Origin of the sequence: Pseudomonas sp. UYIF39, assembly GCF_029963765.1 — a bacterium.
In the GTDB taxonomy this organism is placed as follows: Bacteria; Pseudomonadota; Gammaproteobacteria; order Pseudomonadales; family Pseudomonadaceae; genus Aquipseudomonas.
The window spans coordinates 171,142-228,812 of sequence record NZ_JALBYU010000004.1 but is presented as its reverse complement, the minus strand read 5'-3'; the positions used below and the strand labels follow the sequence as shown (position 1 = coordinate 228,812).

The window sequence follows — 57,671 nt, the reverse complement described above, 5'->3', positions numbered from 1 at the left end:
CGGCAGTCTCGATCCGCTGGCCACCGGCGTGTTGCCGTTGTGCTTCGGTGAGGCCACCAAGTTTTCGCAATACCTGCTCGATTCCGACAAGGGTTACGAAACCCTGGCGCAACTGGGCAAGACCACCACCACGGCCGATGCCGAAGGTGATGTGTTGCTGGAGCGCCCGGTGACCGTTGGTCGCGCCGATGTCGAAGCGGTACTGCCGAAATTTCGTGGGCAAATCAGTCAGATACCGCCCATGTACTCGGCGCTCAAACGTGATGGCCAGCCGTTGTACAAGCTGGCTCGAGCAGGTGAAGTAGTGGAGCGCGAACCGCGTTCTGTTACTATTACGCGCTTGGAATTACTGGCCTTTGAAGGTGATACTGCGCGGCTTGCAGTGGATTGCACCAAAGGTACCTATATCCGCACCCTGGTGGAGGATATCGGTGAGCAACTCGGTTGTGGCGCATACGTTGCTGAACTGCGACGTACCCAGGCCGGGCCTTTCACGCTGGCCCAGACAGTCACGCTGGAAGAGTTGGAAGCGGTACATGCCGAAGGCGGCAACGAAGCGGTCGACCGCTTTTTGATGCCCTCGGACAGCGGCCTGCTGGATTGGCCATTGTTGCAGTTCTCGGAGCACAGCTCGTTCTACTGGCTTAACGGCCAACCGGTACGAGCCCCGGATGCACCGAAGTTCGGCATGGTACGGGTACAGGATCACAATGGTCGCTTCATCGGTATCGGTGAAGTGAGCGAAGACGGGCGCATCGCGCCACGTCGACTGATTCGGTCAGAATGACCGAACGAGGGTGGCTGTTAACAGGCACGGTCACTACTCATTTTTAGATACAGGGATTTGTCCCTGGCCTGTTGAAGCTGTTTCTTTGAAACAGTTTCCTGATAAAAGGATTGCCTCATGGCTCTCGACGTTCAAGAAAAAGCTCAAATCGTAGCTGACTACCAGCAAGCTGTTGGTGACACTGGTTCGCCAGAAGTGCAAGTTGCACTGCTGACCCACAACATCAACAAGCTGCAAGGTCACTTCAAGGCCAACGGTAAAGATCACCACTCCCGTCGTGGTCTGATCCGCATGGTAAACCAGCGTCGTAAGCTGCTGGACTACCTGAAAGGCAAGGATCTGGGTCGTTACCAGGCTCTGATCGGTCGCCTGGGTCTGCGTCGCTAATAAGCGATTGCGCTAGAGGTTGGTTGTCTGTCGTACGTCAGTGGGTTTCCCGCTGGCGCATGGCAGGCTCCCAGCCTCAAGTTTTATCTGGATACCTGCTTTACCTGGACAATGACAGTCGGGCCGATTCCCGGCGTTGCCCAAGAATTTCGCAAGAAGACAAGTTCCCCAAGAGCCACAAAAGAAGGTAGGACACCGTGAACCCGGTAATCAAAAAATTCCAGTTCGGTCAGTCGACCGTTACCCTCGAGACTGGCCGTATCGCCCGTCAGGCCTCCGGCGCAGTATTGGTCACCGTTGACGACGACGTCAGCGTATTGGTGACTGTGGTCGGCGCCAAGCAAGCCGATCCAGGCAAGGGCTTCTTCCCTCTGTCCGTTCACTACCAGGAAAAGACTTACGCTGCCGGTAAGATCCCTGGCGGCTTCTTCAAGCGCGAAGGCCGTCCTTCCGAGAAAGAAACCCTGACTTCCCGACTGATCGACCGTCCGATCCGTCCGCTGTTCCCAGAAGGCTTCATGAACGAAGTGCAGGTTGTCTGCACCGTCGTTTCCACCAGCAAAAAGACCGATCCGGACATCGCTGCGATGATCGGTACCTCGGCTGCCCTGGCCATCTCCGGTATTCCTTTCGATGGCCCGATCGGCTGTGCACGCGTTGCGTTCCACGAAAGCACCGGCTACCTGCTGAACCCGACTTACGAACAACAGAAAGCTTCGAGCCTGGACATGGTCGTTGCCGGTACTTCGGAAGCCGTGTTGATGGTTGAATCGGAAGCCAAAGAGCTGACCGAAGACCAGATGCTGGGCGCGGTACTGTTTGCTCACGACGAGTTCCAGGTGGTGATCAACGCCGTTAAAGAACTGGCCGCTGAAGCTGCCAAGCCAACCTGGGCCTGGGCTCCTCAGCCAGAAGCTACCGCTCTGCTGGGCGCTATCCGCTCCGAGTTCGGCGCTGCGATCTCCGACGCCTACACCATCACCATCAAGGCCGACCGTTACGCTCGCCTGGGTGAGCTGAAGGATCAGGTTGTTGCCAAACTGTCCGGTGAAGAAGGCCAGCCTTCGTCCAGCGAAGTCAAAGCAGCTTTCGGCGAAATCGAATACCGCACCGTTCGCGAAAACATCGTTAACGGCAAGCCACGGATCGACGGTCGCGACACCAAGACCGTACGTCCTCTGAACATCGAAGTCGGTGTTCTGCCAAAGACCCACGGTTCGGCACTGTTCACCCGTGGCGAAACCCAGGCTCTGGTTGTTGCAACACTGGGCACCGCCCGTGACGCACAACTGCTGGACACCCTGGAAGGCGAGAAAAAAGACCCGTTCATGCTGCACTACAACTTCCCTCCGTTCTCGGTAGGTGAGTGTGGTCGCATGGGTGGTGCTGGTCGTCGCGAAATCGGTCACGGCCGTCTGGCCCGTCGTTCGATTGCAGCCATGCTGCCTGCTGCCGACGTATTCCCGTACACCATCCGTGTTGTGTCGGAAATCACCGAATCCAACGGTTCGAGCTCCATGGCTTCGGTCTGCGGCGCTTCCCTGGCCCTGATGGACGCTGGCGTTCCGATGAAGGCTCCGGTTGCCGGTATCGCCATGGGTCTGGTTAAAGAAGGCGAGAAGTTCGCCATCCTGACCGACATCCTGGGTGACGAAGACCACCTGGGCGACATGGACTTCAAAGTAGCTGGTACCGCCAAAGGTGTTACCGCGCTGCAGATGGACATCAAGATCAAAGGCATCACCGAAGAAATCATGGAAATCGCTCTGGGCCAAGCCCTGGAAGCGCGCCTGAACATTCTCGGTCAGATGAACCAGATCATTGGCCAGTCGCGTACCGAACTGTCGGAAAACGCTCCGACCATGATCGCGATGAAAATCGACACCGACAAAATCCGTGATGTCATCGGTAAAGGCGGCGCGACCATTCGTGCGATCTGTGAAGAGACGAAGGCTTCGATCGACATCGAAGACGACGGCTCGATCAAGATCTTCGGCGAAACCAAGGAAGCGGCTGAAGCAGCACGTCAGCGCGTTCTGGGTATCACCGCTGAAGCTGAAATCGGCAAGATCTACGTCGGTAAGGTTGAGCGCATCGTCGACTTCGGCGCATTCGTCAACATCCTGCCGGGCAAGGACGGTCTGGTTCACATCTCGATGCTGAGCGACGCTCGCGTAGAGAAAGTGACCGACATCCTGAAAGAAGGCCAGGAAGTGGAAGTACTGGTACTGGACGTGGACAACCGCGGCCGTATCAAGCTGTCCATCAAAGACGTAGCAGCTGCCAAGGCTTCGGGCGTTTAATCACTCCCCGCGCCTGACCGCTTCAACGTTATAAAAAATGCCCCGCAGTGAAAGCTGCGGGGTATTTTTTTGCCTGCGAAAAAATGAGACGAGTCATGAAGTTGCCTGCCCCCAAAGTCAGTGCTAGGTTTAGCCCACTGCCCGTGTAGCTCAGTTGGTAGAGCAGCGCACTCGTAACGCGAAGGTCGCAGGTTCGATTCCTGTCTCGGGCACGAGCGACACGTTGTTTTCAGATGATCCCGAATGGTTCTGAAGGCCAGATAAACCGGGCTTCAAGCGGTTTTTTTGCGTCAGAGAGATCCTTGATGATCCAGATCCATCTTCCATTCCCCAGATCTAAGAGAACGCCATGACCGTTAAAGAATTGACCCAAGAAGCCAGACACGCAGAAGCGCTGAAGAAGTACTTGCTGGATTCGCCCCAGCTAGCCGAAGAGATCAAGGACCTGCCCGCCGACGATCAGAAAGACCAGATCCAGTGGGCATTCGAGGATGAGGCAGAGTCTCAGGGCTTGCAGCCGTGGGAACTGACGCTCAAGTACACCTCAACCCCTGAAGAGTTCGAGGCTGCGCGCCTTGTTCTGCACAAGGAGGCTGCCGAGGTGTTGGGCGTCGAGTGGGAAGAGTACTGCGAGATGAATAATCTGGTGGTCTGATAAAAACGCCAGCCTCACGAGGCTGGCGTTTTTCATTCACACAGGCGTTATCAAAGGCTCAGGCGCATCGACAGATCGACAGCCTTCACATCCTTGGTCATCGCACCAATCGAGATGTAATCCACCCCGGTCTCGGCGATCGGCAGCAGCGTGCTTTCGTTGATACCGCCGCTGGCTTCCAGTTTCGCCTTGCCGCCGTTCAGGCGCACAGCTTCGCGCATGTCATCCAGACTCAACTCATCGAGCATGATGATGTCAGCACCGGCCGCCAGGGCTTCCTTGAGCTCATCCAGGCTTTCCACTTCGATCTCCACCGGTTTGCCCGGGGCAATCTTGTGCGCGGCTTTGATGGCCTCCGGGATGCCACCGCAGGCGGCAATATGGTTTTCCTTGATCAGGAAGGCGTCGTACAGGCCGATGCGATGGTTATGGCACCCGCCGCACGTCACGGCGTACTTCTGCGCCAGACGCAGCCCCGGCAAGGTTTTACGGGTGTCGAGCAACCTCACTTGAGTCTCGGCAACGTAATCCGCCAGATACTGCGCGCGCGTAGCCACGCCAGAAAGCAACTGCAGGAAGTTCAGTGCACTGCGTTCGCCCGTCAGTAGCGAGCGCGCCGGGCCTTCGAGGTGGAACAGCACCTGATTGGGTTTCACCCGCTCGCCATCGCGCACCTCCCAGTGCACCGCAACACGTGGGTCCAGTTGCCGAAACACTGCATCAACCCAGGATGTGCCGCAGATGACGGCAGCGTCGCGGGTAATGATGGTGGCTTTGGCCAGGCGTTCGGCGGGGATCAACTGTGCGGTGATGTCGCCGCTGCCGATGTCTTCGAGCAACGCACGGCGCACGTTGGCTTCGATTTCGGCGGTCAAATCGGCGAGACGTAGATTCGGCATAACGGACTCCACAAACAAAGTGGCCCGATTATAGGGCCATGGCGCTGGGCAACCCAAGGCGTCGGACGCGTTCCCATCGCTCTGAAACCTGCATTTGGTCGATTCGCCTGAGTAATCGGCACTAAGTCAGCGTCTGCCATAAGCGTCTATTTCAATGGGAAACGCAGAGTCTGCTGGTAGAGGGGGCATCTTTTGCAAGATAATCCGCCTTGCTTTTGACGTCATGGCTTTGACGTGGATTTGGATTGACGACTTCGAAGACTCACCGTTTCAGGAGGCTTGAATGCACAACGACGGGAATGTAGTGCCTTTGCACAAGGTTGCTACCGACCAGGCGACTCACTCGCCGCTCGCCCGCCTGCCTGTGATTCTGCTTCAGGTTCGCGACAAGGCCGCTCAACAGCTCAGGCATGGTTTGCAGGAACTGTTCGATAACGCCGACGACACGCTGTTCGAAATGGCCGACCGGGCCCGCATTGACGTCGAACAGAACCTCTTCTTCGAAGCCATGCGCGACTTGCGCCTCAAGCGCAAAAACATCGAACGAGGCTTTCTCGAACAATTCTTCGCGGCTTTTGTCAGTCTCACCCAGTACGACATCACTCAGTCTGCCTTGCCCATGGCGTTGGTCTTCGACGATTCGGTGGCGCTGCCCGATGACGACATGGAACGTAGCGTGGCGGTGGAGGCGATGGTCAGAAAAGTGCTGAACCGCGACGGATTCGCCCTGGACCAACTGACCGCCCGACTCAGCGCACTGCTGGGCAGGGAACTCCTCGATCAGCGCAATCCCATGGGGCCGGCGATGCTCTGCGAGTACTTTTTGCAGGCCGGGCGCAACCTGGGGGTGGAGATCAAGGTCAAGCTGATCATCCTCAAACTGTTCGAGCGCTATGTGCTCAGGGATGCCAATCAGCTCTACGCTGAAGCCAATCAGTTGCTGATCGCCACCGGTGTGCTGCCTGACCTTAAGCCCGACCCTGCGCGTCGGGTCACGGATCGTGCGACTGGCGGCGTTGGTACTGAACTCGCCCAGGCGAACACTCGCGTCGGTGGCCCGCCGATCGACGACAGCGTGCAGGAAGTCTTCGCGGCGTTGCAGGAGTTGCTGTTTCACGTGCGTGGCAGTGTTGCGCCAACCCTGGAAGCCAGTGCCCAGACACAGCCGATTTCCACCCGTGACCTAATGCGACTGCTCTCGCACTTGCAGCAATACGTGCCGGCGCCGGCAGCCCAGGACGACTTCGATCTTCGAAACCAGCTCGAACAACTGCTGACCCGGGTCAGCGTCAAAAGTGGCAAGTCACGCGTGGTCGGGGTGGCCGACGAAGACGTCATCAACCTGATCGCCATGCTTTTCGAAAGCATCCTCGATGACCGCAACCTGCCGGATTCGCTCAAGGCGTTGATCGCCCGTTTGCAGATCCCGATGCTGAAAGTGGCGGTGCTCGACAAGAGCTTCTTCAGCCGCAGCAGTCACCCGGCCCGACGCCTGCTCAATGAAATTGCCACCGCAGCCATGGGCTGGGGCGAGTGCGATGACCATGAGCGCGACAGTCTGTATCTGCGCATCGAGCAAGTCGTGCAACGGTTGTTGAATGATTTTGTCGATGATCCGGCGGTGTTTTCCGAAATGCTGGCGGATTTTCTCGCTTTCACGAGCGATGAGCGCCGTCGCAGTGAGCTGCTGGAGCAACGTACCCGTGACGCCGAAGAAGGCCGCGCCAGGACTGAACTGGCCCGTCAGCGCGTCGAACAGGTGCTGAATCAGGCCTTGTTGGGCAAAGTATTGCCGCTGCGGGTGGTGGTGTTTGTCCAGGAAGCGTGGAGCCAGGTGCTGCTGCTGACCTGTCTCAAGCACGGCGATCAGTCGGCCGAGTGGCACGCCGATGTGCAGTCCATGGAGCAATTGATCTGGAGCGTGCAACGTCATGATGAGCCTGATGCGAGCCTGCGCTTGTTGGGTCTGGTGCCTGGGTTGCTCAAGTCGCTGCGTGACGGGCTGAGCGGTTCGGCATTCGATCCGTTTGCCACCAGCGAATTTTTCAGTGAGCTGGAAACCTTGCACGTTCAGCTATTCGAACGTCCAGGGCAAAAGCTTGAACAGTCTGTCGATACACCGGTATTGGTCCAAGTGCTACAGGAAATCGTCCTGCGAACCGCGGACGAAGGGCCGGCCGAAACGGCGTCAGTTCGTTTACCGGAGGACGATGCCGGTTTGCTTCAGGTCGATCAACTGCGGTTGGGGTGCTGGGTCGAGTTTCAGGAAGACGAGGACAACACCCTTCGCTGCAAGCTGGCGGCGATCATTGAAGCCACCGGCAAGTACATTTTCGTCAATCGCACTGGGATGAAAGTGCTGGAGCGCAGCCGCACCGGTCTGGCGCTGGAATTCCGTCGTGGCGCGGTGCGCGCGCTGGACGACACCTTGCTGTTCGACCGGGCGCTGGAGTCGGTGATCGGCAATCTGCGTCGCCTCAATCGCGGCAAGTGATCGCGCCCCGAGGGTCTATCGCGGCATACTGAGCGCCTACACAGTCGTTGTTGAAGGAACCTGTATGCAGTTGGACCTCGCGAGCGGTTGGTGTCAGGGCATAGATATTTGCCCCTCGCCCAACTTCAATGCGCGCCCCTCGGACGAAATTTCCCTGCTGGTGATCCACAACATCAGTTTGCCGCCTGCGCAATTCGCCACCGGCAAGGTGCAGGAATTTTTCCAGAATCGTCTGGATGTCACGGAACATCCCTACTTTGAAGGGATCGCCGACCTGCGTGTGTCTGCGCACTTTCTGATCGAACGGGACGGCAGCGTCACTCAGTTTGTCTCTTGTCTTGAACGTGCCTGGCATGCTGGCGTCTCGAGTTTCGAAGGGCGTGAAACCTGTAACGATTTTTCCGTGGGCATCGAACTTGAAGGCACGGATGATCTGCCGTTCACCGACGCTCAGTATCAAGCGTTGACGACCCTGACCCGGCAGCTGCAAAGCGCGTTCACGGCCATCACCGCACAGCGCATCTGCGGGCATAGCGACATCGCACCCGGGCGTAAAACCGATCCTGGGCCTGCGTTCGACTGGGCACGCTATCGTGCGGCCCTGGCAAAAGAGGAACAACAATGAGTTTTCTGGTGTTGCTGTTGGCGGTCTGGATCGAGAAGTTCTCGGCCCTGCGTCATCGGGTTCAGCGCGATGGTGGATGGGTTCGCGAGCTGAACAAGCTTGAGGTCAGTCCGCGTCTGGCGAAAAGTCCGTGGCTGATCTTGCTCATACTGGTGTTGTTGCCAGCGGCACTGCTGGGTTTTCTGTTACTGGTACTGGACCCGGTGGCTTACGGTCTGCTGGCGTTGCCGGTGCACCTGCTGGTGGTGATTTACAGTCTGGGCCGCGGTGATTTGTTGGCCGGTCTCGGACCGTTTCGCGATGCCTGGCGCCGGGAAGACCTGCAAGCCGCCGCTCATGTAGCGGACCGCGATGTGGGTATCTGCGCCGATAGCGGCGAACAACTGCTGGAACGAGTCGAAGGGCATTTGCTGTGGGAGGCTTATCAGAGCTTTTTCGCGGTGATTTTCTGGTACTTCCTGCTGGGGCCGGTCGCGGCCCTGAGCTATCGACTGCTGGCCCTGGCCGAAGAACACGGGCAGAACCCGGCCGTAGTCGAGCGCGCGACAAAACTGCGTCATGCGTTCGACTGGGTGCCGGTGCGTTTGCTGGCGGCAAGTTTTGCGTTGGTGGGCAACTTTGTCGCGGTCAGCCGGGTGATGCTGCACGAGCTGCTGAACTGGAACATCAGCGCCGCCCAATTGATCGAGAAGGTCGGGCTGGTGGCGGGTGAAATCCCGGCACCGGTGGTCGGGCCTGACGGCATCAACAGCCTCGACCGGATCTGGGAACTGCTGCTGCGCGCGGCGGTGCTCTGGTACGCCGGTTTTGCGTTGTGGACCGTCCTGCCTTGAGTGCACCAAATCTGTAGCAGCTGGCGCAGCCTGCGTTCGGCTGCGCAGCAGTCGTAAATCCTGATTACGCAGTGAGCCTGACAAACCGCGGTGACTGAGTTGACGACTGCTACGCAGCCGAACGCAGGCTGCGCCAGCTGCTACCGGTCCGCGTGCATCCCCCCGTTAACCTTAAGTTACAAAACCTCCCTCCGATTTGAGCTATACAGAGCTGGCGCCGAATAGTGGCTATCTGCTGTCGACCCGCGCCTGCCAATAAAAATAAGAAATCAAAGGGAGACTTCCAGTGAAGAGCTTGCTCTATCCCGCCGTCGCGCTGATGAATCGCCTGAGCTTTGGCATGAAGTTCAGCCTGATCAGCGTGCTGTTCCTTGTGCCGATGCTGGTGACCAACTTCTATCTGGTGCGTGATTCTTATCGAGAATTCCAGGGCACCCGGGTCGAGCTGCAGAGCCTCGACCTGCTGGGCAGCAGCCTGATGTTACGGCGCGATCTGGAAACCCTGAACAACCTGGTGCAGATCAACGTCACCCTTGGTCAGTCCGGCAAGGCCGGCAATGTCGAGTCGCAGATCAGTACCCTGGGGCAAAGTGTGCTGACCCGTTTGCAAGGGCTGACGGCGATGACCGCAGACCCCGAGCAAATCATCGTTTTCGATGGCAAGCGCGATGAAATGATCGCCGCGTTCAAGGCCCAGCAAGCGGAAAACTCCCTGCAAAGCAAAAGCGCGATGATCGGCAAGTTACTCGGCAACGCGCAAATTTTCAGCCAGATCATCGCCAGTCAGGCCGGCCTCAGCCGCGATACCCAGAGCGACATGCGCCAGCTGAGCGAACTCATTACCAATGTCACCCCGCCCGTGAGCCAGCTTCTGGGCGAAGGCCGGGCGATGGGCTCTTTTTCGCTGGGGCAGGGCTTTCTCAACTCGGCATCGAGTACCCGTTTTGATGAGTTGCTGGCGCAGATCGAAAAACTGCACGCCGAATATGCCCTGAAGTTGCAGGACGCGCTGGGTTCCAGCAAAGCAGCACGGGAAACCCTGGCGGCTCAGGCCGATAGCAGCAAGGCATCATTGAAAAAGGCCAGTGAGCTGTTCGAAGAGCAGGTAGTGATGGCCGACACGCTGGATGCGCCGTGGCAGGGCTTTTACGATCAGGTCACGGGCCTGATGGACCAGACCTACCAACTCAACGAAGCCACCCTGAAGTTTCTCGGCGCCCAGTTGCAACAGCGACTGGAACAGAACCGCACCCACATGGTCTTGCAGGCCGTAGCGCTGTCGGCGGTGTTTGTGCTGATTTTTTACCTTTACGGCGGCTTCTACGCCTCGACCCGCACCACCCTAAAGCGTCTAGGCGCGGTGATGGACAAGGTCGCGGCCGGCGACATGACGGTGACCTTCCGTGCCAACAGTCGCGATGAACTGGGCGAGTTGGGCGAGGTATTCAACGGCACCGTGAAGAAAATTCATGACCTGATCGAGCGGGTCGGCCAGACCGTCAGTGAGGTCGAGCGCCAGGCCGGACAGGTGGAGAACGTTTCCGCCCAGAGCAACCAGGCGGTGGCGGGGCAGCGCACGCAGATCGAGCAGGTAGCCACGGCCATGAACCAGATGTCCGCCACCTCCCTTGAGGTGGCACGCAGTGCTGCGGCAGCGGTCAGCAGCGCTCATAGCGTCAACGATGAGACCATCAGCGGTCGCGGGCTGGTGGAGTCCCAGCAGGGCAGCATCGCTGCACTGGCCAGTGAGATCGACCAGTCGGTGCTGGTGATCAATCAATTGGCCAGCGATAGCCAGTCAATCAGTCGCGTGCTGGAGGTGATCAAGAGCATCGCCGAACAGACCAACCTTCTGGCCCTCAACGCCGCCATCGAAGCCGCTCGGGCCGGTGAACAGGGGCGTGGTTTTGCAGTGGTGGCCGATGAGGTCAGAACCTTGGCTAAGCGCACTCAGCAATCGACCGAGGAAATCGAGCAGATGATCGCCAAGCTGCACAGCGGTGTCGGCGCTGCGGTGAAGGCGATGGGTATCAGTCATCAGATGGCCAACGGCACGGTAGGGCAGTCGGAAAAGGTTCAGCAAGCGCTGGAAAACATCCTCGGTGCCGTCGGCATGATCGTCGATCAGAACCAGCAAATCGCCGCCGCGGTAGAGCAGCAGACCGCCGTGGCCCATGACATCGATCAGAACATCGTAGAGATCAACCGCGCGGGCGAACGCACCGCCGACGGTGCGCACCAGACCGAGGACGCCAGTCGTGCGTTGTCGGCTCAGGTGGTGGAGTTGAAGCAACTGATCAGCGCGTTCCGGGTGTGATGACTCAAGCGGCCAATGGCGGTTTCAGGACCGCCGCAGGCATTTTTGATCGGAACAGTCTGTAGTACTTGTTTCAATTGCTGGTGGTATTTTTCCTGTTTTCCTCCGTCGTCTGGCTTTTCGTCTTTAATCAAGGAAGATCAATCACTTGGACCTGCCCTGAGGAGGCTTGGTTATGTCTGCTGCAACGATTGGAATCCAGGGTCATTGCGCTCATTGCGCGAGCACACTTGTGCTCGAGCCCTGGCAACTTAACGCCATTGCAATCAACGAAGCGTTCGCGTGTTCCCACTGCCAGAAAGCGTTGCAACTGAACGATCCGAAACAGATCAAGCGCTTCAAGTCCCTCGACTCCCTGGCATTGCTGCAGGCGAGCACGTTGGTCATGGTTTGCACCGCGTTGCTGGTGGCGTTGGTGTTGGAGTGGATCGGGATGTTCAGTGTCGTGGAGCAGCTGAATTTTTCGCTGTTGGCGATTTTCGTCTATTTCGCCGTCATGCGGTTTGCCCGGCATCGGCAGCACATGACGCTGACGCTGGAGGCCGCCAAGGCCCACTCCGACTGATTACCAGTTGAACAGCTCACAGGCATTGGCCGTGCTGGCAGCGGCCAATTGCTCAGGGCTGATCGCCATGATCCCGGCCAGTGCCGAGCAGATTGCCGGTAGGTGCGCCGGGCTGTTGCGTTGGCCGGGGAACATGGCGGGCGCCATGTCCGGAGAATCGGTTTCCAGTACCACTGATTCAAGCGGCAATTCGGCAAGCACACGATGCATGCGTAACGCCTGAGGCCAGGTCGCGGCACCCCCCAGACCCAGTTTGAAACCGAGCTTGATGTATTCGCGGGCTTCTTCTTTGCTGCCGGCGAAGGCATGAATGATCCCCGCGCGTTTCAAGCGAAACCGTTTAAGCGTGGCAATCACCGCCGCGTGGCTGCGTCGCACATGAATCAGCGTGGGAAGATTGAAGTCCGCCGCCAGTTGCAGTTGCGCATCGAACAGTACCTGTTGACGTTCACGGTCCAGGGTTTCGATAAAGTAATCCAGACCGATCTCGCCCACCGCGCACAACTGTCGATGGCCCGCTAGACGGCTCAGCCAGTCGCCGAGTGCCGTCAGGTCTTCGGGACGATGATCATCCAGATACACCGGATGCAAACCGAACGCCGCATACAGATCGGGGGCGCTTTGCACCAGATCCCAGACGCGCTGCCAGTTGGCGTTGTAAACCCCCAGCACCACCATCCGCCGCACTCCGAGGGCGCGGCTCTCGGCCAGCAGCGCCTGACGATCCTCGTCGAAGTCCGGAAAATCCAGATGAGTGTGGCTGTCGATCAGCTCCACGGTTCAGTCCTGGCGAATACGCTGCTTGAAGGTCCGCGCGATGGCCTGCACGCCAGGTCGGTAATCCGATTGCTCGATGGCGGCCAGCGCCAGTTCCAAGGACTTGTCGGCGATGAGTTGATGCTGCTGGGCCATGGCGTTGACCGGCAGCGGCAGGAAGTCCAGCAGCTGCGTGTCGCCGAAAGTGCCAAGTCGCAGCGGGCGGGTTTTGAGCGGGAAGTCGTGCAAGGCATCGAATACGCCCTGAAGCAGCACGTAGGACGTGGTCACCAGCGCATCCGGCAAATGACCCAGACGCTGTAGCAGTTCTTCCATCAACTGTTTGCCGCACTCACGGCTGAACGATTCGCCGTGCTCGATCAGCACCTCGCCTTTGAACCCGGCCAACGCTTCTTTGAAACCGCCCGCCCGCTCCTGGCTGATGCTCAGTTCGGGGCGTGCGCCGATCAGTGCGATCTGCTTGGGCAGCGGGTCCAGTAGACTGCGGGTCAGTTGCAGGCTGGCCTCGCGGTCATCACTGATTACCGAACAGAAATGTTCAGGCTCCATGACCCGGTCGATCGCGATGATCGGAATGCCCTTGGCCTGCAATTGGCGATAGCTGTCATCGCCGGCCGGCAGGCAACTGGCAACGATCAATGCATCGCAGCGTCGGGCCCGGAACAGTTTCAGCAATTGCCGTTCGCTGTCCGGCGCATCGTCGGAGCTGGCGATCAGCAGCTGATAGCCGCGAGCCCGGGCGCCTTGTTCCAGCAGTTTGGCGATTCGTGCGTAACTGGGGTTTTCCAGGTCCGGCAGAATGAAACCCAAGGTGCGGGTGTGCCGACTGCGCAGCCCGGCAGCCTGGGGATTGGGCGTAAAGCCATGTTGTTCGACGACAGCGCGCACGCGCTCGACGGTGGCGCTGCTGATACGTTGTTGTTCTGCCTTGCCATTGATGACATAGCTGGCGGTGGTAACGGACACACCGGCCAACTGGGCGATATCACTGAGTTTCAACCCGGGTTTTCCTTGTTTTTTCGAGCTTGCCTCGACATTTTCGCCAATCCTACCCGATTCAGGCAGACGACCATTGTCGCAGCACATCTGACAATTGGACTTCAAGGATGAGACATTATCGAGTAACGTGCCAATCATTCTAGATTAAACGTTTCAGCAAACGTATCTTCTACGTTATAGGCTCCTTTGCCGGTTCTGCCGCGAAACCGCCAAAACTGCCCCTGAAAAGGCGTGCCTAAGCGTCTAAGCTGAATCACTCAAAACAATACCTGGCGTCACAAGGCGCCAAAAAGGAGAAAGCATGCTCGAGCTCACCATAGAGCAGATATCCATGGGCCAGACGGCTGTGGATAAGTCCGCAGCGTTGCAGCTACTGGCGCAGCATCTGGTCACCGATGGCCTGGTGGCCGAGGGTTATCTCGCCGGGTTGCAGGCGCGCGAAGCCCAGGGCTCGACCTTTCTCGGTCAAGGTATTGCCATCCCCCACGGTACGCCAGAAACCCGCGATCTGGTTTTTTCCACCGGCGTGCGGCTGATGCAGTTTCCTGAAGGCGTAGACTGGGGCGACGGTCAGATCGTCTACCTGGCGATCGGTATTGCGGCCAAATCCGACGAACACCTGCGCTTGCTGCAACTGCTGACCCGTGCCCTCGGCGAAACCGACCTGGGCCAGGCGCTGCGTCGCGCCAGTTCCGCCGAAGCCTTGCTGAAACTGCTGCAAGGCGCGCCGCAAGAACTGGCGCTGGATGCGCAGATGATCGGCCTCGGTGTGTCCGCCGATGACTTCGAAGAGTTGGTCTGGCGCGGTGCACGTTTGCTGCGTCAGGCCGATTGTGTGAGCAATGGTTTCTCCGCCGTGTTGCAGCAGGTCGATGCGTTGCCACTGGGCGATGGCCTGTGGTGGTTGCACAGCGAGCAAACGGTCAAGCGTCCGGGCCTGGCCTTCGTCACGCCGGACAAGCCCATGCGTTACCTCGGCCAGCCGCTCAGCGGCCTGTTCTGTCTGGCGAGCCTCGGTGAAGCCCATCAGGCCTTGCTCGAACGCCTGTGTGCGTTGCTGATCGAAGGTCGCGGCCACGAATTGGGCCGCGCCACCAGCAGCCGTAAAGTCCTCGAAGTCCTGGGCGGTGAGCTGCCGGCGGATTGGCCGAGCGCTCGCATCGCCCTGGCCAACGCCCACGGTTTGCACGCGCGTCCGGCGAAGATCCTCGCGCAACTGGCGAAAAGTTTTGACGGCGAAATCCGTGTGCGCGTCGTCGATGGCCAGGACAGCGCTGTGTCGGTGAAGAGCTTGAGCAAACTGCTCAGCCTCGGCGCCCGTCGCGGTCAGGTGCTTGAATTTGTCGCCGAACCGAGCATCGCCGCCGATGCCTTGCCAGCCTTGCTGGCCGCCATCGAAGAAGGCCTCGGTGAAGAAGTCGAGCCGCTGCCAGCCGTGAGCCAGCAGCGCGAAGTGATTGCCGATGTGGCCGAAGTGGTCCTCGCGCCAGCCTCTGGCAGCCTGGTTCAGGCCATTGCCGCTGCACCGGGCATCGCCATCGGCCCGGCGCACATTCAAGTGCTGCAAACCATTGAGTACCCGCTGCGCGGTGAGTCTGCCGCGATCGAGCGCGAGCGTCTCCAACAGGCGTTGGCGGACGTGCGTCGCGACATCGAAGGCTTGATCGAACGCAGCAAGTCCAAGGCCATTCGCGAGATTTTCATCACTCACCAGGAAATGCTCGACGACCCGGAATTGACCGATGAAGTCGACACCCGTCTCAAGCAGGGCGAAAGCGCCGAAGCGGCGTGGATGGCGGTGATTGAGGCGGCGGCCAAGCAGCAGGAATCGCTGCAGGACGCCTTGCTTGCCGAGCGCGCCGCCGATTTGCGTGATATCGGCCGTCGAGTGCTGGCGCAACTGAGTGGCGTCGAAACCCCGAGCGAGCCGGAGCAACCATACATTCTGGTGATGGATGAAGTCGGTCCGTCCGATGTCGCCCGCCTTGATCCGGCGCGCGTCGCCGGCATCCTCACCGCCCGTGGCGGCGCCACCGCTCATAGCGCCATTGTCGCCCGAGCCCTCGGGATTCCGGCGCTGGTCGGCGCCGGCCCGGCCGTGTTGCTGCTGGCGCCGGGCACGCCGTTGCTGATTGACGGCCAACGCGGCCGCCTGCACGTGGACGCCGACGCGGCGACCTTGCAGCGCGCCACTGAAGAGCGCGACACCCGCGAGCAACGTCTGAAAGCGGCCGCCGAACAACGCCATCAACCGGCACTGACCACTGACGGCCATGCGGTCGAAGTGTTCGCCAACATCGGCGAAAGCGCCGGCGTGACCAGCGCAGTGGAGCAGGGCGCCGAAGGCATTGGCCTGCTGCGCACCGAACTGATTTTCATGGCCCACTCGCAAGCGCCGGACGAGGCAACCCAGGAAGTCGAATACCGTCGCGTCCTCGATGGTCTGGCCGGTCGGCCGCTGGTGGTGCGCACCCTCGACGTTGGTGGTGACAAACCGCTGCCGTATTGGCCGATCGCCAAAGAAGAAAACCCGTTCCTCGGCGTGCGTGGTATTCGGCTGACCCTGCAACGTCCGCACATCATGGAAGCGCAATTGCGTGCCTTGCTGCGCGCTGCGGACAACCGGCCATTGCGGATCATGTTTCCCATGGTCGGCAGCGTTGATGAGTGGCGCCAGGCGCGGGACATGACCGAACGTCTGCGTCTGGAAATTCCGGTTGCCGACCTGCAATTGGGGATCATGATTGAAGTGCCGTCGGCGGCATTGCTGGCGCCGGTGCTGGCCAAAGAGGTCGACTTCTTCAGCGTCGGCACCAATGACCTGACCCAATACACCCTGGCCATCGACCGTGGTCATCCGACCTTGTCGGCCCAGGCTGACGGCTTGCACCCGGCGGTGCTGCAACTGATCGACATCACCGTGCGCGCGGCGCATGCCCACGGCAAGTGGGTCGGCGTGTGCGGCGAGTTGGCGGCCGATCCGCTGGCGGTGCCGGTGCTGGTTGGTCTGGGTGTGGATGAGCTCAGTGTGTCGGGTCGCAGCATTGCCGAGGTCAAGGCGCGGGTTCGCGAACTCAGCCTGGCCCAGACCCGAATCCTTGCCCAACAGGCCCTGGCCGTGGGCAGCGCCAATGAAGTGCGCGCATTAGTGGAGGCCCTGTAATGGCCAAGATCCTGACCCTGACCCTCAACCCGGCGCTGGACCTTACGGTCCAGTTGCCGCTACTTGCCCCCGGCCAAGTCAACCGAAGCGACGAGATGCACACGCATGCCGCCGGTAAAGGCGTGAACGTGGCACAAGTGCTGGCGGACCTCGGGCATCAGCTCACGGTCAGCGGTTTCCTCGGGGAAGACAACCTTCAAGCGTTCGAAACGCTTTTCGCCAAACGCGGGTTTGTCGATGCGTTCATCCGTGTTCCGGGTGAGACGCGCAGCAACATCAAACTGGCGGAAAGCGATGGGCGCATCACCGACATCAACGGTCCCGGACCCTTGGTCAGTGAAGTCGCGCAGCAGGCGTTGCTTGATCGACTTGATCAGATAGCACCCGGGCATGACGCGGTCGTCGTTGCCGGCAGCCTGCCCCAAGGCATCAGCCCTCAATGGTTGCAGGCGTTGATTACGCGTTTGAAAAATCTCGGTCTGAACGTGGCGCTGGACACCAGTGGTGAAGCCTTGCGGGCGGCGCTCACGGCAGGCCCTTGGCTGATCAAGCCGAACACCGAAGAACTGGCCGATGTGTTGGGCTGCGAGGTGGTTTCGGTGGCTGCGCAAGCGCACGCCGCGAGCCGCTTGCACGCTCAAGGCATCGAGCACGTGGTGATCTCCGACGGCGCCGATGGCGTGAACTGGTTCAGTGTCGGCTCGGCGATGCATGCCACGCCGCCCAAGGTCAGTGTCGTCAGCACAGTGGGCGCAGGCGATTCGTTGCTGGCCGGCATGCTCCACGGTTTGCTCAGCGCCGACACGCCGGAACAGACCTTGCGCACCGCCACGGCGATTGCCGCGATGGCGGTCACCCAGATCGGTTTCGGTATTGGCGACGCCACGCAGTTGGCGCGGCTCGAACAGGGCGTGCGCATGCGCACCCTGACAGAACAATAAGAGGGTTTGTCATGAAGTTAGCCATTGTTACGGCCTGCCCGAACGGCATGGTCACCAGTGTGCTGTGCGCCCGTTTGCTTGATGCAGCGGCCCAGCGTCAGGGCTGGAGCACCAGTGTCGAAGTCAACGATGCCGCGCACCCTGAACGCCAATTGTCGGCGGCCACGATCGAGGCCGCCGAGTGGGTGTTGCTGGTGACCAGCGCGCCGGTGGATATGTCGCGATTCGTCGGCAAGCGGGTGTTCCAGAGTACCCCGGCGCAAGCCCTGCAAGATGTTGAAGCGGTGCTGCGTCGCGGGGCCGAAGAGGCTCAGGTTTACGTCGCCCCCGACGCCGTGGTCGAGCCTGTCGCCCCCGTAAAAAACGCCCCGCGTTTGGTTGCGATTACGGCGTGCCCGACCGGCGTCGCTCACACCTTCATGGCCGCTGAAGCCTTGCAGCAAGCGGCCAAGCGTTTGGGCTACGACCTGCAAGTGGAAACCCAGGGCTCAGTCGGTGCGCGCAATCCGTTGAGTGCAGCGGCGATTGCCGATGCGGACGTGGTGCTGCTGGCCTGCGATATCGAAGTCGCCACCGAGCGTTTCGCCGGCAAGAAAATTTACCGTTGCGGCACCGGCATCGCCCTCAAACAAGCCGAAGCGACGCTGAACAAAGCGTTGGCCGAAGGCACGCAGGAAACCGCTTCGAGCGGTGCCAAAGGCCCGGCCAAGCAAGAGAAAACCGGCGTCTACAAACACCTGCTGACCGGCGTGTCGTTCATGCTGCCGATGGTGGTGGCGGGCGGTCTGATGATCGCCTTGTCGTTCGTGTTCGGCATCACTGCGTTCAAGGAGCCGGGCACATTGGCGGCGGCGCTGATGCAGATCGGTGGCGAGACCGCGTTCAAGCTGATGGTGCCGCTGCTGGCGGGTTACATCGCCTACTCGATCGCAGACCGTCCGGGCCTGGCGCCGGGGATGATTGGTGGTCTGCTGGCAAGTACCCTGGGGGCCGGTTTCATCGGTGGGATCATTGCCGGTTTCATCGCCGGTTATGCGGCGCAGGCGATCAACCGTTATGCGCGCTTGCCGCAAAGTCTTGAGGCGCTGAAACCGATCCTGATCATCCCGTTGCTGGCGAGTCTGTTCACTGGTCTGGTGATGATCTACGTGGTGGGCAAACCGGTGGCCGGGATGCTCGAAGGCCTTACGCATTTCCTCGACAGCATGGGCACCACCAACGCGATTCTGCTCGGTGTGTTGCTGGGTGGGATGATGTGCGTCGACCTTGGCGGGCCGATCAACAAAGCCGCGTATGCATTCTCGGTGGGGCTGCTGGCGTCGCAAAGTTATGCACCGATGGCCGCGACCATGGCGGCCGGCATGGTGCCGCCGATTGGCTTGGGCATCGCTACGTTTATCGCGCGACGCAAGTTTGCTCAGACCGAACGCGAGGCCGGTAAAGCGGCGTTGGTATTGGGGTTGTGCTTCATCTCGGAAGGTGCGATTCCGTTTGCCGCCAAGGACCCGCTGCGGGTGATTCCGGCGAGCATTGCCGGTGGTGCGCTGGCCGGTGCGTTGTCGATGTATTTCGGCTGCAAACTGATGGCGCCGCACGGCGGGTTGTTCGTACTGGCGATCCCGAATGCGATCAACCATGCGCTGCTTTATTTACTGGCGATTGTGGCCGGGAGTTTGCTGACGGCGGTGGTGTATGCGGTGCTCAAGCGGCCGGAGGTCGTTGAGCTGGCCATAGAGCCAGTCAGCGCCTGACACCACACCCTGTGGGAGCCGAGCTTGCTCGCGATGACGGACTGACATTCAGCAATTATGTTGGCTGTCAGACCGCTTTCGCGAGCAAGTCGGATCGCCGCACCGCCGCTCCCACAAGGGATCTGCGGTGTTGGCAGATTTCTGTGTCATGTCCCGGTAACGTCGCCATGCTGCATTTTTCTTTAAATCCAGGCCCTGAGTTGCGCGCCATTCAAGGCTCACTCGTAGCTGCTGAGATACAGCATTAGTTCCTTGGGGAGTTCAATCATTGCGAGATTCTCAATGGCTGTAACCTGCTTGGCGGATAGTCGATGGCTTGCCATGGCATCCTCTTCTTCATGCCAAGCCATTATTGGCTTCAGGGCATCCGTTGTAATGGACCGGGACAAATCCATCTCGAATACAGCCAAGTCATCGTTTTCAGGTATTCCGTAAATCTGAAACTTCAGTTCGTATTTCATGGCGGTGGAGTAAATCAATCAACGCACACCAACTGCACGATGTGGTTTGCGTCTCCCAGGATCTTGCCAGTCCAGGTTTCAAGTGTTTGCACTTGTTCTGGAGAAAGGTCGTAGCCATCAAACTCATCCTCTGGTGTTTGCCAATCCATTAGTTTTGCTAGCTCTTCGTGACGGCTTTTGGGTATTTCCACACTCAGGAGAAGTTCCTCACTGTGTCTGTCGAAGACCTCTATTACGTGTTTCATTTTTCTACTTTCCTAGACGGGTCAGCTGGCTTGGTTTGCTCCCCTGTTTGCGGGTCGTACTCCCCAAGGTGTTTTCCTTGCTTGGTGTACATCTCAACGGTGCCATGTTGCGAGTCCCACTCATAAATCCTTCCTGAGGGATCTTTCCATCGCCGACGTTTTTTACCACCACCACGCACTGAAGTTTTTAACGGAGCAGGTTTTATATCTGGAAAAGCCGGGAGTGTCGTAGGAGCAGGGCGGTATTTGTAGTCTCCAGGCACACTCAGAACAATATAGATCGGCTCAAGTCCAGCATCTGCAGGGAATCAGATGATCGCATCCTGATACTCGGGCGGATGCTCGGGGTTCACTAGTGCTTTATTGGCTTGCTCGGTGGGCGGGTACACCCATACAGACGGTAGTTGCGGGGCGCCTTCCAATGCAGGAATTCCTAGTACAACGTCTGGATTCGCTGCTGGCGTCCAAGTCAGGCCAATCCCGTTACCGATGTCAGCAACAAACTTCTCGCCTTCTTGAGTGGCCTTGATAACCGGGACAAACTCCCAGTCTTTTTTCCCGCCTGTGTAAAAGCCGTAAGCGTTGACTGAGCTATCCGGCAATGTCTTCACGTTGATGCGCACAAGGGTTCGCCCCGCCTCCAGCGTCGCGTATTGCTCGTTTTTGTAGAAGGCGCTGTCGGGTGAAAGGCTGGTGTTCGGCATTAATAGCGCAACTGTCCCGACCGCTGCACCAGTCGCCACAACGGCTGATCCTGTTAGTAGACGCAGTGCAAGAGAACCGCCGAGACGTTGGGATATGACGCCGCCCGTTGCCGAGGACCCCACCAGTACCACCGCCATGCTCCCAGACTTGCGGGATGTCCTTGTTGCGAGCCATAGGCGTCCTGTTCTGAGTATGGCTGGGGAGCCTCGAACCTACTTGGCTCGCTCAGGGCTGGTGTTAGGACGTTTCCCAAATATGGCGCTGAAATTTCCTATTCCTTGAAAGGGCCGGGAGCTGCGATGTTTTGCATCAAAGTGCCGTCGTCCTGGGGCTACAGAACGTTGCGTCGTTGCCTACAACTGCGCCAGAATCCGCCGGCTTGTGCGCTTTGGGGGCCATCGGTAACTTGACTCCCGTCACTGCCCTTCAGTGATCGGGTTTAGTAGCCCGCCCTTCTCCTTCCTAAATGGCTGCACAAGCGTCATTCAGTCAGACATTCGTCTGCACTTGATGGTAGCTGTGCGCATGGCGCCCCCGGGTGCGCCGGATTTTGGGTAGGTGTCCGGTCTACTAACTTGCGCACAGCTGCCACCCTTCCGTTTAGTAGCGAGACAGGTTGCGGCACTACTAGCAGGAATACCTTCCCAATGTTTAAGCCAACACCAAATCCGCCGGACACCGATCTGGCTGCTCCATCCGAATCAATCGATTCCCAAACACGCATCCCCAGCAAAATCTTCTTCATCGCCCCCGAAACCGACAACCGGACGTTTTTGGAATACGCCTGTGAATCGCTGGCCTCAGCAAATGTCATGGCGAGTGATTTCGCGAGATTTCTGCAAGGATCGCAGTGCAACACACTGCTGGGGATTCAGCAGTCCATCATGTTGGGAGAACTCGCAGTAAACCGGGTGCTGGATAACCTCGATCCGCCCGGCTAGCCGCGGGATACTGTGGGAGCGAGCTTGCTCGCGATGACGGTTTAACATTCAAAGAAATTGGTGACTGTTGCGCCGCTATCGCGAGCAAGCTCACTCCTACAGGGATCGTATTTTCACATCAGCGTCATGCGTACATGCTTAAGTTTTCCTTTTCAGGGAGAACACCATGAGCGAATTCGACCTCGGTCGCCGTCGTGTCATACAAGCCGTCGGTGCCGGGCTGTTGTTGCCAGGCCTGGCGCCGGCGGTCATTGCCTCGGTCAAGGATCGGCCGCAACTCACCGATGGCGTGCAGTCCGGCGACGTGCTGGGCGATCGGGCGATGATCTGGAGCCGCTGTGATCGCCCGGCGCGAATGGTGGTGGAGTGGGACACCCGCAGCCTGTTCAGTAACCCTCGTCGTTTTGTCTCGCCATTGGCCGTGTCCAATACTGATTTCACTGCCCGGGTCGAACTCACTGGCCTGCCCGCGGACCAGGCGATTTTTTACCGTGTGCACTTCGAGGATGCCCAGAGCGGCGTCGCCAGCGAACCCTGGTTCGGCCATCTGCGCAGCGTGCCGCAAACCCGTCGCGACCTCCGTTTCGTCTGGAGTGGCGACACCGCCGGCCAGGGCTTCGGCATCAACCCGGACATCGGCGGCATGCGCATCTACGAAGCCATGCGGTTGCGCCTGCCAGACTTCTTTATCCACAGCGGCGACACCATCTACGCCGACGGTCCCATACCTGCGCAGCTCACCACAGAGAGCGGCCGCGTGTGGCGCAACATCACCACTGAAGCCAAGAGCAAAGTCGCCGAAACCCTCGATGAATATCGCGGCAATTACCGCTACAACCTGATGGACGAAAACATTCGCCGCTTCAACGCCGAGGTCCCGCAGATCTGGCAATGGGACGATCATGAAGTGGTCAACAACTGGTCGCCGGGCAAGCAGTTGGATGATCGCTACAAGAGCAAAGATATCCACAGCCTGGTCGATCGCGCGCGTCAGGCCTGGCTCGAATACGCACCCATGAGGTTGCAGAGCGCCGATGGCGGCGGGCGGATTTATCGCAAGCTCGGTTACGGTCCGTTGCTCGATGTGTTCGTGCTCGATATGCGCAGCTATCGCGGGGCCAATGACGCCAACCTCGGTGACGCAAAACCGTTTCTCGGACGTGAACAACTGGACTGGCTCAAACGTGAGTTGAAGGCCTCCAAGGCCCAGTGGAAAGTCATTGCTGCTGATATGCCGATTGGCCTCGGTGTGCCGGATGGCGAAGTCAGCCCCGGAGTGCCGCGCTGGGAAGCGGTGGCCAATGGCGAACCGGGACCGGCCCAGGGGCGAGAGCTGGAAATCGCTGAATTGTTGGGTTTTCTGCGGGCGCAGCAGGTGCGCAATTTTGTCTGGCTGACGGCGGATGTGCATTACTGCGCAGCGCACCATTACCACCCGGACCGTGCGGCGTTTCAGGATTTCGAGCCGTTCTGGGAGTTTGTCGCCGGGCCTTTGAACGCGGGGAGTTTCGGGCCTGATTCGCTGGATAAGACCTTTGGTCCCGAGGTGGTGTTCGAGAAAGCACCACCGGCACAGAACACCTCGCCGTTTGCCGGGTTTCAGTTTTTTGGTGAGGTGAATATTGATGGGCAGACGGGGGAGATGAGTGTGGTGTTGCGGGATTTGGATGGGGTCTCTGTTTTCGAACAGAAATTGCAGCCGGTTTGAAATGAAATCGCGAGCAGACACCAGATCCCTGTGGGAGCGAGCAAGCTCGCACAGGGATTGTGATGGGTCAGTACACGTCGCGGCGATAGCGACCTTGCTCGATCAGGCGGTCGACCTCTGAAATTCCGAGTATTTCGTTGAGTACGTGGTCCACGCCTGAAGCCATCCCCTGCAAGCTGCCGCAGATGCAGATGACGGCGCCGTCGGCCAGCCATTGCTTCAGCAAGTCAGCCGACTCACGCAAGCGATCCTGCACGTAGATCTTCTCGGCCTGATCCCGCGAGAACGCCAGGTCCAGCCGCTCCAGATCTCCCGAAATCAACCACTCCTCAAGCTCATCGCGACACAGATAGTCATGCTCGCGATTGCGTTCGCCGAACAACAGCCAATGACGCTGCTGCCCATCGGCGATCCGCGCCTTGAGCAAACTGCGCAGCCCGGCCAGACCGGTGCCATTGCCCAACAGGATCATCGGCACCGGTTCGACCGGCAGGTGGAAACCGCTGTTGCGCCGTACGCGCAGGCTGATGGTGCCGCCCACCGGGGCGTGTTCGGTCAGCCAGCCGGAGCCGACACCCAGGCTGCCGTCAGGATGCAGTTCCTGGCGCACGATCAGTTCGAGTACGCCATCGGCGGCGATCGAGGCGATGGAGTATTCGCGCATGGCCAACGGCACCAGCGCATCCACCAGCGCCTGGGCATGCAGGCCGACCAGGTGGGTTCTGTTTTCCGGCAGTTGTCGACTGGCGAGGGCTTGCTCCAGCGGTTGCGACAGGCCATCGAGCGCAACCGTGGCCCGACCGTCAATGCCCAGGCCATCGAGGAAATGTTCGATCGCTAACGAGCAATTGCGCGGCAGCACTTCCACCAGGTCACCGGCCAGCCAACTGCTGGTGGTGGGAGCGGTGAGGCCGAGCAAGTAAACGCCCGAACCGCTGCTGTCAGGGTTGAGCAACTCGCGGCGGGTCAGGTTCCAGTTGTCATAGCTTGGCGCTTGCCAGGTGTCCACGGGCGCCTGTCCGGTCAGCAGACCCAGTTGCTGCTGCCAGTGACGCAAGGCGTAAGGGTCGCCGCTGTCGACCTCCACCGGCGCGAACAGGGTCTTGCCGCCGTGCTCGCCGAGCCACGTGTGCAAGCGTCGGGCGAATCCGCAGAAGTGCTGATACTGCCGATCACCGAGGCCGAGTACGGCGTAGTTCAGGCTTTCCAGGCTCAACGTCCGGGCCAGCACTTTGCGCTCAAACCCTCGGGCGCTGTCCGGCGCTTCACCGTCGCCGAAGGTGCTGACCACGAACAGCGCATTGCTGGAGTCACGCAAGTCTTGCTCACTGACGTCCGCCAGCGGCTGAACTTTCACCGGCAGGCCCGCCGCCTGCAATTGCCCGGCGGTCTGCCACGCCAGTTGCTCGGCAAAGCCGCTCTGGCTGGCGAAGCCGATCAGCCAAGCCGGTGCGTCGCTACCCGGTTGTGCGAGGTCTTTGCGGGCCTCCTTGATCTGCTTTTTCTTGCGTCGACGATCGAGGTACAACAACCAGCCAGTGACGAAAAACAGCGGCATCGTCAGTGCGCTGATCGTCAGGATGATCCGCCCGATGATTCCGAAATAGCTGCCGACGTGCAGCGCGTAAATGCTGGTCAGCAGTTGCGCCTTGAGGCTCTTGTCGCTGTAGCGGTCATGCCGGGCGACGATGCCGGTTGCCGGGTCCAGCGTGATCTGGTTCAGCGCCCGGTCATGGGGCGAGCTGTTCAACAGATAGAACACGGTGGCAGGCTGCCCGGCCACAGGCGGCATGCGGATGTTGTAGGCACTCAGTGCCGGGCCGGCGGCGCTGTAGATGCTGCTCCACATCGCGGCGTAATCGGCGGTGGGCGCCGGGCCGCTTGGTGCAGGGCCGCGACCGCTGCGAACGCGCTCGTTTTGCGGTGAGTCGGAAAGCAATCGGGTCAGGCCCTTGTTGTACCACTCATAGGACCAGGACAACCCGGTGAGCGCTGCCAGGAGGTAAAACACCAGGCACCAGGTACCGGCCACCGAATGCAAATCCCAGTTGAAGCTGCGGCCTTTTTTCTTCCAGTCGAGGGTCAGCCAGGCACGCCAGCTTTTCCACTGACGCGGCCAGCGCAGGTAAAGACCGGACAGGCAGAAGAACAGCAGAATCAGCGTGCACGCGCCGGTGATTTGCCGACCGGTATCGCCCATGGCGAGGAAGCGGTGCAGTTGCAGCATCAGGCCGAAGAAATCCTGGCCAGTAGCGTCGCCCATGAACTCGGCGGTGTACGGGTCGAAGTAGCGCATCTGCCCGCGGCGCTCGCCCGGTGGCGGGGTAAAGATTACCCGTGCCGCGTTGCCGCTGTCGGTCTCGACCCAGAGCATCGAGACTTTCTTGCCCGAGGCACCCTCGATTTTTTCCACCAGTTCGGCGGGCGGCAGGACGCCGGCGACCTGCTTCTCGAGCTGCAGCACAGAAGGGTTCAGCGCGCGCAGGATTTCATCCTGAAACGACACCGTCGCCCCGGTGATGCCCATCAGGGCCAGGACCAGTCCGGCGCTGATGCCGAAAAACCAGTGCAACTGGAACAGGGTTTTCTTCAACACGTCGCTCGCCTTGTTCGTTCGAAAATAATAATCACGGCGCGCATTATGCCGTGGGTTGTCGAGAAACATTCCTTTTTACGCACAAAAGCCCCGTTCACCTGGATGAACGGGGCCACGGTCTTCACGCTTCTATCAGAAGTGGAAGTTGGTGCTCAGCAATGCCGTACGGCCCGCCGCCTGGTTGGCGAAGTGGGTCGAGAAAGCTTTGTCGTAGTAGGTTTCATCGGTCAGGTTCTGCACGTTCAGTTGCAGGTCGACGTTTTTGCTCAGCTTGTACGCGGCCATTGCGTCGTAACGAACGTAGGAATCAACCATGGTGGTGTTGGCCACGCTGCCGAACACATCATCGACATAAAACGCACCGCCACCGATGGTCAGCTTCGGCGTGACCTGATAAGTCGTCCACAAGCTGGCACTGTTTTTCGGTGTGTTAGGCAGCTCGTTGCCTTCGGTGGCGCGGTTCAGCGGGCCGCCATCGATCTGCTCGCTGTCCATGTATGCGTAACCGGCGAACACTTGCCATTTGTCGGTGATCTTGCCGCTGGCCGACAGTTCGATACCTTGAACGCGGGTTTTGCCGGCGTTTTCATAGGCGGTTGTGTCGACTTGAACGCGAGCGTTTTCTTTCTCGGTGCGGAAGATGTCAGCGGTCAACGACAGGCGATCGTTCAGCAGGTCCCACTTGGTACCGATTTCGTAGTTCTTGGTGGTTTCCGGCTCCATGTCGCTTTTGAGCAGGTTACCGTTGCGGTCCGGCGTGCCACCCAGCGGGTTGCCTTCCTGACCTTCGCCCAGGGTGTTGCCCGGTGGCGTGGCGGACGTCGCGTAGGACGCATAGATGCTGCCATTTTCTGCGGGCTTGTAGACCACGCCGAACTGCCCGGTAACGAACTCGCTCGTATCGTCGCCTTTGGAGGTGGTTGTGCCGGCAGCGGTGAAGGTTTTGTATTCGGTGTCGAAATGGTCATAACGCAGACCCATGTTCACCAGCCATTGTTCGGACAATTCCAGCGTGTCGAACACATACAGAGCATAGGTGTTGGCTTTGGTGTCGGTGCCAGCGTAGTTACGCGAGATTGCACCGTTCCATGGGTCGTTCGGGTTCGGGTTGGACAGCGAGGTGCAGTTGTAGCCGCTCGGCGCACCAATCAACGCCGGCGAGCAGTTGGTGGTCGCGGCAGCTGTTCCCGGGGTGGTGTCGGTGTTGACGTTATACGAGGACTTTTCGCTTTCCTCGCGGCTCAACTCGATACCGGTAGAGAAGCTGTTTTTGAATCCGGCGATGTAGACGTCGCCAAACAGATCGGTCTGGTTGGTGGTGGTTTCGGTGTTGCTGACCCGGGTGTTGGCCCGACGCCAGACGCTGCCGTTGTTGACGTTGCCCTTGCTGTCGTCCGGCTGGGTCAGGATGTAGTCCTGCATGCTGGTGCCGTGGCGCAGGGTGTTCTTGACGGTCAGCGCGTCGCTCAGGTCGTGCTCGATGGCGATGGTTGCGGTGTCGGTGCGACCCTTGCGGAAGTCGCGGCCGTCGAGACCGTAGAAGTTGCTGCTGTCGCCGCCATCGTCAGGCTTGTCCGGGTTGGACCTGCTGCGAGCCGTCGAGCCCGCGACCGGAATGCTGTAGGGAATGCCGGAATCTGGCGTGTCGTTGCTTTCCAGGTGGTAGTAGTCGAGGTTGACGCGAGTGTCGGTGCCCAGGCCGAAGGCCAGCGACGGTGCGATGCCCCAGCGATCGTAATCGACAGTGTCACGGCCGGCGACGTTGCTTTCGTGACTCATCAGGTTCAGACGGCCAGCGGCGGTGTCGGTGAACTGATAGTTGCCATCCATGGTGTAACGCTGGGTCTGGTCGGAACCCCAGGTGAAACCGCCATCGAGCGAATTACCAAGGTGCGCCTTTTTGCTCACCAGGTTGATGCTGCCACCGGCAGCGCCACGGCCGCCCATGGCCGAGTTCGGGCCTTTGCTGACTTCGATCGACTCAACGGCGAAGATCTCGCGGCTCTGCGAACCGGTATCGCGCACGCCGTCCAGATAAGTATCGCCTTGGGCATCGAAGCCGCGGATGAATGGGCGGTCGCCTTGCGGGTTTCCGCCTTCACCGGCACCGAAGGTTATGCCTGGAACAGTGCGCAGCGCGTCCTGCATGTTGAGGGCGCCAGTGTCCTTGAGCACTTGTTGCGGGATGACGGTGATCGAACGCGGCGTGTCCACAAGCGGTGCGGTGTACTTGGGCGAGGAGGCTTTTTCGACGTTGTAGGAAGTCTCGTCCTGGGCCTCGCCGGTGATAGCGGTAGCGCCCAGGGAAATCACGTTGCTCGGTGCTTTTTCGTCAGCTTTTTCCGCCGCGAAAACCATGTGGCCCGCAGAACCGGCAGTAATCGCCATGCCGATGGCCGATGCGAGCAAACGTGGTGAACTGACCGGTACTTGTGGTTGTTGACGTGACATTTGAATTCCCCTCCCCAAGGATTTGAGGCCGCGGAATATAGGGTAAACAGGTATTTGTATCAATTGCGAAACGTTACTATTCGCGATGAATTTACATTCTTTACAATTTACCCTTACGCTTTTTGCTGTCTCGTTCGTCATGGGGTTTTACAGAGTCAATAAGAATCAATACCATTGCCGCCTCTTTGTCTTCAGGTGTCATCCCATGCTGCTGCACATTCCCGGCGTGTTCGCGAAAGAAGAAGTGCAGCGCATCCGCGAGGCTCTGGAGCAGGCAGATTGGGCGGACGGCAAGATCACCGCCGGCTACCAGTCGGCCAAGGCCAAGCACAATCTGCAGCTGCCGGAAGGTCATCCGCTGGCCAAGGAAGTCGGCGCGGCGATGCTGGAACGGCTGTGGAAAAATCCGCTGTTCATGTCAGCCGCGTTGCCGCACAAAGTCTTCCCTCCGTTACTGAACTGTTACACGGCCGGCGGCAGTTTCGATTTTCACATCGACAACGCCGTGCGCCAGCCCAAGGGCAGCATCGAGCGGGTGCGCACCGATTTGTCGGCCACTCTGTTCTTCAGCGAACCGGACGACTACGACGGCGGCGAGCTGGAAATCCAGGACACCTTCGGCACCCAACGGGTGAAGTTGCCGGCCGGGGACATGGTTCTGTACCCCGGCACCAGCCTGCACAAAGTCAACGCCGTGACGCGCGGCACGCGCTTCGCCTCGTTCTTCTGGACTCAAAGCCTGGTGCGCGAAGACAGCCAGCGCGCCTTGCTGTTCGAGATGGACGGGGCGATCCAGCAGCTGACCCAGGACATGCCCGACCACCCTTCGCTGATTCGCCTTACGGGCACTTATCACAACCTGTTGCGTCGTTGGGTTGAGGTATGAGTTATCAACTGCGTCGCGAGGAAGTCCTCGATGGTGATCGGCTCAAAGCCATGCTTGACGAAAGCCCGGCGCGCGCGGCACAGGCGATTCTGATCGCCGCCCGCGAAGGTGTACTCGATGCTCAGGCTTTGCTCGGGCAGATTCTGCTGGACGGGCAGGGCATCGAGAAGGATCCGCCGCTGGCCGTGCGCTGGTTTGACATCACCGCTCAGCGTGGACATTTGATGGCGCGCAACATGCTCGGTCGTTGTCATGAGCATGGCTGGGGGTGTGTGGCTGATGCTTCGACCGCTGCCGAGCATTATCGCCAGGCTGCCGAAGCCGGACTGGATTGGGCGATGTACAACTACGCAAACCTGCTGGCCACCGGGCGCGGGGTGATCGAGGATCAGTTGCAAGCACTGAGTTTGTATCGCTGCGCGGCTGAACTGGGCCACGCCAAGTCCATGAACCTGCTGGGACGTTATCTGGAAGACGGGCGGGTGTGTCCCGCAGATCCGCAAGCTGCGCGTTACTGGTATCGACGTTCGGCACTCGGCGGGGATTTTCGCGGGCAGTTCAGTTATGCCGCCGTGCTGGCGGATGAAGGCAATATCGACGAGGCGCTAGTCTGGTTACGCAAAGCATTGGCTGTGGGGAATCTGAATTTCTTGCGGGTGGCGAGTCAGGCGCTGTCGAGCGCATCGAACCCACACATTCGTGAATTGGCATCCCTTTATCATCAACGCTTCATTCAGCTGAACGATGAACGGGATGTCCTGAGGGTTGTTGAGTTGGTTTAAATCACTATGATTGAAAAATAATCACATCTCATCAAGTAGCTTCCTGGAGACGAAATCATGGCTGCGACCAAAGTACTGACTGCCCATGTGCCCATGGAGCTTGCCGATAAAGTCGATCAGATGGCCGCGAAGATGGAGCGTTCACGGGGCTGGATTGTGAAGCAGGCGCTTGCCGACTGGATCGATTTGGAAGAAGAGCGCAGCCGTCTGACTCGCGAGGCAATGGCTGACGTTGATGCCGGACGGGTGATTGATCATCAATCTGTCCAGGCGTGGGCAGAAAGTTTGAGTACTGAAAATCCGTTACCGGTGCCGCGCTAATGGAGTTGAGGTGGACCAGTAAAGCGTTATCGGATCTTGCCCGGCTTTTTGAGTTTCTTGCAGTGGTCAATCGTCCTGCGGCAGCTCGTACTGTGCAATCCCTCACTGAGGCTCCCACGGCCTTACTCAGCAATCCGCGAATCGGAGAGCGAGTCGACGAGTTTGAACCGCGAGATGTGCGACGACTTTTGGTCGGTCATTACGAAATGCGGTATGAGATTCAAGGCTCCACGCTCTACATCCTTCGTCTGTGGCATGTACGAGAACACCGATAACCGCTGCTCCGACAGCCTGGAACGTCAGGCACAAAAAAGCCCATGACACGTCATGGGCTTTTTCATTTCTACGCGTAGGGCTTACACGTAAAACGACTTCAGCGGCGGGAAGCCATTGAATTCAACGGCGCTATAGCTGGTGGTGTAAGCACCGGTCGACAACCAGTACAAACGATCACCAATCGCCAGGTTCAGCGGCAAACCGTACTTGTAGTTTTCGTACATGATGTCGGCGCTGTCGCAGGTGGGACCAGCGATGACCACTTCTTCCATCTCGCCTTTCTTCTCGGTCCAGATCGGGAACTTGATGGCTTCGTCCATGGTTTCGATCAGACCGGAGAATTTGCCCACATCCGTGTACACCCAGCGCTCGACGGCGGTACGGGATTTGCGCGCAACCAATACCACTTCGCTGACCAGGATGCCGGCATTGGCAATCAACGAACGGCCTGGTTCCAGAATGATTTCCGGCAGTTCGTCACCGAAATCTTCCTTGAGGAAACGGATGATTTCTTCAGCGTAGGTTTCCAGGCTGTTGGTGCGGGTGATGTAGTTGGCCGGGAAGCCGCCGCCCATGTTGATCAGCTTCAGGTGAATGCCGTCTTCTTCTTTCAGGCGTTCGAAGATCACTTTGACCTTGGCGATCGCCGCGTCCCAGACGCTGATGTCGCGCTGTTGCGAGCCGACGTGGAACGAGATGCCGTACGGCACCAGGCCCAGGTCGCGAGCGAGGATCAGCAGGTCCATGGCCATGTCGGTCTGGCAGCCGAATTTGCGCGACAGAGGCCAGTCAGCGGTGGTCGAGCCTTCGGTGAGGATGCGCACGTAGACTTTCGAACCCGGTGCTGCCTTGGCGATGTTGCGCAGGTCGGCTTCGGAGTCGGTGGCATACAGACGCACGCCCTTCTCGTAGAAGTAGCGAATGTCTTTGGATTTCTTGATGGTGTTGCCGTAGCTGATGCGATCCGGGCCGACGCCCTGGTTCATCACTTTATCGAGCTCGTAGATCGAGGCGATGTCGAAGTTCGAGCCTTTCTCTTTGAGCAGGTCGATGATTTCGACGGCCGGGTTGGCCTTGACCGCGTAGTAGACCTTGGCGAATTCGAAACCGGCGCGCAGGTCGTCATAGGCCTGGCTGATCATCGCGGTGTCGATCACCACGAACGGGGTTTCTTGTTTGTCGGCGAAGGCCTTCATTTTGTTGAAGGTATCGCGCGCGAAATAGTCTTCGACGTTGATCGACATGCTGGGAACTCCTACTGGCAAACTGAAATTAACAATGGGTGCAAATGAACGTCCTCCGTATCCCCACTTTGGTTCGCCTACTTCCCAAGGCATGTCGCCGAAAGCAAAAAGGCCATGGGAAGCGCTGCTTTCCCTTGGCCTTGCTGTCTCGTCGTCAGTACTTGAGCCGGATGGATCGTTTCCAGCATGGACGTTCGGCGCGAACTTTAGGGCGTGAGGGGCTTGAGATCAACAAAAAATGTCGCGTTTTTACACGCATCCGTCGTGCGGTCCTGGACAGCTAATGATGTAACCGACCTGCATGACAGTGTGATGTTCCCCGAATGGGTATGCACCGTGCCCATTGTGGCGAGGGGATTTATCCCCGTTGGGCTGCGAAGCAGCCCCAAAAAACTGCAACTACGGTTTAACTGATACACCGCATCAGTAGTTTTAGGGCCGCTTCGCAGCCCAACGGGGATAAATCCCCTCGCCACAGGTTTCATTCAAGCCTCAAGCCAGCGCAGTCTCAGCCGGCGAAACAATACTGGTCTTGCCCCCACGGGACTTGCCGGAGCTCAAGTACTCGGCAATCGATTCCTGCGTCACTTCCCCAAGGAACACCCGCTCCGCATCCATCACCGGCAACCACGAACGGTTGAACTCGTACATGCGCGACAGCAGGATGCGCAAATGCTCGTCAAACGCCGCCGTGGCGTTGAACTCACGCAGATATTGCGCGCAAGTACCGGTCTGACGGTGCAGGTCGCGACGGCGCACGTAGCCCAGTGCTTTATTGTCGGCGCAAGTGACCACCACGTAGCGACGGTCAAGTTCGTCCATCAACTCCAGGGCTTCAGCCACCGGCGTTTCCGGGCTCACCGACGGTGCGTTGTCCGCCGCATCTTCGGCTTTGACCAGCAACAGACGCTTGAGGGTGCTGTCCTGGCCGACGAAGTTGCTGACAAAGTCATCCGCCGGGTGCGCAAGCAGGGTGTCCGGGTGATCGATCTGCAGCAGCTTGCCAGCGCGGAAGATTGCGATCTTGTCGCCCAGCTTGATGGCTTCATCGATGTCGTGGCTGACCATGATCACCGTCTTGTTCAGCGCACGCTGCATCTCGAAGAACTCGTTCTGGATCATCTCGCGGTTGATCGGGTCGACCGCGCCGAACGGTTCATCCATCAACAACAGCGGCGCATCCGCCGCCAACGCACGAATGACGCCGATCCGTTGCTGCTGGCCACCGGACAATTCACGCGGGTAGCGATTCAGGTACTGCTTGGGCTCCAGCTTGATCATGCTCATCAACTCGCGGGCGCGGTCATGGCATTTCTGTTTGTCCCAGCCCAGCAGGCGCGGAACGATGGTGATGTTTTCCTCGATGGTCATGTTCGGGAACAGACCGATCTGCTGGATCACATAACCGATGTTGCGGCGCAGGGTCACGGCGTCGAGGTCGGTGGTGTCTTCGCCGTTGATCAGGATCTTGCCGGAGGTCGGCTTGATCAGGCGATTGATCATCTTCAGTGTGGTGCTTTTGCCGCAGCCCGATGGCCCGAGGAACACACAGATTTCGCCTTCATTGACGGTCAGGCTTACCGAGTCCACGGCTTTCACATCTTTGCCGTTGCTTTGGAAGGTCTTGCTGAGGTTTTGAAGTTCGATCATTTGAGCAATCCTTTTGGAGTCAGCGTGCGTTGCAGCCATTGCAGAAGCAGGTCGGCGAAGATGGCCAGGAGACTGACCAGCACGGCGCCGACGATCAGCATCGACATGTCGCTGCGGCTGATGGAAGCGAGAATAAGTACACCGAGGCCACCGGCACCGATGGTCGCGGCGATGGTCATGACACCAATGTTCATGACCACGGCGGTGCGCACACCGGCCAGGATCACCGGCACCGCGATCGGCAGTTCGACCATGCGCAGGCGCTGGCCGAAAGTCATGCCGATGCCGCGAGCGGCTTCGCGAATGCCCGGCTCGACGCCGGTTAGCGCCAGGTAGGTGTTACGCATGATCGGCAGCAGCGAGTAAAGAAACACGGCCGTAATCGCCGGCATCGGGCCCAGGCCCTGGCCGAACTTGGAGTAGAACGGCAACAGCAGGCCGAACAGCGCAATCGACGGCACGGTCAGCAGCACCGTGGCGCTGGCTTGCAGGGGGCCGGCCAGCGATGGGAAGCGTGTCATCAGGATGCCCAGCGGCACGCCTACGAGGATCGCCAGCGTTACCGCGATGCCGACCAGGGTGATGTGCTGCAAGGTCAGGTGCAGCACCAGCGGCCAGTCGAGATGGGAAAAGGCGTTTAGAAATTCCATGTCTTCTCCTCAGTTCAGTGGATGCTGGCGCAGGAAATCTGCGGCAACGGATGAAGGGCTTTCGTGATCGACATCGACCCGCGCGTTGAGCTGACGCATGGTCGCGTCGTCGAACAGTTCAGCCAGTGGCTTGAGCTCTTCGGCCAGTTTCGGATGCGCGTCGAGGTACACCTGACGCACCACGGGCGCAGCGGTGTAGTCCGGGAAGTAGTGCTTGTCGTCTTCCAGCAGTTTCAGCTTGAAGGCGTTCAAACGGCCGTCGGTGGTGTAGACCAGACCGGCAAACACCTGACCATTGCGCAGGGCGGTGTAAACCAGCCCTGCATCCATCTGGCGGATGTTTTTGCGGGTTAGGTTCATGCCGTAGAGGTCGACCATGCCGTCCAGCCCGTCGGAACGGTTGGCGAACTCGGTGTCCAGCGCGACCAGGTGATTGGTCTTCGCCTCAGCCTGCAGCACCGTGTTCAGCTCGCTGATGGTGTTGATCTGCGGATACGCCTTCGCGGTGTTTTCTGGCAGGGCCAGGGCGTAGGTGTTGCTGAATTTCGACGGGGTCAGCCAGATCAGGCCTTTTTTTGCGTCGAGTTCTTTCACCTTGGCGTAGGACTGAGCGCTGTCGAGCTTGTCGGTGACATGGTTGTAAGCTACCAGCGACACGCCGGTGTATTCCCACATCAAATCCAGCTGACCACTTTCGTGGGCGCTGCGAGCCAGGTTGCTGCCCAGACCGCCGGTCACCTGGGTGTCGTAACCCTTGGTGCGCAGGTATTGGGAGGTGATTTCCGCCAGCAGGGTTTGTTCGGTGAACACCCGGGCGCCGATGCGGATCACCGGTTTTTCAACGGCTTGGGCAAGTCCTGCGAACAGCAGGGCGCAGCCTAGTAAAAAGCTTAATTTCTTCATGAATATTCCTTTGCCGAGGCTTAAGACGGGCGGAGGCCGCGTTCGAGCCAGAGGCGGCTGGCGAGTGTCACCAGGCCGTCGAGCAGCAAGGCCAGCAGGGCGGTGCAGGCCGCGCCGAGCAGCAGTTGCGGCTGATTGTTCAGGGCGATGCCAGGGAAAATCAGGCTGCCCAGACTGTTGGCGCCAATCAGGAACGCCAGCGGTGCGGTACCGACGTTGATCGCCAGCGCCACGCGCACGCCACCGATGATGATCGGCACGGCGTTTGGCAGTTCGACGCGCCACAGCACCTGAGTCGGTGTCATGCCGATGCCGACGGCCGCTTCCTTGAGCGAACCCTGGACGTTTTTCAGGCCTTCATAGGTGTTGCGCACGATCGGCAACAGCGAGGCGAGGAACAGGGCGAAAATCGCAGGGCCGCTGCCGATGCCGAGGATACCCAGGGCGATGGCCAGTACGGCAAGAGGCGGCACGGTGTTGCCGATGTTGAAGATCTGCATGAAGCGTTCAGCGCGGCCCACCATGGTCGGGCGGCTGAGGAAGATACCGGCGGGGATGCCCACAACGAGGGCGGCCAGCATGGAGACAAGGACGAGAATCAGATGAGCTTGCAGGTAAAACAACAAATCGTCGCGGTAATGTTCGATCGTGTTGATGCCAATCCAGTGGACCAGCAGGGCCAGAAGGGCGACGACAACCGCACCTCCTATCAGCCCTTTGCCATAGCGAATAGCCACAGGCAGACTCCTTTTTCTTTGTCGGCGAACGCAGTCCCGTGGGGCATGCCATTCCTGGCTGCCGGGATTATCAACGTTCGCGAGAAGCAGCGCGTTCTATGTCCGCAAAGGGACATGAATCGAGCCATAAGCGCAGCCTCGTCAGGCCAACTTGCTGATTTTTCAGCCCCTGGTACGAGTGCCGTAACAGGGGAGTGGACGTCTGCACCTTTTAAAAGGTTCCATATTTATCAGCATTTAGCCACCCCTGTAGCAGCTGCCGAAGGCTGCGTCGGGTTGCGAAGCGACCCTTTGCGTCCCAAAACGATGAAGGTCCTTCGGCGCTTAACGCAGCCTTCGGCAGCTGCTACACGGTGGTCTGTAGATCACTTTTTAAGCTATACTCGCCGCCCTTTTTTGAATCACCTGCCAGGCGATTTCCCATGACCAAACAGGCCGCCGAAGTCGCGAAACGCCGCACTTTCGCCATTATTTCCCACCCCGATGCCGGTAAAACCACCATCACCGAGAAGCTCTTGCTGATGGGCAAGGCGATTGCGATTGCGGGCACGGTGAAGTCTCGTAAGTCCGACCGCCATGCCACCTCCGACTGGATGGAAATGGAAAAGCAGCGTGGTATCTCGATTACCACGTCGGTCATGCAGTTCCCGTATCGCGACCACATGATCAACCTGCTCGATACCCCGGGCCACGAAGACTTCTCCGAAGATACCTACCGCACCCTGACAGCGGTGGACTCGGCATTGATGGTCCTCGACGGCGGTAAGGGTGTAGAGCCACGGACCATCGCGCTGATGGACGTCTGCCGTCTGCGTGACACGCCGATCGTCAGCTTCATCAACAAACTCGACCGTGACATCCGCGACCCGATCGAACTGCTCGACGAAATCGAAGCGGTCCTGAAGATCAAGGCTGCGCCGATTACCTGGCCGATCGGTTGCTACCGCGATTTCAAAGGCGTTTATCACCTCGCCGACGACTACATCATCGTCTACACCGCCGGTCACGGCCACGAGCGCACCGATGTGAAAATCATCGAGAAGCTCGACTCCGATGAAGCCCGCGCACACTTGGGCGACGAGTACGATCGCTTCGTCGATCAGCTGGAGCTGGTGCAGGGCGCCTGTCACGAATTCAATCAACAGGAATTCCTCGACGGCCAACTGACCCCGGTGTTTTTCGGTACTGCACTGGGCAACTTCGGTGTCGATCACGTGCTCGACGCCGTGGTCAACTGGGCGCCGAAACCGCTGGCCCGTGTCGCCAACGAGCGCACCGTGGAGCCGGTTGAAGAGAAATTCGCCGGCTTCGTGTTCAAGATCCAGGCGAACATGGACCCCAAACACCGCGACCGTATCGCCTTCATGCGTATCTGCTCCGGCAAATACGAAAAAGGCATGAAGATGCGCCACGTGCGCACCGGCAAGGACGTGCGGATCGGCGATGCGCTGACGTTCTTCTCCTCCGAGCGTGAGCAACTGGAAGAAGCGTTTGCCGGCGACATCATCGGCCTGCACAACCACGGCACCATCCAGATCGGCGACACCTTCACCGAAGGCGAAGTCCTGGGCTTCACCGGTATCCCGCACTTCGCCCCGGAACTGTTCCGTCGCGTGCGTCTGCGTGATCCGCTGAAATCCAAGCAACTGCGTCAAGGTTTGCAGCAATTGGCGGAAGAGGGCGCCACGCAGGTGTTCTTCCCTGAGCGCAGCAACGACATCATCCTCGGTGCCGTCGGTGTGCTGCAGTTCGATGTGGTCGCCAGCCGTTTGAAAGAGGAATACAAGGTTGAGTGCTCCTACGAGCCGATCACCGTTTATTCCGCGCGCTGGATCGATTGCAGCGATAAAAAGAAGCTCGAAGAGTTCAGCGTCAAGGCTGTGGAAAACCTCGCGATTGACGGCGGCGGTCACCTGACCTACCTGGCCCCGACGCGGGTCAACCTGGCGCTGATGGAAGAACGCTGGCCGGACGTGAAATTCCGTGCAACGCGTGAGCATCATTAAGCGTTAGACGTTCGGTCACAGCAAAGGCGAAGCTTTCGGGCTTCGCCTTTTTTATGGAAGATCAAAAGATCGCAGCCTCGTTTCACTCGACAGTTCCTACAGGGGATCGCATTTCAATGCAGGAGCTGCCGCAGGCTGCGATCTTTTGATCTTTTCGGCATAACCCTTATTCAAAACCAATCTCTCTGCCAACTGCATTCCGTCCATTCATTAGCGTCCTATCTGGAGAATGGGGTCAATCGGAACTAAATTTTATTCAGTGCCAGACAGGCATCCACGCTTCACCTATGAAGGATGGAATCGGCTATGAGCATTTTTCAACGCATTGTGCTGTTGTTTAAGGTTTTGGTGATGCTGTCCGTTGGCATGTCGGCGGCGTGGGCGGAGTGCCAAAACCACGGTGAGCAGGCCTCGAGCGGGCCAGTGACGCACACAGCCATGATGATCGCCAAATCCGAATCTGAGCCGGGCGACCAGGATCAGGGTGGCAGCGCTGGCGATGACGACTCGACCACTGACGAACCGGACCCCGACGAGGATGAAGGGGCTTAAGTGCCAGCCAAAAGAAAACCCCTTCTGCCGGACTGATGCGCAGCCGAAGCAGAAGGGGTTAGTGAACAGGTCGTGTATCCCTGTGGGAGCGAGCTTGCTCGTGAAGGCGTCATGTCAGTCAACATTACCGTCGACTGATACACCGCTTTCGCGAGCAAGCTCACTCCCACATTTTTATGCCACGCCGTCGAGAAACTGCTCGGCGTAGTGGCAAGCCACCTGGCGACTGTCGAGCAGGCGCAGGGCCGGCTCTTCGGTGCTGCAGCGCTCGGTGGCATACGGGCAGCGCTTGTGGAAAGCGCAGCCGGACGGCGGGTTCAGCGGGTTGGGCAATTCGCCGACGATCTTGATTTTCGGCTTGTTCGGGTCCGGGTGAATGGTCGGGGTAGCCGACAGCAGCGCCTGGGTGTACGGGTGCAGAGGACGCTCGTAGATGTCGTTCTTCGGGCCCATTTCCACCGGGCGACCGAGGTACATCACCATCACGTCATCGGCGACGTGTTGCACCACTGCCAGGTTGTGGGAAATGAACACGTAGGCGGTGTTGAACTCTTGCTGCAAGTCCATGAACAGGTTCAGCACCTGCGCCTGAATGGACACGTCCAGCGCCGAGGTCGGTTCATCCGCGACCAGCACTTTAGGCTGCAACATCATCGCGCGGGCCAGGGCGATCCGCTGGCGCTGACCGCCGGAGAACATGTGCGGATAACGCTGGTAGTGCTCAGGACGCAAGCCCACCTGCTTCATCATCGCCTGGACTTTCTCGCGACGTTCCGAGGCGCTCAGGTTGGTGTTGATCAGCAGCGGCTCCGCCAGTTGATCACCGACTTTCTGCCGTGGGTTCAACGAGGCGTAGGGGCTCTGGAACACCATCTGCACGTCTTTGCGCAGTTGCTTGCGCTCAGCCTTGTTCGCACCGGTGACTTCCTGCCCGGCGATTTTCAAGGAACCGGAGGATGGCTCCTCGATCAGCGTCAGGGCACGGGCCAGGGTGGATTTGCCGCAGCCCGATTCGCCGACGACCGCGAGAGTCTTGCCGGCTTCCAGTTCGAACGACACACCGTTCAGGGCGCGAACAGTCGCATGGCCCTTGAACATGCCACGGGACACTTCGTAGTGACGGGTCAGGTCGCGGGCGGTAAGTACGACGGCCATTACGCCACCTCCTGATTCAGCGGGTAGAAGCAGCGGGCGAGGCTGTTGCTTTTCGGGTCAAGGGTTGGACGTTGCTGGCGGCAGGAATCCTGCACGTACGGGCAACGCGGCGACAGCAGGCAACCCTGCGGACGGTCATAACGACCGGGAACGATGCCCGGCAGCGTGGCCAGGCGGGTGGCGCCCAGGCTGTGTTCCGGAATCGCCTTGAGCAGCGCTTCGCTGTATGGGTGCGCCGGAATGTCGAACAGCTGAGGCACCTGACCTACTTCGACCGCTTGGCCGGCGTACATCACGCACACACGCTGAGCGGTTTCGGCCACGACCGCGAGGTCGTGAGTGATCAGCACCAGGCCCATGTTCTGCTCTTTCTGCAGGGCCAACAGCAGGTCCATGATCTGCGCCTGAATCGTTACGTCCAGTGCCGTGGTCGGTTCGTCGGCGATCAGCAATTTCGGTTCGCCGGCAATCGCCATGGCGATCGCGACACGCTGGCTCATGCCTCCGGACAGTTGATGCGGGTACGCATCCATACGGCTGGCGGCGCCCGGGATTTCAACTTTTTCCAGCAGTTCGATGGCGCGTGCGCGGGCTTGCTTGCCGGACATTTTCAGGTGCAGGCGCAGCACTTCTTCGATCTGGAAACCGACGGTGTAGCTCGGGTTCAGCGCGGTCATCGGGTCCTGGAAAACCATGGCCAGGTCTTTGCCGACAATCTGCCGACGCTGACGGTTGCTCAGTTTGAGCATGTTCTTGCCATCGAAATTCAGGGCGTCGGCGGTGACGATTCCCGGATGTTCGATCAGGCCCATCAGCGCCATCATGGTCACGGACTTGCCGGAACCCGATTCGCCAACGATGGCCAGAACTTCGCCCTTGTCCACGGAGATGTCGAGACCGTCGACCACCGGAACGGCGTTCTTGTCGCCGAAGCGAACGTTGAGATTCTTGATTTCTAACAGTGACATTTGAATCTCCTCAGGCGGCGTTCTTGAGTTTCGGGTCCAGCGCATCGCGCAGGCCGTCGCCCATCAAGTTGATTGCCAGCACGCTGAGCAAAATGGTCAAACCAGGCAGACTGACGACCCACCAGGCGCGTTCGATGTAGTCGCGAGCCGAGGCCAGCATGGTGCCCCACTCAGGGGTTGGCGGTTGAACGCCAAGGCCGAGGAAACCCAGTGCGGCGGCATCGAGAATTGCCGAGGAGAAGCTCAAGGTCGCCTGAACGATCAGCGGCGCCATGCAGTTGGGCAGCACGGTGACGAACATCAGGCGTGGCAGCGTGGCACCGGCCAGGCGCGCGGCGGTCACGTAGTCGCGGTTCAATTCGCCCATCACCGCGGCGCGGGTCAGACGAACATAGGACGGCAACGAAACCACGGCGATGGCAATAATGGTGTTGATCAGGCCAGGGCCGAGGATGGCGACAATTGCCACCGCCAGCAGCAGGGACGGCAGGGCCAGCATGATGTCCATCAGACGCATGATGGTCGGGCCGAGCAAGCGCGGGAAGAATCCGGCGAACAGACCCAAAAGGATGCCCGGAATCAGCGACATCACCACCGACGACAAGCCGATCAGCAGGGACAGGCGCGAACCGTGGATCAGCCGCGACAGCAGGTCGCGACCCAGTTCATCGGTGCCGAGCAGGAACTGGAGTTGCCCACCTTCCAGCCAGGACGGCGGGGTCAGCAGGAAGTCACGGTACTGCTCGCTCGGGTTATGCGGCGCGACCCATGGGGCGAACAGGGCGCAGAAAATTACCAGCAGCATGAACAGCAGGCCGGCGACGGCGCCTTTGTTCTTGGAGAATGCTTGCCAGAATTCTTTGTAGGGGGACGGATACAGCAGGCTTTGATCGACTGCTACCGCTGGAATTGAAGTGGTCATGGTCATAATGATCTCAGCGCTGGTGACGAATGCGTGGGTTGGCAAAGCCGTAGAGGATGTCCACTACGAAGTTGACCAGAATCACCAGGCAGGCGATTAACAGGATGCCGTTTTGCACCACGGGATAGTCCCGTGCGCCAATGGCTTCGATCAGCCATTTGCCGATGCCGGGCCAGGAGAAGATGGTTTCGGTCAGGACCGCACCGGCCAGCAATGTGCCGACTTGCAGGCCGACCACGGTCAGTACCGGAATCAGCGCGTTGCGCAGGCCGTGGACGAACACCACGCGCGCCGGCGACAGGCCTTTGGCGCGGGCGGTACGGATGTAGTCTTCACGCAGCACTTCGAGCATCGAAGAACGGGTCATCCGCGCGATCACCGCCAGCGGAATCGTGCCGAGCACAATGGCCGGCAGGATCAGGTGGTGCAGGGCATCGAAGAACGCACCGACTTCATCGGCCAGCAGCGTGTCGATGAGCATGAAACCGGTGCGCGGCTCGATGTCATAGAGCAGGTCGATCCGCCCGGACACCGGGGTCCAGCCCAGGGATACCGAGAAGAACATGATCAGGATCAGGCCCCACCAGAAGATCGGCATTGAATATCCCGCCAGGGAGATGCCCATCACCCCATGGTCGAACAGGGATCCTCGCTTGAGTGCCGCGATCACCCCGGCCAGGAGGCCCAGGATGCCGGCGAATAACAGGGCGGCCATGGACAGTTCCAGGGTCGCGGGGAATAGAGACGTGAATTCGGTCCAGACGCTTTCACGGGTACGCAGGGATTCGCCAAGGTCGCCATGGGCCAACTTGCCGACGTAATCCAGGTATTGGGCATACAGGGGTTTGTTCAGACCTAGGCGTTCCATTGCCTGAGCGTGCATTTCGGGGTCGACTCGACGTTCGCCCATCATCACTTCCACGGGGTCGCCTGGAATCATGCGAATCAACGCGAAAGTCAGCAAGGTGATGCCGAAGAACGTGGGGATCAATAACCCCAATCGGCGGGCAATAAAACTAAACATCTTGTGTGGTACCTCATCAGCCGGTTAGGCGTGCCTGGCGTCCCTGGGGTCAGGGACGCCGGGAGTTTTCTTATCTACTTCACCTGGGTGGTGGCGAAGTTATTAGTGGTGAGTGGGCTAATGTGATAGCCCTCTACGTTGTTGCGCATTGCAGTGAACATACGGGTGTGCGCCATGCTGATCCATGGCTGGTCCTGATTGAAAACCTCCTGGGCTTGCTCGTAGAGCGCTGCACGTTCCGTCGGGTTTACTTTAGCCCGAGCTTCATCGATCAGCGCCTGGAACTTTTCATTGCACCAGCGCGCGTAATTTTCGCCGTTTTTGGCGGCCTCGCAACTGAGCATAGGCGTCAGGAAGTTATCCGGGTCGCCGTTATCTCCCGCCCATCCGGCAGACACCATGTCGTGTTCGCCGTTTTTCGCGCGTTTGAGCATTTCGCCCCATTCCATGACGCGAATATCGACCTTGATCCCGACCTTGGCCAGGTCGGCCTGCATCATCTGTGCGCCGAGCATCGGGTTCGGGTTGGTTGGACCGCCGCCGTTACGGGTGAACAGAGTGAATGTGGTGCCTTCCGGTACGCCGGCTTCCTTGAGCAAGGCGCGAGCCTTGTCCAGATCACGTGGCGGATTCTTCAGGTCGTGGTTGTAGCCCAGCAAGGTGTCCGGGTACGGATTGACCGCCACGGTCGCATTGCCTTTGCCGAACAGCGCGTTGACGTATGCGGCCTTGTCGAAGGCGATATCGATGGCTTTACGGACCCTTACATCACTCATGTACTTGTGCGAAGTGTTCATGGCGATGTACGAGACGGTCATCGCGTTCAGTTCATCGACACTCAGCTTGGCGTCTTTCTTGATGCTCGGAATGTCATCAGGCTTGGGATACAGCGCAATCTGGCACTCGTTGGCTTTCAGTTTTTGCAAGCGCACGTTGTTGTCGGTGGCGATGGCCAGGATCAGCGAATCAGCCGGTGGCTTGCCACGGAAGTAATCCGGGTTGGCCTTAAAGCGGACTTGAGCGTCCTTGTTGTAACGCTGGAAAACAAACGGGCCGGTGCCGACAGGCTTGTTGTTCAGGTCGCCGGTCTTGTTGGCCTTGAGCAACTGGTCGGCGTACTCGGCGGAGTAGATCGAGGAGAAGGCCATGGCGATGTCGGCCAGGAACGGAGCTTCGCGGCGGGTCAGGGTGAAGGTGACCGTGTTGTCGTCGATCTTCTCGACACTTTTGAGCAGTTCCTTGAAGCCCATGCTTTCAAAGTACGGGAAGCCCACGCTCGACAGTTTGTGCCACGGGTGATTCGGGTCCAACTGACGCTGGAAGCTCCAGACCACGTCGTCGGCGTTCATGTCGCGGGTCGGCTTGAAGTATTCGGTGGTGTGGAACTTGACGCCTTTGCGCAGGTGGAACGTGTAGGTCAGACCGTCCTCGCTGATGTCCCAGGAGTCGGCCAGTGCGGGTATCACTTCAGTGGTGCCGGGCTTGAAGTCCGCCAGACGATTGAAGATGGTTTCGGCCACTGCATCGGCGGTGACTGCAGTCGTGTACTGGACCATGTCGAAGCCTTCCGGACTGGCTTCGGTGCAAACCACCAGGGGTTTGGCCGAGACGCCAACAGCGACACTCAGCAGCGCGGCCGCGATGGCCGCACGTAGGGGAAGCATTTTCATCAAAGAACCCTCTGCAATCGGTTAGAAGGATAAAAGCCGAACGACCGATTCGTCACTGAATCAGCCGTTCGGCAGGTGCATTACAGAATGTTGAACGGGATGGTGGTCACGAGACGGAACTCGTTGATGCTGCCATCACCCTGGTTTTCACTGGCGCGGTGAGCGGTGTAGGTCGCGCGAACAGTGGTGGCCTTGAGTGGGCCGCTCTGTATGGCGTACGTAGAACCGATGCCGTATTCGTAGTGGGTTTCGCCGTCCATGTTTTTCACGTCATAGGCGGTACCGGTGTAGTGAGTACCGTCGATGCCCCAGCCACGCGCCTGGTAGATGTTGAACTTCAAGCCTGGCACGCCGTACTCGGCCATGTTCAGACCGTAGGCCACTTGGAAGGACTTCTCGTTCGGGCCGTTGAAGTCCGACAGCAGGGAGTTGGCCAGGTAGATGCCGTTGGTTTCGTGCAGGTAGTCGAAGTACTCGTTACCGTTAATTTCCTGGTACGAGAAGGTCAGGCTGTGGGCCTGGTGAGTCAGGCCGAACGACAGGGAGCCGGCTTGGTTGTCGATTTTGCCCAGCAGCTTTTTACCTTCGTCGACGGTTTTGTAGTAGTTCAGGCCGGTGGTCAGGCTCACGACCTGGCTATCACCCAGTACGTGGGAGGCGCCGAAGTAGTACTGGTTCCACAGGTCTTCAGCCTGGGTGCCCCAGAGGCTGGTGGTCAGGCTGGCGAATGGCTGGTAGGTGATACCGCCGGTGTTCACGTGGTCGGCTTCGGCGCTGCTGGTGCCGTATTCGGAACGGAACTTGCGCAGGCTCTCTTCGGTACGCGGTGAGTTGCGGTCGAAGGTGCCCAAGTCGAAGGCCAGGTTGTTCAGTTCTTCGCTGTGGACCGCGACGCCCTGGAAGCTCGAAGGCAGTGCACGGTTACCGATTACATCAACCTGCGGGCTGCTGAAGTTCATGCGGCCGGCAGTCAGCGTGGTGTTGGAGACGCGCGCCTTGACGTTGGCCAGGCCCAGTTTGCTCCACTGACCTTGAGCGTCGCCGCCTTCCTTGGTCAGGGTACGGTTGTTGCCCGCGCCAGGACGAGTGGTCGGTGCGCCACCGTTGTTGGAGGCCAGGTTCTCGCGATCACGCCCCAGCGCGACTGCGTTGTAGGCCGCCACTTCAGTGCTGAAACCCACGGTGCCTTCGGTGAAGCCCGAGTTGTATTTGACGATGGTGCCTTGAACCCAGTTGATACGACGATCAGTCGGGGTGGCTACACCGTCTTTGCGGTAAGTGAACTTGCCGCCACGGTGCAGTTGTTCGTTGGCGTACCAGTTGCGCGTGGTGCCGGAGATGGATTGACCTTCGACGAAGCCTTTTGCATCAGCTTGTGCACTTTTGGTGTTGACCGTCACCGGGGTGAATTCCTGGCTTTGGGTTTCTGCGTACGCCGAGGCGGTTACGCTGCTGATGGCCAAGGCCAGTAACGCGGTGCTACTCAGTTTCATGGGGTGAAGCTCCTTTCTTTCTTTTTTTAATGCCGGTCTTTTTTGGTGATCCGACTATTTGGTTTAGAACATTCAAGGCATCGCAAACGTTTGCTGTGGGACTGATTGGCGAATTACGGCAATACGCTTGCGTGAGGGCGCAATGCGCCCCCAGCGTTTTTGGCTAATCGGTTATTTTTCTATGCTGACGCCCGAGAACACGTTACGACCGAAAGGACTCACCTTGAATCCTTCGATTTTGGCGCTCAACGGCTGGTTAACCGTCGAATGGGCGACTGGCGTAATCGGTACCTGCTGCTTGAGGTACTGCTGCGCCTGTTTGTAGAGCACGGTGCGCTGGTCGCGGTCGGTGACGACCTTGGCCTGCTTGATCAGCTTGTCGTAAGCCGGATCGCACCACATGGAGTAGTTGTTGCCGCCAATGGCGTCGCAGCTGTAAAGCGTGCCGAGCCAGTTGTCCGGGTCCCCGTTGTCACCGGTCCAGCCAATCAGGCTGACGTCATGCTCGCCATTCTTGGTGCGCTTGATGTACTCGCCCCATTCGTAGCTGACGATCTTCACTTTGAGGCCGATTTTTGCCCAGTCAGCCTGGAGCATTTCGGCCATCAACTTGGCGTTCGGGTTGTAAGGACGCTGAACGGGCATCGCCCACAAAGTAACTTCGGTGCCTTCCTTCACGCCGGCAGCCTTGAGCAATTCCTTGGCTTTTTCCGGGTTGTAGGCGGCGTCTTTAATGGTCTCGTCGTAGGACCATTGGGTCGGTGGCATGGCGTTGACCGCCAGTTGACCGGCACCCTGATAGACGGCGTTGAGAATCCCTTGCTTGTTCACCGCCATGTCCAGCGCCTGGCGCACTTCGAGCTGGTCGAAAGGCTTGTGGCGCACGTTGTAGGCGATGTAGCCCAGGTTGAAACCGGGCTTCTCGATGAGCTTGAGTGCCGGGTCGTTCTTCAGCGCGGGTACGTCGGCGGGGCGCGGGCTCAGGGTGATCTGGCACTCATTGGCCTTGAGCTTCTGCACCCGCACCGAAGCGTCGGTGTTGATCGAGAAGATCAGGTTGTCGAGCTTGACCCGGCTCGGGTCCCAGTACTGTTTGTTGCCGGTGTAGCGGATGTTGGAATCTTTCTGGTAGCTCTTGAAAGCGAACGGGCCAGTGCCGATCGGCTTCTGGTTGATGTCGCTCGGCTTGCCTTCGGCCAGCAGTTTGTCGGCGTATTCAGCGGACAGGATGGCGGCGAAGCTCATGGCGATGTTCTGGATGAACGCGGCGTCTACGCTGTTGAGCGTCATGACCACGGTCAGCGGCCCGGTCTTTTCGACCTTGGCGATGTTCTTGTTCAGGCTCATTCCGTTGAAATACGGGAACTCGGTCGGATAAGCCTTACGGAAAGGTTGCTGTGGATCGAGCATGCGATTGAACGTGAACAGCACGTCATCGGCGTTGAAATCACGGGTCGGCGTGAAGTATTTGGTTGTGTGAAATTTCACCCCTTCGCGTAGGTGAAAAGTGTACTTGAGACCGTCCTCGGAAATATCCCAGCGAGTGGCCAGGCCCGGTACGACGTTGGTGGCGCCTTTTTCGAACTCTGCCAGTCGGTTGTACAACGGCTCGGCGGCGTCATTGTCGGTCGCGGTCGTGTACTGCGCGGTGTCGAAGCCAGCAGGGCTGCCTTCGGAGCAGAACACCAGGCTGTTATTGGCGGCCTGGCTGATGGAAGTGGCGGCCAACAGGCCAGTGCCCAGCAATGCGGATAAAACCAAGGTATGGCGCATGACGCTCCCTTTTCTATTTCTCTAAGTGTTTTTCAATGACCCACCGTCCCGTCCGTGGGCGTGGAGGCATCATTGATCTCAAGCCATGGCAGGCAGCAATAACCGAGAGCCCACGCACGAACTGGTCAGAACCCGACGGTAGGAGCCGTGGGTCTGGCAGTAAATACGTAGAGTCCTAAAGACTCGTAGGAAATGGCAACGCGTCCGACGCCGCTGCTGTAATACTCAGCGGAATTGGATGTAGGTGGTTTCCTACTTTCTCGGCAGATAAAACAACGGCGACGTCAAAAACGTCGCCGTTGCAAAACCTTATTTGCTGACGCTGACGCCGTAGAAGGAGTTCAAGCCAAACGGGCTGATCTTGAAGTCCTGCACGTTGTCGCGCATGGGTTGGAACACCGTCGAGTGAGCGATAGGTGTCATTGGAACGGCATCTTTGAGGACGTGTTGCGCCTGCTTGTACAGTTCGGTGCGCTTGGACTGATCGGTCGTGTGCTTGGCTTCTTTCACGATGCCGTCGAACTTCTTGTCGCACCACTTGGAGAAGTTGTTGCCTTCCAGAGAATCGCAGCCGAACAGCACGTTCAGCCAGTTGTCCGGGTCACCGTTGTCGCCGCTCCAGCCAATCAGCATCGCGCCGTTTTCGCCGCCTTTGGAGCGCTTGATGTACTCGCCCCACTCGTAGGTCACGATCTTGGCCTTGATACCGATCTTGGCCCAGTCGGACTGCAGCATTTCAGCCATCAGCTTGGCGTTCGGGTTGTACGGACGCTGCACCGGCATCGCCCACAGGTTGATCTCGGTGCCTTCCTTGACGCCGGCTTCCTTGAGCAGCTCCTTGGCTTTCTCAGGGTTGTACGGCGCATCTTTGATGGTGGTGTCGTAAGACCACTGGGTTGGCGGCATGGCGTTGACGGCCAGTTGACCTGCACCCTGGTAAACGGAATCAATGATCTGCTGTTTGTTGACGGCCATGTCCAGTGCCTGACGCACTTTCAGTTGGGCCATCGGGTTCGGCTGATCGCTGCCCTTGATCTTGTCCATCACGTTGTAGGCGATGTAACCCAGGTTGAAACCAGCCTGGTTAGGCACTTTCAGAGTCTTGTCTTCCTGAAGAGCCTTCAGGTCGGCCGGACGTGGGAACAGAGTGATCTGGCACTCGTTCTTCTTCAGCTTCTGGATACGTACCGACGGGTCGGTGGTGATGGCGAAGATCAGGTTGTCGATCTTGACGTCGTCAGGCTTCCAGTAGTCCTTGTTCCCGGTGTAGCGGATGTTGGAGTCTTTCTGGTAGCTCTTGAACACGAACGGACCAGTGCCGACCGGCTTCTGGTTGATGTCGGCGGCTTTGCCTTCTTTCAGCAGCTGGGCGGCGTACTCGGCGGACTGCAGGGAAGCGAAACTCATGGCCATGTTCTGGATGAACGCGGCGTCGACGTCTTTCAGAGTGAACTTGACAGTTTTGTCGTCGACTTTATCGATCTTGGTGATGTTGGTATCCATCCCCATGTCGGTGAAGTACGGGAATTCGGTTGGGTACGCCTTACGGAACGGATCATCCTTGTTAATCATGCGATTAAAGGTGAACAGCACGTCGTCGGCGTTGAACTCACGAGTCGGCTTGAAGTACGGGGTGGTATGGAACTTGACGCCTTCACGCAGGTGGAAGGTGTAAGTCAGGCCATCATCGGAGATGTCCCATTTGGTCGCCAAACCAGGAATAACGGCGGTGCCGCCGCGCTCGAACTGAGTCAGGCGGTTGAACATGGTTTCTGCAGAGGCGTCGAAGTCGGTTCCGGTGGTGTACTGACCAGGATCAAAACCGGCCGGGCTCCCTTCGGAGCAAAACACCAGGTTAGTCGCCGCTTGGGCGAAAGGTGCGCTAGCTAACAAGCCTGCGCCGACTAAAAACGGAATGACCGCGTGTTTAAGCATGGTGGCCTCATGATTTGTTGTCATTTTTGGAATTAGAGGACGACCTCGTGAGTCGTGCCTGCGGATACTTATGCAGGGGCCATACCCAATGCAAGATCCTGAGCGACGACAGGCGTTAAACAGTGGTACGAACGTACCTTAATGTCGCATTTGTATAAATTCAGGAGCATTTGACCGTTTGCGCAGGTTTTTTCCAGTGCAAATCGCGCACCGTCAGAGGGCGGCCGGGGCGCCTGGCGCACCCGGTTGGAGCGAGGTGTTACTTATTTATACCCATCGTTGAGGGGTGTGAATGGGGAAGGCGGGCGTGAATGAGATTGAGTTTTTGTTTGGTCGGTAGGTGTTTGTTGTTTAAAGGGTTGTTGTGTCTGTGGGGGCAGATTGTTCCGTTACTGTTTGTCAGTGGATATCTGGGGGTGTTGCTTTGGCTTTGGGATTTGGTGGGGGGCTGCGTGGGCGTGTTGGTAGTACCGGGGGTGCAACCTTTGCTGCTTGCGGGTCCGACTTGGCTTTGCGCAGGCAATAAAAAACGGCGATCACTTCGGTGATCGCCGTTTTTGTGTACGGGTTATCGAATCAAGGCATTAATACTTCAATTGCCCCATCTGCCGTCATGCTGACCTGGCTGGTGCCCGCCTCAACCTCAGGCGTAACCGGCGCACTGTCCATGCTCGCCGCTTTCATCATCATTGGCCCACGCATGTACGGTTGTGGATAACCGTTGCTGTTCAAATTCAGGTTAACGATTTTGTAACCCTTGCCACCCAACGCGTCGGTCGCCAATTGCGCACGGGCTTTAAACGCGGTGACGGCTTCATTAAGCAGCGCATCTTCGCTGGCCTTACGGGTTGGTGTGGCGATGGCGAAGTCCATGCCGCCCATTTTCAGGTCGGTGAGTAGTTCGCCGGTCAGTTTCGACAGCGCCGCGAAGTCGGAGCTTTCCAGGCGCAGTTCGGCGCGTTCGCGCCAGCCGGTGATTTTCTGGCCCTTGGTGTCGTAGATCGGGTAGCTGTTGCGGCTGCCCTGGCGCAGGGTGACTTCCTTGACCTGTTTGGCCTGGGCCAGCGCTTTGTTCATGGTGGTGCTGACATCGGCGGCGAGTTTGGCCGGGTCGGTGTTTTGTTCTTCGGTGTAGAGGGTCACGATCATCAGGTCGCGGGCCACTTCCTGACTGACTTCGGCACGCAGGGCGATCTGGTTGTAATGAAGTTCGTCGGCGGCCAGGGCCGGGAGGCTGGCGACGGTGCCAACGCTAAGGGCAAGAAGAGCGGCGCTGCGGCTGAAACTGTGCATGAAAACTCCTTGGACGTTGCGCAGGGGTTAGGGTCCGAGCCTGCGTGAAACCATCAGACTCTAGCTTTTATGATCCGGTTCGCACAGTTACAACTTCTATACAGATGATCCGGTCCGACCCTGTGGCCGTTTGCCGCACTTTTGCCTGCCAGCCCCCGTGCTTGGTTATACTCCGTGCGATCCGCCTGGAGCACTCATCAGGAGAGCTCATGCTCGCCCCCGTTCAAATCACTTCCGCTACTCGCCAGAATCTCTGGCGGCTGACGTTCATCCGCACATTGGTGTTGGCCGCTCAGGCCGGTTCCGTGGGCCTGGCCTACTGGCTCAACTTGCTGCCGCTGCCTTGGTTCCAGCTGGCTGCGACCCTCGGTTGCTCGATGTTGCTGTGCGCGTTCACGGCGATTCGCCTGCGCACCTCATGGCCGGTTACTGAACTCGAATACGCCGTGCAACTGGCCTGCGATCTGTTTATCCACAGTGCCTTGTTGTACTTTTCCGGAGGCTCGACCAACCCCTTCGTCTCTTATTACCTGGTGCCGCTGACCATCGCCGCCGTGACCTTGCCGTGGCGTTATTCGGTGATTCTGTCCGGTATCGCATTGACGATGTACACCTTGCTGCTGGCCCGCTTCTATCCGCTGCAAACCTTCCCGATCGCTCGGGAAAACCTGCAGGTTTACGGGATGTGGCTGAGTTTCGCCCTGGCCGCAGCGGTCATCACCTTCTTCGCTGCACGCATGGCCGAAGAGCTGCGCCGTCAGGAAGAACTGCGCGCCATCCGTCGCGAAGAGGGCCTGCGTGATCAGCAACTGCTGGCCGTCGCCACCCAGGCCGCCGGTGCGGCCCATGAACTGGGCACGCCGCTGGCGACCATGAGCGTGTTGCTCAAGGAAATGCGTCAGGACCATCACGACCCGATGTTGCAGGACGACCTGAGCGTGCTGCAGGATCAGGTCAAACTGTGCAAAGAAACCTTGCAGCAACTGGTGCGCGCCGCCGAGGCCAATCGCCGCTTGGCCGTGGAGATGCAGGACGTCACTGATTGGCTCGACGAAGCGCTGAACCGCTGGCACCTGATGCGCCCGGAAGCCAGTTATCGCTTCCAGCGCTTGGGTCAAGGCACCGTGCCGCGCATGGCACCGCCGCCGGACCTGACCCAGGCGCTGCTGAATTTGCTCAACAACGCCGCCGACGCTTGCCCCGAAGGGCTACAAGTGACGCTGGACTGGAATGCCGAGGATTTGACCATCAGCATTCGCGACCACGGCGCCGGTGTGCCACTGGCCATCGCCGAGCAGATCGGCAAGCCGTTTTTTACCACCAAGGGCAAAGGTTTCGGCCTGGGCCTGTTTTTGAGCAAGGCCAGCGTGACACGCGCTGGCGGCTCAGTGAAACTCTACAGTCATGAGGAAGGCGGCACGCTCACCGAGCTGCGCCTGCCCCGTGTCGCCCGAGGAGACGAACATGAGTGACGAGATCCAAGTCGAAGGCGAAGGCGAAGAACTGCCGCATTTGCTGCTGGTCGACGACGACGCAACGTTTACCCGGGTGATGGCCCGTGCCATGGCCCGCCGCGGCTTTCGCGTCAGCACCGCCGGTTCCGCCGAAGAAGGCTTGACCATCGCTCAGGCCGACCTGCCAGACTACGCCGCGCTGGACCTGAAAATGGACGGCGATTCCGGCCTGGTGCTGTTGCCCAAGCTGCTTGAGCTGGATCCGGAAATGCGCGTGGTAATCCTCACCGGTTATTCGAGCATCGCCACCGCCGTCGAGGCGATCAAGCGCGGTGCCTGCAATTACCTGTGCAAACCGGCGGACGCCGATGACGTGCTGGCCGCGCTGCTCTCCGAGCACGCCGACCTCGACACGCTGGTGCCGGAAAACCCGATGTCGGTGGATCGCCTGCAGTGGGAGCACATCCAGCGCGTGCTGACCGAACACGAAGGCAACATCTCCGCCACTGCCCGCGCCCTGGGCATGCACCGCCGCACGCTGCAGCGCAAACTGCAGAAGCGTCCCGTTCGTCGCTGAACCTGCGCTGAACGAATGCGGGCCGCTCCTCGCGACAAACCGAACCGATCATCTATGATCGGTTCGTGTGTGTTCTTTTCTTTATCGAGCCTTATCCATGAATCAGAACGCTGAATATTCCGCGGTCAACGATGCTGTGCGCGGGCAGTTTTTTCGCAAAGTCTGGGCGATGATCACGCCTTACTGGCGCAGTGAAGAGAAGGGCAAGGCCTGGACGTTGCTGATCGCTGTGATCGCGCTGTCGCTGGTCAGCGTGGGGATCTCGGTGTGGTTCAACACCTGGTACAAGGATTTTTACAACGCCCTGCAACAAAAGGACGAGGCGGCCTTCTGGCGGCTGATCCTGTATTTCTGCGGGATTGCGGCGGTGGCAATCATCGGTGCCGTCTACCGGCTCTATCTGACCCAGATGCTGACCATCCGCTGGCGAGCCTGGCTCACCGAAAAGCATTTTGCCCGCTGGCTCGGCAACAAGAATTACTACCAGCTGGAACAGGGCGGTTACACCGATAACCCGGACCAGCGGATTTCCGAAGACCTCAACAACTTCACCTCGAACACCCTGGAACTGGGCATTGGTTTGCTTCGCAACATTGTCAGCCTGGTGTCGTTCTCGATCATTCTGTGGGGCGTGTCGGGCAGTATCGAAGTGTTCGGTTTCACCGTTCCCGGCTACATGTTCTGGTGTGTGCTGGTCTATGCCGTGATCGGCAGCTGGCTGACGCATTTGATTGGTCGTCGCTTGATCGGTTTGAACAACCAACAACAACGTTTCGAAGCCGACCTGCGTTTTTCCATGGTGCGGATTCGCGAAAACGCCGAAAGCATTGCGCTGTACAACGGCGAGCCCAATGAAAACCGTCGCTTGAGCTACCGTTTCGGGATGGTCTGGCACAACTTCTGGGACATCATGAAGGTGTCCAAGCGTCTGACGTTCTTCACCGCCGGTTATAGCCAGGCCGCTATCATCTTTCCGTTCATGGTCGCGGCACCGCGTTACTTCGCTGGCAAGATCGAACTCGGCGATCTGATGCAAATCAGTTCGGCGTTCGGCAACGTGCAGGAGAGTTTCAGCTGGTTTATCAGTGCGTATCAGAATCTCGCCGCGTGGCGCGCCACCTGTGATCGACTGCTGAGTTTCCGCCAGGCCATGACCGACAACGAAGAGCGGGCGCCGGCCATCGACGTGCAGAATTCAGGTTCAGCGTTGAAGATGCACAACCTCGGCCTCGACCTGGCGGATGGTCGTCATCTGCTGACCAGCGCCGACATGACTGTGGAAGAGGGCGAGCGCGTCATGCTCAGCGGCCGTTCCGGCAGCGGCAAGTCGACCTTGCTGCGGGCGATGGGGCATCTGTGGCCGGCTGGCCACGGCAGCATTCGTCTGCCGGCGGCGCGTTATTTGTTCCTGCCGCAAAAACCCTATCTGCCGATTGGCACGTTGCGTGAAGCGCTGAGTTATCCACAGTCTGGCGATACGTATCCGCACGAACGCTACGTGCATGTGCTGGAAGCCTGCCGTTTGCCGCATTTAGTGTCGCGTCTTGATGAAGCCAATCACTGGCAGCGCATGTTGTCGCCGGGTGAGCAGCAACGTCTGGCCTTCGCTCGTGCGCTGCTTTACGCACCGCAATGGCTGTATATGGACGAAGCGACCTCGGCGATGGACGAGGAGGACGAAGCGTCGCTGTATCAGGCCTTGATCGATGAGATTCCGGGGTTGAGCATTGTCAGCGTCGGGCATCGCAGCAGCCTGAAGCGCTTCCATCCACGGCATGTTCGTATCGAGAATGGCCATCTGGTGGACCAGGCCGTGACGGCATAAACACCACAACCCCTCTTGTGGGAGCGAGCAGGCTCGCTCCCACAAGAGGGGTTGTGGTGTTCACCCCGACGGTGATCGTACAACCACGTTGAGCTATGATGCGGTTTCAGTCGCAACTTTCGAGAAAGACGTTCCCCATGGAAAACCCGATCGACGCACCACGCCTCCCTCGCAAGCGCCGCAGCCTCGCTCAGGAACTGGTGACGGTGCTGTCCGAGCAGATCCGCGACGGCCACCTCAAACGTGGCGACAAGTTGCCCACCGAGTCGGCGATCATGGATGCCCATGGCGTCAGCCGCACCGTGGTGCGCGAAGCGATTTCCCGTTTGCAGGCGGCGGGGCAGGTTGAAACCCGCCACGGCATCGGTACCTTCGTGCTCGACACTCCAAGTCCGAGCGGTTTCCGCATAGACCCGGCGACTGTGGTCACGCTGCGTGACGTGCTGGCGATTCTGGAACTGCGCATCAGCCTCGAAGTGGAATCCGCTGGCCTCGCCGCGCAACGCCGCAGCCCCGAGCAGTTGGCGTTGATGCGAGCGGCGCTGGATGCATTGAATGAAAGTGTCTCGCATGCCAGCGATGCCGTGGCGTCCGACTTCCAGTTCCATCTGCAAATCGCCCTAGCGACGGGCAACCGCTATTTCACCGACATCATGACCCACCTGGGCACCAGCATCATTCCGCGTACACGCCTGAACTCGGCGCGTCTGGCCCATGACGATCAGCAGCACTACATGAATCGTCTGAGCCGTGAGCACGAAGAGATTTACGACGCGATTGCGCGCCAGGATTCGGATGCGGCCCGAGCGGCGATGCGTTTGCATCTGACGAACAGCCGGGAGCGGCTGCGCCATGCGCATGAAGAGGCGGAGGCGCAGCGAGGCTAGGGGTAAGGATCTTCTACCTCGACCGTTTTGTAATCGACATACTCAACGGTGTTGTTCAGCAATACCTTGAATATCTTCAGGGTGATTTTCCAGTACTGACCGGGCAGTGTTTCAAACTCGACGATGTTGTCCACGCTCACATTCAGGTCAAAATCTGATGGCAACTCTAGAGCTGCATGTTTGGTTTTGGCAGGAAAGTTAAACCGGTGGATTGTGCTCATGGGGTATTTACCTATGTAGTGATTGACTGCCCGATTAAGCCTCGGAGGCAGAGGATTCGAAACTGTAAGAAATAACAGTTTCGATGAGCGGTCAGTGTCAGTCTGCACCTTGCGCTGTGATGTAGATCGGTCCCACGCAGAGCGTGGGAACGATCAGGTGCGGGGAATCAGCCGGTCCTGAGAATCGAACGATCCACCCTCACGGTCCACTCAGAAGCCCCAGCCTTGGCATCGAATGCCACATGCCCATGCTCATCAACCACCGCCCGGGCAATCGGCACTCCCTTGGCCAACAACTCCAACGGCGCACCCTTCAGCGATTGCCCCGAAGCCAATTCCAGTTTCAATTTGATAGTCATCATCGATCTCCTTATCAGGCAATGTTGCCAGTGGGTTTGTAATCCTTGAGCAGCAAATAAGTGCTCCAGCCCCACCAGTCATCCACGGTGGCGGTGTCGTTCAGGTTGTTGACGTCCTTGCGTCGCAGCACCTTGTTGCCCTCGACCCTGAACAGCGGCGAGAAGTTGGTCGCCAGGTTCAGTACTGCTTGCAGATCAGGCATCTTTTTCAAGGCGCCGAATTGGCCGGCCGATGGGGCGATTCCACTGAGATACGCCGCGAACACTTCATCCGCAGACACCTGAACAGCTTGATTCACCTGGGCGCGATTGGCGCTGGAGAGGGCGTCGAAGTAGCGCTTGTCCCCATACGCGCGCCATTGATCGCCGTTGCCATTGCGCACATTGAGGCCGAATTTGCTGTCTTCGTCGTGCATGAAACGCGTGATCAACGAACCCAGATCGCTGGGTGTAACCACCGCTGCCAGTTGTTTGCGCGGCACTCGCAGGTGGCCGGCGGAAAACAGGTCGGTCAGGTAGTGATCGGCAAAAGCGTTCATCGCATAGGCCAACTCCAGCTGCTTTTCATCGCCGCTGGTGTGGGCCAGCACCGCTTGTTGCACCGCTGCGGTGTGCCCGGCGATATAGGCCAGCAGCGCCCATTCGGCGAAGTGATCGGCATTGTTGGCGGCCAGTTTCAGGTAGCGGCCAAATGGGAACAACGCCGAAACGATACTGCCGCCGCCAGTGATTTTGTTCCACTCTTCCGACAACGTATCACCGAGGGCGTCATAGGCTTCGTGAGGTTGTTTACCGTCCTTGATCGCCTGCTTGACCGCGGCGATTTCCTTTTGCATGACACCGAGGATCAGCTTGGCCTCGGCATTGGCGGCCGGCAGTACTGCCAGCGAGTTGAAGGCATTGGCAAAGCGCTGGATTCGATCCGCAGCGGTGGCGCCTTCGCTGACAGGTTGATCGGGAATGCCATAAAAATCCCCGCCCAGCGCAACGACCTGGCCGTAGGTCAGCGCTAGTCCATTGGGTAAATGCAGCTCTACCTGTGAGGCGGGGATAGCGGGCGCATCCTTCACGAAACGCAGCAGGGTGCTGTCGCCGATGGCGGTGTGTTCGCCGCCCTCGAACCTTAGCTGCGGCTTGCTTTTCAAGGCTTTACCGACAGGGGCGGTGGGACCGTGAGGCGCGTCATTGTGTTCACCGAGATGCAAAATCAGCGAACTGTTCTCGACGATGGCGATGCCATGCTCGGTAAAAAGATCATCCAGTTCGGCGATGACCTGTTTTGGTTTTTCCTTCGGTTGTGCGTGTAGACCTGACATTTCTATCTCCTTGATATGTCGTCGGTACAATCAAAAAATAACTGTATGCATATACAGTCATCTGGATCATAGATGAGAAATTTCCTACGTCAAGAAAATACCTTTCCGACCCAAATTCTGCGGTTGGCGATGAAATGCAGTTGACGGTTATTATTTAAGTTGTACGATGACATACAACTTCGGCGCAGG

Annotated in this window: 49 protein-coding genes, 1 tRNA gene and 1 pseudogene (1 of these 51 running past the window's edge); 25 read left to right on the top strand and 26 right to left on the bottom strand. The window is 58.8% G+C overall.

Translation table 11 applies throughout. The annotated features are described in order from the left end of the window. From truB to MO767_RS07615, 5 genes are all read left to right on the top strand, one after another. On the top strand, nt 1-787 hold the 3' portion of the coding sequence (gene truB, locus MO767_RS07635) for a tRNA pseudouridine(55) synthase TruB (protein WP_008149014.1). Its footprint begins 131 nt before the window's first position; the window shows 787 of its 918 coding nt (coding positions 132-918); its start codon lies beyond the left edge, outside the window; its stop codon occupies nt 785-787. A 117-nt stretch (nt 788-904) separates the two neighbouring features. Next, a complete protein-coding gene (rpsO, locus tag MO767_RS07630; protein ID WP_003176135.1) occupies nt 905-1,174 on the top strand; it encodes a 30S ribosomal protein S15 in 270 nt (89 codons plus the stop codon). A 197-nt stretch (nt 1,175-1,371) separates the two neighbouring features. Then, complete coding sequence (gene pnp, locus MO767_RS07625) at nt 1,372-3,477, top strand: polyribonucleotide nucleotidyltransferase (RefSeq protein ID WP_149630783.1); 2,106 nt, start codon at nt 1,372-1,374, stop codon at nt 3,475-3,477. 139 nt (nt 3,478-3,616) lie between these two features. Next, nucleotides 3,617-3,689: transfer RNA gene (locus tag MO767_RS07620), tRNA-Thr, on the top strand. A 137-nt stretch (nt 3,690-3,826) separates the two neighbouring features. Continuing rightward, nucleotides 3,827-4,132, top strand: coding sequence for a DUF6388 family protein (locus MO767_RS07615; protein WP_111450461.1), 306 nt, complete (start codon nt 3,827-3,829; stop codon nt 4,130-4,132). Between the two features lie 50 nt (nt 4,133-4,182). Here the strand turns inward: MO767_RS07615 and nadC are convergent, their stop codons facing one another. Next, the gene (gene nadC / locus MO767_RS07610; protein WP_282480027.1) at nt 4,183-5,031 is read right to left on the bottom strand and encodes a carboxylating nicotinate-nucleotide diphosphorylase; all 849 of its coding nucleotides are present in this window, start codon (nt 5,029-5,031) and stop codon (nt 4,183-4,185) included. A 283-nt stretch (nt 5,032-5,314) separates the two neighbouring features. On the opposite strand from nadC, the gene MO767_RS07605 reads away from it, so the two are divergent. The 5 genes from MO767_RS07605 to MO767_RS07585 all read left to right on the top strand — a co-directional run bounded on the left by MO767_RS07605 (nt 5,315) and on the right by MO767_RS07585 (nt 11,865). Next, nucleotides 5,315-7,525: a DUF1631 domain-containing protein gene (locus MO767_RS07605; protein ID WP_282480026.1), complete on the top strand. Its 2,211-nt coding sequence runs from the start codon at nt 5,315-5,317 to the stop codon at nt 7,523-7,525. Between the two features lie 64 nt (nt 7,526-7,589). Further along, nucleotides 7,590-8,150 (top strand): 1,6-anhydro-N-acetylmuramyl-L-alanine amidase AmpD, encoded by a 561-nt coding sequence (ampD, locus tag MO767_RS07600; protein ID WP_282480025.1) that lies wholly within the window; start codon nt 7,590-7,592, stop codon nt 8,148-8,150. Beyond that, complete coding sequence (ampE, locus tag MO767_RS07595) at nt 8,147-8,983, top strand: regulatory signaling modulator protein AmpE (protein ID WP_282480024.1); 837 nt, start codon at nt 8,147-8,149, stop codon at nt 8,981-8,983. The genes ampD and ampE overlap by 4 nt, the downstream gene beginning before the upstream one ends. Nucleotides 8,984-9,269: 286 nt before the next feature. Beyond that, nucleotides 9,270-11,300 carry a methyl-accepting chemotaxis protein gene (locus MO767_RS07590; RefSeq protein WP_282480023.1) on the top strand — a complete coding sequence of 677 codons (2,031 nt, stop codon included), beginning with the start codon at nt 9,270-9,272 and terminating at the stop codon, nt 11,298-11,300. A 175-nt stretch (nt 11,301-11,475) separates the two neighbouring features. Continuing rightward, nucleotides 11,476-11,865, top strand: a complete 390-nt coding sequence (locus tag MO767_RS07585) for a hypothetical protein (RefSeq protein WP_282480022.1) — start codon at nt 11,476-11,478, stop codon at nt 11,863-11,865. Here the strand turns inward: MO767_RS07585 and MO767_RS07580 are convergent, their stop codons facing one another. Next, nucleotides 11,866-12,642, bottom strand: coding sequence for a TatD family hydrolase (locus MO767_RS07580; protein ID WP_282480021.1), 777 nt, complete (start codon nt 12,640-12,642; stop codon nt 11,866-11,868). Between the two features lie 3 nt (nt 12,643-12,645). Continuing rightward, nucleotides 12,646-13,641, bottom strand: a complete 996-nt coding sequence (gene cra, locus MO767_RS07575) for a catabolite repressor/activator (RefSeq protein WP_282480020.1) — start codon at nt 13,639-13,641, stop codon at nt 12,646-12,648. Nucleotides 13,642-13,942: 301 nt separating this feature from the next. Between cra and ptsP the strand changes: the two genes are divergently transcribed. Genes ptsP through MO767_RS07560 form a run of 3 tightly spaced genes read left to right on the top strand, consistent with a single transcriptional unit; the run spans nt 13,943 to nt 19,496 of the window. After that, nucleotides 13,943-16,804, top strand: a complete 2,862-nt coding sequence (gene ptsP, locus MO767_RS07570; RefSeq protein ID WP_282480019.1) for a phosphoenolpyruvate--protein phosphotransferase — start codon at nt 13,943-13,945, stop codon at nt 16,802-16,804. After that, entirely contained in the window at nt 16,804-17,745 is a 942-nt protein-coding gene (gene pfkB / locus MO767_RS07565) for a 1-phosphofructokinase (protein ID WP_282480018.1), read from the top strand. Before ptsP ends, pfkB begins: the two co-directional genes overlap by 1 nt. Nucleotides 17,746-17,756: 11 nt before the next feature. Continuing rightward, entirely contained in the window at nt 17,757-19,496 is a 1,740-nt protein-coding gene (locus MO767_RS07560) for a PTS fructose-like transporter subunit IIB (RefSeq protein WP_282480017.1), read from the top strand. Nucleotides 19,497-19,714: 218 nt separating this feature from the next. Here the strand turns inward: MO767_RS07560 and MO767_RS07555 are convergent, their stop codons facing one another. The 4 genes and pseudogenes from MO767_RS07555 to MO767_RS07540 form a co-directional block, all read right to left on the bottom strand. Continuing rightward, complete coding sequence (locus MO767_RS07555) at nt 19,715-19,975, bottom strand: hypothetical protein (RefSeq protein ID WP_256657678.1); 261 nt, start codon at nt 19,973-19,975, stop codon at nt 19,715-19,717. Then, nucleotides 19,972-20,202 carry a hypothetical protein gene (locus MO767_RS07550; protein WP_129438571.1) on the bottom strand — a complete coding sequence of 77 codons (231 nt, stop codon included), beginning with the start codon at nt 20,200-20,202 and terminating at the stop codon, nt 19,972-19,974. The genes MO767_RS07555 and MO767_RS07550 overlap by 4 nt, the downstream gene beginning before the upstream one ends. Continuing rightward, entirely contained in the window at nt 20,199-20,465 is a 267-nt protein-coding gene (locus MO767_RS07545) for a colicin E3/pyocin S6 family cytotoxin (protein ID WP_282480016.1), read from the bottom strand. Before MO767_RS07545 ends, MO767_RS07550 begins: the two co-directional genes overlap by 4 nt. Nucleotides 20,466-20,513: 48 nt before the next feature. Further along, nucleotides 20,514-21,038, bottom strand: a pseudogene (locus tag MO767_RS07540) (S-type pyocin domain-containing protein); the annotation flags it as partial. Between the two features lie 516 nt (nt 21,039-21,554). Between MO767_RS07540 and MO767_RS07535 the strand changes: the two are divergent. Then, the gene (locus MO767_RS07535; protein ID WP_282480015.1) at nt 21,555-21,848 is read left to right on the top strand and encodes a DUF6124 family protein; all 294 of its coding nucleotides are present in this window, start codon (nt 21,555-21,557) and stop codon (nt 21,846-21,848) included. 166 nt (nt 21,849-22,014) lie between these two features. Further along, entirely contained in the window at nt 22,015-23,556 is a 1,542-nt protein-coding gene (locus MO767_RS07530; protein WP_282480014.1) for an alkaline phosphatase D family protein, read from the top strand. A gap of 67 nt (nt 23,557-23,623) precedes the next feature. Here the strand turns inward: MO767_RS07530 and MO767_RS07525 are convergent, their stop codons facing one another. Together MO767_RS07525 and MO767_RS07520 are read right to left on the bottom strand one after the other, a co-directional pair. Next, entirely contained in the window at nt 23,624-26,152 is a 2,529-nt protein-coding gene (locus MO767_RS07525; protein ID WP_282480013.1) for a sulfite reductase flavoprotein subunit alpha, read from the bottom strand. A gap of 132 nt (nt 26,153-26,284) precedes the next feature. After that, complete coding sequence (locus tag MO767_RS07520; RefSeq protein WP_282480012.1) at nt 26,285-28,603, bottom strand: TonB-dependent siderophore receptor; 2,319 nt, start codon at nt 28,601-28,603, stop codon at nt 26,285-26,287. Nucleotides 28,604-28,808: 205 nt separating this feature from the next. On the opposite strand from MO767_RS07520, the gene MO767_RS07515 reads away from it, so the two are divergent. The 4 genes from MO767_RS07515 to MO767_RS07500 are packed head-to-tail and all read left to right on the top strand — an operon-like array spanning nt 28,809 to nt 30,867. After that, nucleotides 28,809-29,489 carry a Fe2+-dependent dioxygenase gene (locus MO767_RS07515; protein WP_282480011.1) on the top strand — a complete coding sequence of 227 codons (681 nt, stop codon included), beginning with the start codon at nt 28,809-28,811 and terminating at the stop codon, nt 29,487-29,489. Further along, complete coding sequence (locus MO767_RS07510) at nt 29,486-30,271, top strand: tetratricopeptide repeat protein (RefSeq protein WP_282480010.1); 786 nt, start codon at nt 29,486-29,488, stop codon at nt 30,269-30,271. The genes MO767_RS07515 and MO767_RS07510 overlap by 4 nt, the downstream gene beginning before the upstream one ends. 57 nt (nt 30,272-30,328) lie before the next feature. Beyond that, nucleotides 30,329-30,592, top strand: coding sequence for a ribbon-helix-helix protein, CopG family (locus MO767_RS07505; protein WP_282480009.1), 264 nt, complete (start codon nt 30,329-30,331; stop codon nt 30,590-30,592). Then, a complete protein-coding gene (locus MO767_RS07500; protein WP_282480008.1) occupies nt 30,592-30,867 on the top strand; it encodes a type II toxin-antitoxin system RelE/ParE family toxin in 276 nt (91 codons plus the stop codon). The genes MO767_RS07505 and MO767_RS07500 overlap by 1 nt, the downstream gene beginning before the upstream one ends. Before the next feature lie 81 nt (nt 30,868-30,948). On the opposite strand, the gene MO767_RS07495 is transcribed toward MO767_RS07500, so the two are convergent. The 5 genes from MO767_RS07495 to MO767_RS07475 form a co-directional block, all read right to left on the bottom strand. Beyond that, on the bottom strand, nt 30,949-32,112 hold the full coding sequence (locus MO767_RS07495; RefSeq protein ID WP_033058084.1) for a type III PLP-dependent enzyme: 1,164 nt from the start codon (nt 32,110-32,112) through the stop codon (nt 30,949-30,951). Between the two features lie 492 nt (nt 32,113-32,604). Next, nucleotides 32,605-33,762 carry an ABC transporter ATP-binding protein gene (locus tag MO767_RS07490; RefSeq protein ID WP_077747401.1) on the bottom strand — a complete coding sequence of 386 codons (1,158 nt, stop codon included), beginning with the start codon at nt 33,760-33,762 and terminating at the stop codon, nt 32,605-32,607. Next, a complete protein-coding gene (locus MO767_RS07485; protein WP_282480007.1) occupies nt 33,759-34,412 on the bottom strand; it encodes an ABC transporter permease in 654 nt (217 codons plus the stop codon). The genes MO767_RS07490 and MO767_RS07485 overlap by 4 nt, the downstream gene beginning before the upstream one ends. 9 nt (nt 34,413-34,421) lie before the next feature. Beyond that, nucleotides 34,422-35,315 carry a glycine betaine ABC transporter substrate-binding protein gene (locus tag MO767_RS07480; protein WP_282480006.1) on the bottom strand — a complete coding sequence of 298 codons (894 nt, stop codon included), beginning with the start codon at nt 35,313-35,315 and terminating at the stop codon, nt 34,422-34,424. Between the two features lie 20 nt (nt 35,316-35,335). Then, nucleotides 35,336-36,052 carry an ABC transporter permease gene (locus MO767_RS07475; protein ID WP_054049992.1) on the bottom strand — a complete coding sequence of 239 codons (717 nt, stop codon included), beginning with the start codon at nt 36,050-36,052 and terminating at the stop codon, nt 35,336-35,338. Between the two features lie 422 nt (nt 36,053-36,474). On the opposite strand from MO767_RS07475, the gene MO767_RS07470 reads away from it, so the two are divergent. Continuing rightward, nucleotides 36,475-38,058 (top strand): peptide chain release factor 3, encoded by a 1,584-nt coding sequence (locus MO767_RS07470; RefSeq protein ID WP_123365244.1) that lies wholly within the window; start codon nt 36,475-36,477, stop codon nt 38,056-38,058. A gap of 306 nt (nt 38,059-38,364) precedes the next feature. Beyond that, nucleotides 38,365-38,610, top strand: a complete 246-nt coding sequence (locus MO767_RS07465) for a hypothetical protein (RefSeq protein ID WP_282480005.1) — start codon at nt 38,365-38,367, stop codon at nt 38,608-38,610. Between the two features lie 174 nt (nt 38,611-38,784). Here MO767_RS07465 and MO767_RS07460 read toward each other — a convergent pair whose 3' ends face one another. The 9 genes from MO767_RS07460 to MO767_RS07420 all read right to left on the bottom strand — a co-directional run bounded on the left by MO767_RS07460 (nt 38,785) and on the right by MO767_RS07420 (nt 50,843). Beyond that, a complete protein-coding gene (locus tag MO767_RS07460; protein ID WP_282480004.1) occupies nt 38,785-39,765 on the bottom strand; it encodes a peptide ABC transporter ATP-binding protein in 981 nt (326 codons plus the stop codon). Next, on the bottom strand, nt 39,765-40,733 hold the full coding sequence (locus MO767_RS07455; RefSeq protein ID WP_282480003.1) for an ABC transporter ATP-binding protein: 969 nt from the start codon (nt 40,731-40,733) through the stop codon (nt 39,765-39,767). Before MO767_RS07455 ends, MO767_RS07460 begins: the two co-directional genes overlap by 1 nt. A gap of 10 nt (nt 40,734-40,743) precedes the next feature. Further along, the gene (locus tag MO767_RS07450) at nt 40,744-41,655 is read right to left on the bottom strand and encodes an ABC transporter permease subunit (protein ID WP_282480002.1); all 912 of its coding nucleotides are present in this window, start codon (nt 41,653-41,655) and stop codon (nt 40,744-40,746) included. Between the two features lie 13 nt (nt 41,656-41,668). Next, nucleotides 41,669-42,679 carry an ABC transporter permease subunit gene (locus tag MO767_RS07445; RefSeq protein ID WP_282480001.1) on the bottom strand — a complete coding sequence of 337 codons (1,011 nt, stop codon included), beginning with the start codon at nt 42,677-42,679 and terminating at the stop codon, nt 41,669-41,671. 74 nt (nt 42,680-42,753) lie between these two features. After that, nucleotides 42,754-44,349, bottom strand: coding sequence for an ABC transporter substrate-binding protein (locus MO767_RS07440; RefSeq protein ID WP_282480000.1), 1,596 nt, complete (start codon nt 44,347-44,349; stop codon nt 42,754-42,756). Between the two features lie 80 nt (nt 44,350-44,429). Then, on the bottom strand, nt 44,430-45,842 hold the full coding sequence (locus tag MO767_RS07435) for an OprD family porin (RefSeq protein WP_282479999.1): 1,413 nt from the start codon (nt 45,840-45,842) through the stop codon (nt 44,430-44,432). A gap of 171 nt (nt 45,843-46,013) precedes the next feature. Beyond that, on the bottom strand, nt 46,014-47,615 hold the full coding sequence (locus MO767_RS07430) for an ABC transporter substrate-binding protein (protein ID WP_282479998.1): 1,602 nt from the start codon (nt 47,613-47,615) through the stop codon (nt 46,014-46,016). A 309-nt stretch (nt 47,616-47,924) separates the two neighbouring features. After that, a complete protein-coding gene (locus tag MO767_RS07425; protein ID WP_282479997.1) occupies nt 47,925-49,550 on the bottom strand; it encodes an ABC transporter substrate-binding protein in 1,626 nt (541 codons plus the stop codon). Between the two features lie 576 nt (nt 49,551-50,126). Beyond that, a complete protein-coding gene (locus MO767_RS07420) occupies nt 50,127-50,843 on the bottom strand; it encodes an SIMPL domain-containing protein (protein ID WP_282479996.1) in 717 nt (238 codons plus the stop codon). 209 nt (nt 50,844-51,052) lie between these two features. On the opposite strand from MO767_RS07420, the gene MO767_RS07415 reads away from it, so the two are divergent. The 4 genes from MO767_RS07415 (at nt 51,053) to MO767_RS07400 (ending at nt 55,586) form a co-directional block, all read left to right on the top strand. Next, nucleotides 51,053-52,315, top strand: a complete 1,263-nt coding sequence (locus MO767_RS07415) for an ATP-binding protein (protein WP_046045825.1) — start codon at nt 51,053-51,055, stop codon at nt 52,313-52,315. After that, nucleotides 52,308-52,874: a response regulator transcription factor gene (locus MO767_RS07410; RefSeq protein ID WP_008148925.1), complete on the top strand. Its 567-nt coding sequence runs from the start codon at nt 52,308-52,310 to the stop codon at nt 52,872-52,874. Before MO767_RS07415 ends, MO767_RS07410 begins: the two co-directional genes overlap by 8 nt. A gap of 97 nt (nt 52,875-52,971) precedes the next feature. Continuing rightward, nucleotides 52,972-54,699 (top strand): ABC transporter ATP-binding protein/permease, encoded by a 1,728-nt coding sequence (locus tag MO767_RS07405; RefSeq protein WP_282479995.1) that lies wholly within the window; start codon nt 52,972-52,974, stop codon nt 54,697-54,699. Between the two features lie 137 nt (nt 54,700-54,836). Further along, nucleotides 54,837-55,586 (top strand): FadR/GntR family transcriptional regulator, encoded by a 750-nt coding sequence (locus MO767_RS07400; RefSeq protein WP_046045828.1) that lies wholly within the window; start codon nt 54,837-54,839, stop codon nt 55,584-55,586. On the opposite strand, the gene MO767_RS07395 is transcribed toward MO767_RS07400, so the two are convergent. The 3 genes from MO767_RS07395 to MO767_RS07385 all read right to left on the bottom strand — a co-directional run bounded on the left by MO767_RS07395 (nt 55,583) and on the right by MO767_RS07385 (nt 57,482). Then, nucleotides 55,583-55,807: a hypothetical protein gene (locus MO767_RS07395; RefSeq protein ID WP_282479994.1), complete on the bottom strand. Its 225-nt coding sequence runs from the start codon at nt 55,805-55,807 to the stop codon at nt 55,583-55,585. The two genes, MO767_RS07400 and MO767_RS07395, sit on opposite strands and share 4 nt — an antisense overlap. A gap of 167 nt (nt 55,808-55,974) precedes the next feature. Continuing rightward, entirely contained in the window at nt 55,975-56,166 is a 192-nt protein-coding gene (locus MO767_RS07390) for a hypothetical protein (RefSeq protein ID WP_282479993.1), read from the bottom strand. Nucleotides 56,167-56,180: 14 nt separating this feature from the next. Then, a complete protein-coding gene (locus MO767_RS07385; protein WP_282479992.1) occupies nt 56,181-57,482 on the bottom strand; it encodes a phospholipase in 1,302 nt (433 codons plus the stop codon). Between the last annotated feature and the right edge of the window lie 189 nt (nt 57,483-57,671).

Excerpts from the sequence above, each read along its gene's own strand:
- rpsO (WP_003176135.1), top strand. The coding sequence starts at position 905 with ATGGCTCTCGACGTTCAAGAAAAAGCTCAAATCGTAGCTGACTACCAG.
- MO767_RS07615 (WP_111450461.1), top strand. The coding sequence starts at position 3,827 with ATGACCGTTAAAGAATTGACCCAAGAAGCCAGACACGCAGAAGCGCTG.
- nadC (WP_282480027.1), bottom strand. The coding sequence starts at position 5,031 with ATGCCGAATCTACGTCTCGCCGATTTGACCGCCGAAATCGAAGCCAAC.
- MO767_RS07605 (WP_282480026.1), top strand. The coding sequence starts at position 5,315 with ATGCACAACGACGGGAATGTAGTGCCTTTGCACAAGGTTGCTACCGAC.
- ampD (WP_282480025.1), top strand. The coding sequence starts at position 7,590 with ATGCAGTTGGACCTCGCGAGCGGTTGGTGTCAGGGCATAGATATTTGC.
- ampE (WP_282480024.1), top strand. The coding sequence starts at position 8,147 with ATGAGTTTTCTGGTGTTGCTGTTGGCGGTCTGGATCGAGAAGTTCTCG.
- MO767_RS07585 (WP_282480022.1), top strand. The coding sequence starts at position 11,476 with ATGTCTGCTGCAACGATTGGAATCCAGGGTCATTGCGCTCATTGCGCG.
- ptsP (WP_282480019.1), top strand. The coding sequence starts at position 13,943 with ATGCTCGAGCTCACCATAGAGCAGATATCCATGGGCCAGACGGCTGTG.
- pfkB (WP_282480018.1), top strand. The coding sequence starts at position 16,804 with ATGGCCAAGATCCTGACCCTGACCCTCAACCCGGCGCTGGACCTTACG.
- MO767_RS07560 (WP_282480017.1), top strand. The coding sequence starts at position 17,757 with ATGAAGTTAGCCATTGTTACGGCCTGCCCGAACGGCATGGTCACCAGT.
- MO767_RS07550 (WP_129438571.1), bottom strand. The coding sequence starts at position 20,202 with ATGAAACACGTAATAGAGGTCTTCGACAGACACAGTGAGGAACTTCTC.
- MO767_RS07535 (WP_282480015.1), top strand. The coding sequence starts at position 21,555 with ATGTTTAAGCCAACACCAAATCCGCCGGACACCGATCTGGCTGCTCCA.
- MO767_RS07530 (WP_282480014.1), top strand. The coding sequence starts at position 22,015 with ATGAGCGAATTCGACCTCGGTCGCCGTCGTGTCATACAAGCCGTCGGT.
- MO767_RS07520 (WP_282480012.1), bottom strand. The coding sequence starts at position 28,603 with ATGTCACGTCAACAACCACAAGTACCGGTCAGTTCACCACGTTTGCTC.
- MO767_RS07515 (WP_282480011.1), top strand. The coding sequence starts at position 28,809 with ATGCTGCTGCACATTCCCGGCGTGTTCGCGAAAGAAGAAGTGCAGCGC.
- MO767_RS07510 (WP_282480010.1), top strand. The coding sequence starts at position 29,486 with ATGAGTTATCAACTGCGTCGCGAGGAAGTCCTCGATGGTGATCGGCTC.
- MO767_RS07505 (WP_282480009.1), top strand. The coding sequence starts at position 30,329 with ATGGCTGCGACCAAAGTACTGACTGCCCATGTGCCCATGGAGCTTGCC.
- MO767_RS07500 (WP_282480008.1), top strand. The coding sequence starts at position 30,592 with ATGGAGTTGAGGTGGACCAGTAAAGCGTTATCGGATCTTGCCCGGCTT.
- MO767_RS07495 (WP_033058084.1), bottom strand. The coding sequence starts at position 32,112 with ATGTCGATCAACGTCGAAGACTATTTCGCGCGCGATACCTTCAACAAA.
- MO767_RS07490 (WP_077747401.1), bottom strand. The coding sequence starts at position 33,762 with ATGATCGAACTTCAAAACCTCAGCAAGACCTTCCAAAGCAACGGCAAA.
- MO767_RS07485 (WP_282480007.1), bottom strand. The coding sequence starts at position 34,412 with ATGGAATTTCTAAACGCCTTTTCCCATCTCGACTGGCCGCTGGTGCTG.
- MO767_RS07480 (WP_282480006.1), bottom strand. The coding sequence starts at position 35,315 with ATGAAGAAATTAAGCTTTTTACTAGGCTGCGCCCTGCTGTTCGCAGGA.
- MO767_RS07470 (WP_123365244.1), top strand. The coding sequence starts at position 36,475 with ATGACCAAACAGGCCGCCGAAGTCGCGAAACGCCGCACTTTCGCCATT.
- MO767_RS07465 (WP_282480005.1), top strand. The coding sequence starts at position 38,365 with ATGAGCATTTTTCAACGCATTGTGCTGTTGTTTAAGGTTTTGGTGATG.
- MO767_RS07460 (WP_282480004.1), bottom strand. The coding sequence starts at position 39,765 with ATGGCCGTCGTACTTACCGCCCGCGACCTGACCCGTCACTACGAAGTG.
- MO767_RS07455 (WP_282480003.1), bottom strand. The coding sequence starts at position 40,733 with ATGTCACTGTTAGAAATCAAGAATCTCAACGTTCGCTTCGGCGACAAG.
- MO767_RS07450 (WP_282480002.1), bottom strand. The coding sequence starts at position 41,655 with ATGACCACTTCAATTCCAGCGGTAGCAGTCGATCAAAGCCTGCTGTAT.
- MO767_RS07445 (WP_282480001.1), bottom strand. The coding sequence starts at position 42,679 with ATGTTTAGTTTTATTGCCCGCCGATTGGGGTTATTGATCCCCACGTTC.
- MO767_RS07440 (WP_282480000.1), bottom strand. The coding sequence starts at position 44,349 with ATGAAAATGCTTCCCCTACGTGCGGCCATCGCGGCCGCGCTGCTGAGT.
- MO767_RS07435 (WP_282479999.1), bottom strand. The coding sequence starts at position 45,842 with ATGAAACTGAGTAGCACCGCGTTACTGGCCTTGGCCATCAGCAGCGTA.
- MO767_RS07430 (WP_282479998.1), bottom strand. The coding sequence starts at position 47,615 with ATGCGCCATACCTTGGTTTTATCCGCATTGCTGGGCACTGGCCTGTTG.
- MO767_RS07425 (WP_282479997.1), bottom strand. The coding sequence starts at position 49,550 with ATGCTTAAACACGCGGTCATTCCGTTTTTAGTCGGCGCAGGCTTGTTA.
- MO767_RS07420 (WP_282479996.1), bottom strand. The coding sequence starts at position 50,843 with ATGCACAGTTTCAGCCGCAGCGCCGCTCTTCTTGCCCTTAGCGTTGGC.
- MO767_RS07415 (WP_046045825.1), top strand. The coding sequence starts at position 51,053 with ATGCTCGCCCCCGTTCAAATCACTTCCGCTACTCGCCAGAATCTCTGG.
- MO767_RS07410 (WP_008148925.1), top strand. The coding sequence starts at position 52,308 with ATGAGTGACGAGATCCAAGTCGAAGGCGAAGGCGAAGAACTGCCGCAT.
- MO767_RS07405 (WP_282479995.1), top strand. The coding sequence starts at position 52,972 with ATGAATCAGAACGCTGAATATTCCGCGGTCAACGATGCTGTGCGCGGG.
- MO767_RS07400 (WP_046045828.1), top strand. The coding sequence starts at position 54,837 with ATGGAAAACCCGATCGACGCACCACGCCTCCCTCGCAAGCGCCGCAGC.
- MO767_RS07395 (WP_282479994.1), bottom strand. The coding sequence starts at position 55,807 with ATGAGCACAATCCACCGGTTTAACTTTCCTGCCAAAACCAAACATGCA.
- MO767_RS07390 (WP_282479993.1), bottom strand. The coding sequence starts at position 56,166 with ATGACTATCAAATTGAAACTGGAATTGGCTTCGGGGCAATCGCTGAAG.
- MO767_RS07385 (WP_282479992.1), bottom strand. The coding sequence starts at position 57,482 with ATGTCAGGTCTACACGCACAACCGAAGGAAAAACCAAAACAGGTCATC.